Here is a 57671-nt window from a genome sequence, read left to right on the forward strand (position 1 = left end):
ATCAAATCAGGCTTCACTATCCAAACAAACGCCAAACACCCGACTATCGGTAAAACCCGAGTTCTTTGACAATTAAATAGTGAACATCTCGAGCACCCCACACTGCAGCCAACATTGCAAAACCAATGCAGACAGCGAGCTCTTACCCGAGCTGGCGGGAGAGGCAGCACGCTTTCACCCCAGAAAGAAAGCAAAAGCCAATCACCGATGTAAAAACTGTTCCAACAGGTAACGGCCCTCATACTCCCAGTGAGACAGACGACCTGTATGACCCATCACCAACAATCCCATGCAATGCGCAATCGCACCAGCTGTCCACTCAGGAGGTCGGCCTCCAGCACAAGCACGATCTTCAATCAAGTCAATCACTCCACCAACTTGCTGATTAAGAACGCCATCAAGATCACGCCCCAATCCAACCCGCTTCAATCCACCAAAAACATACAATCCCAAAGAGAGATCATCCGGGCGTTCATTATAGAAGTCAAAGAATGCAAGCACACCAGCTCCAGCCTGCTCTTCTATAAGGGAACAGTTCTCAATGGTGTCAGTAACCGCTAATTGCAATTCCTTGAGCGCCTCTTGCAAAACTGCGTAATAAAGCTCTTCTTTGCCGTGAAAGTATGGGTAGATCGCTCCGGTTGTGCACCCGGAAGCACGGGCAATAGAACGCATCGAGGCACCGTCCAGACCTTCTTTTGCGAAAACATCACGTGCGGCATTCACAATGAGTGACCGGCGCGCTTCTCGCAGGTGGTCTGCCCGCCTTTCGCGGGCATTAACCTCGGTGCTTTCTTGGTTACTTAAGTCAGGCATAATCTCTCACATTAAAGGGGCGCATTAATTGGGCGGTTCGTGGTCCAATCAAAAGTGCCCTGATCACGCTCACGAACAGCTTGCTTCCACGACACGTCTTCCGCACGCTGTTTGAAGTTCATCCCTTCAGGGCTATGGCGAGTAATGCCGTCAAAAAGCGTCGCAATCATTTGAGTTTGGTAAAGTCCCATAGACTCAATTGCCTGATTGATCATGAGTTTTTGCATCATAAGCTGGTTCACCGGTATGCCAGCCATCCGCTCAGCAAGCTTTTCAACTTCATCATCAAGTTGATCGGAAGGGACTGCTTTATGGATCAGGCCAATTCGCTCTGCCTCACCCCCATCAATCTTGTCACCAGTCAACAGCATGCGTTTTGCACGCTCCGGGCCAAGCCGGTAAACCCACATTGCAGTTGTAGGGCATCCCCAAACGCGGACTGGCATATAACCAATGTGCGCATCTTCTGCCATGACAATCATATCTGAACACAATGCGATATCCGAACCACCGGCAACAGCATGACCATGCACTTTTGCGATGACAGGCCGATAGCTTCGCCACAACGACATAAATAGATCAGTATTCTGCTTCATGAAGGCATAATCCTTCATAGGATCCCAAGGCATTTCCTGAACGCCGGGGTTACTGCCCTCAGCTTCAGCATAAGCCGTCAAATCATATCCAGCGCAAAATGCAGGTCCATTGCCGCCAAGCATGATGACATGAACACCATCATCAGAGTTAGCCCGCGCCACACAAGTCGACAATTCCTGCGGAATATCCATATCAATAGCGTTCATCACCTCTGGTCTGTTCAGCGTGATGCGTGCAATACGGCCATCTTTTTCATAAAGTACTTTAGTCATAACCCCTCCGATAACGACTCAATAGAAATATAACAGCGTTATATTTGAAAAAATTGGCCAATAGGAGAACTCGACAGCTCAGTTAGCCTCCGGGTTTCAACGCTCCTAATGCATCTCCAGGTTCGGCATAACTATAGGATCCAACACCAGCATCCATGTGATCCATTGATCCGGATAATTATACGCTCCAACAAAACTGAGATCTTGAAAAGTACCTCCCAACAGCACCTCACACCAAATACGGAGCATGCTCGGTTGAAGAATAAGAAGCCGCCAGAGAAGCATTAAGGCGGAAACATCAGTTCCCGCCTCACAACTCATACAAACCATCGCTGAAAGTTCATTTACAACTCAAGCCGAAGCTCTGCACCTTCATTCTTCGCACGCGAACAACACAGAACCAGAGTGTTTTCTTTTTCTTTCCCACTCAGCACAAAATCGCGATGCTCTACTTCAGCACCTTGGTACTTGGCAGTGCAAACCCCACAAATGCCATCAGAGCACTTAGTTGGCACAGAAATTCCCTTTTCATTCAGGACGTCAGCCGCACTCTTGTCCTCTGGAATCTCAATGCGCTCACCCGTTGACGCCAGTTTTACAAAAAAGCTCGTATTAACGTAGTCACCCTGGTCCGGCACCGAGAAATACTCTTTATGCAGGCTCTCTTCAGCCCAGCCCTGAGCAGCAGCAGTATCCAGCACACCATCCATGAAGACATCCGGACCACACGTGTAAACATGATATCCGTCTTCAAAATCGGCTAGAATGGTGCTCAGATCTGCCCGCGTTCCCTCACTGGAACAATGGATAAAGGCCTTGTCCGACCAAGGAGCATTCTCAATTTCATCAATAAAACCAGCTTTGTGGCGATGGCGGAAGCAATAGTGTAATTCAAAAGGTTTCCCAAGCACATGCAAACGATGCGCCATTGCAATCATTGGCGTCACACCAATTCCACCACCAAAGAGCAGAGTTTTCTTTGCATCCTCATGCAATGGGAAATGATTGATCGGTTTGGAAATGAAAACCCGGCGTCCCTCATGGAAAATCCGGTGCATCAGCGCAGACCCACCGCGCCCTTCTTTTTCTTCTAAAACACCAATCACATATTTACTGCTGTCTGCCGGATTGCCTGCCAAAGAGTACTGACGCATAAACTCAGGGGCCACAACAACATCAATATGCGCTCCGGCTTCAAACACAGGCAAGGGAGAGCCATCATCCAGCATAAACTCGTAGCGTGATACCCCTTCCGCTTCCACATCCACCTTAGAAAGACGAACAGCCAAGACCGGCGACGAACTCGCGCTAACCTCATAAACAGGTGCAAGATCATTAGAGCCAGCCGCAAGTCGGGCTTTGTACTCACCAGCAGAGATCATGCCCTGATAGGCTTTGATCCCCGCCTCCCGATCCATCATGAACGGAAACGGCCACGGATGCGGCGCAAGATTGGCTGGGTATACCGCCAGCGTCTGATCTTCATATTTGAGATCAAGATCAAGCTGCAGTTCACGCGCATTGGTCTCTTCAGCAATCACGTAGTTACCATCACCGCTCGCGACGAGATCCCACCACCATTTCTTGACAGGGTTTATGGATCCGTTGCCTAACTTGTCATCCAGCTTAGCAAGAACCTTAGCAGAAGATGGCATCTTCATTGCCGTCCAGCGGAATGGAGCTTCGCTGAACAGGCCTTCAAGGTTCCACGGACACGTTTTCATGCAGCGACCGCACAAAGACCCTGCAGGCTGGGAGACGCGATATCGCGCGCACTTCTCGGAATCTGATTTCCAGATCTCGTAGCCGTTGAACATGCGCTTCGGCCCGGCCGTGATAGCCCCGGATGGACACTCACGCGCACATTTATTGCAGCTCTCACAAAAGCGTTGCAGGCCGAAATCAATTGGTTTGTCGTAGGTAAACGGCATATCCGTCGTCACCACGCCGGACTTTAAGCGCGGGCCGAGATAAGGGTTCAGAATAACCTCCCCAATCCGGCTCACTTCACCAAGACCAGAAAGCAGCAATAACGGAGGCTGAAGAACCTCGCCATCCACCACAGAATGACAGCGTGCCGGATACCCAAGGCGGCGGATTTGCTCGGCGACAATGCCGCCGATAATGGAAGTCCGCAAATACGCCCGCATGGACTGGGCGCCGGAGATCCAGTCATCGCCACTGGCACCCTCCATTGTCTCATGCCCCTGATCCACCAGAATGGAGATCGCATTTTTGTGGTACGGCGTAATGGGTTCACCGCGCGCATCATGAGAATAATAGGCGTGATCCGGACAGCGGGATAGCCCAACCGCATCGGCTCCAAGGAAATAGAGTGCTGATTTTACGTTGGCCGCGTTTTTATCCAGATCCAGGGCACTCGGCGAAACGTCTGAGGCAGTCTCGCCATCTTGCAGCAAGATCAACGCGGCAAGGGCACGGCGGGCGCAGTATCCCATCGGGTTTTTGGCGAGATAACCGCCGTTTTTGGCCGCTTCCTGAAGAGGTTTCCCCATATCCCCAAAGAGAGCACGCGCAAACATATCCGTCCGTTTGGGGACCCGTGGCACGCGCGGCTCATCAATAAAGGTCGTTGTCTCGTCAACCCGCTTGATCTTCTCAAACGGAAACGCCCCCATGTGATAATCGCGGTTTTCATAAGGCTTCCGGTTGAAGGCATTCTTGAACGTTCCCATGCCCAGCTGCCATGCAGGGCCGTGAGAACTCCAGATATCCGCTAAACTCCGCGGCGCAAGCGGCTGGTCGGGTGTCAGCTCAAGAGTAGTCGTCACAGCTGCCAGCGTAAATGCACGCCTGACATATGGATTGGAAACGATTGCTTCGCCGTCTTTCTCAAGCACTTCCACCAGTCCGGCAGAAACCGCCAATCGGTTCAGATCCACATCCGCACTGCTCGTGGTATGCGCACGCGCTTCAACCCCCAGCAAACGCAGATAGTTGGCAAGAACCACAGCCACCTCAGCTGCACGGATGGCAGAACGCTGCTCACAGCTCCCCACAATCCAGTCGCCACCGGGTTCATCAGCTCTCGGCTCACGCGGATGTTCCATCAACACCACCAGCGCAGAACCATGATGCGTAACAGGACCAGGTGTGGATGCAGCACTGTCGCGCACATCTGCCATCGTCACATCAATACCAGCTGCCAATGTCTTGGGCTGAAAACCCTGTAAATCTTTTGCTAGCTTATCCAGATCAGGGTTGCGCAGCGATTGCTCAAGAAAATGCTCCGGAACCAGATCACAGGTACCCATCATCGTTGCATCAAAGAAGTAGCCTGCAGCTTTGAGGTGATTGGCCCGCTCCTGCGGATCATCCGGGATCTCAGAGAGCTTGGCGTTGTGGGCTCCATCGCGGATCGCATCCATGATCGCGCTGAAGGATGCCATCGAGTTACTCAGGATCTCCGGATTATCGGTCTGCGAGAAAACCGTTGGCATCACCCCAGGCACACGCCCCAGATCAACTGCCCCATGCGTCCGCTTCAATCGTTCAGAAGGATATGGCCCAAGATGAACCTTTCTGTTCTTATAGGAAAACAGACGCATATTACTCTCCCCCGGCCGGCTAGTTTGGCGATACTATTATGTCCCGGCTTATTAGCTCTTGCAGCGGCCTAGTCCTCCCCGACCAAACCACTACGAAAATTCATCAATCAACTCATAGGCATTGCTGAGCTCATGTCAACATTAAGCACCCAGATCACCGCGATTTGAAAGAAAACCCGCAGCCAAACGACAATATAATTGCCACCCAAAGGATCACAATTGAGTTTTTCACTCAAGACGCTCATAATTTGAGGAGATACTGCCAGCAACGCAAACCTTCCAGACAGACAAATCCGTCTCAATGAAATGCATCTGAGAGCTGTGTTGGAACGAAGGCTTGAGCCTATAAAAAACAGCCGCCCGGTTAATGATGAACCGAACGGCTGCTCTTCTGACAGTAAAACTGGCTGCTACTTAATTTCAATCTCATATGTATTCCCACCGGATATGATGCGTCCTGCGGAATACATTCGAAATTTGGTCACGACCTTGTCTGTGCCGCGAAAATCTTTATCCGGCGAATAGTACATGATCAGATCGTTCGTCTGTTTACCTGCACATTTGCCTGCCGATTTTGGCAGAGCAGATCGGGATTGCACAAAACGAACCACACCATGCTCCGGCTTTTTGACAAAAGAGACTTTTGGCAAGGCTGCGGAGTTGCACGTCTCAGGAACGTAATAGCTATAAACGTTAAGTTTTGCAGTACGGTTAGCTGCAATCTGCGACCTGATCAACTCAGCATTTGCACTGAACGAGAACACCACAAATAGGAAGATCCAAATGTATTTCATCGCAATTCTCCCAAAATTTAAATCAAAATTATATAAACTAGAGAATCGACAAAGCACAATCAAACATGTGTAATATTCATATTGAACACACAAGTAGATCTACTCTTTAATTTCAGATCTCTCCCTTGCGTAAACCTTCATTCAAGCAAATAATCGCGAAAATATTTTAGAATACAAAATCTATTTTCATTTGCGAAATACCGTAAATTATTGATTATGCAGAGCTCATGCAGAGGTTTGTAATACTTTTGCAACCAGATCATCACGACCTAATCGTCCATCAAGACGCAAAACAGGCGTTTCGCACTCTTTCAACCAGGTTTCATGCCGATGTCGGCTCCTGCCAGAAAAGTCTGGTTGCTTATATTGCGATGCCCACTGAAAGAAAGCTTCGTGCGTCTCAAACATATCACCGCCTTCAAGAATGCGATCTCCAAAGCGTTCTTTTTCTCGCTTCTTCAATCGTTGAAGACGCTCTTCCTGCGGCACACTGATGAAGACAATAAGCGAGCTTTGCGAAACCAGCGCTTTCGCCCAACCCTCACACGCTCCACTCAAAACCCATCCCCCCTCGCCCATAGCTGGTTTCATAAGCGAAACCCGTTCTTCTTCGGGCCGTTTTACTGAAAAGGGTGGCTCTGTTTGCTCCCAAAAGTAATCATCAGAATCCACATGAGGAACCGAAAGAGCCTGAGCAAGTCTATGGCCAAGCATGGTCGAACCGGCGCAAGAAGCTCCGAAGACATAAATACGTTTATGCAAGGCAAGAACCTTTCTTGCTAAGATAAGTAGGATGGAACGCGCGCGGCAAGATCGCTGGCAATACGAACCAGCTCGCTTTGAGACCCAAAGCCAGCCTTTTCCGTTATTCGTGCCATATGATTACGCGCAGTATTGTAGCTGATATGCATTTTGTCAGCTGTCTCCCGCATTGACAAGCCAACAACAAGGTTTTGGATCAGCTCCGCCTCTCGCCTCGTAACATCCATGCACTCCTGCAAATAGTTGACTGGCGCAACAGACACAACGGAAGGATCAATCACAATGGCAAGCACAGCATCATCGGCAGGAACAAAACAATCAAGATAAACAGGCGAACGCTCCAGCCCCCGAATAGGTGTCATTGCAAACAGCGCCCCTCGCATCTGCTCACTTTGAAGCGCTAAGGGTCCTATTGGCATTTTTCCAAGCCGAACTCTACTCGCAGTTTCTTCCAGCAATTTTCGCTGGTTATGAGAACGGACAGAAAGCTCACCACGACAATCAACGTGAATGAGGTTTGATGATTGAAACAAGCGCTCGGCTTCTACATTCGCAGCAGAAACATGCAATCCACGATCCAGGATCATCGCCGCACTGGGAACCCGCTCCAGCCAATGGGAATCTGAGGGAACCCATTGCTCTCGCTGCCGCAACTCAAGCGCCAAAGAAAAAGCTCGCTGAAAATGAGGCCGGATGCGCTCCAACGTGTCACACAGGATCTGGTCTTCTTTGCCTACAAAGTCATCGGGCATTGTGAACGCAACAATCGCGGCATCACCACCCTGACGATGCATCAAGAACCCACGCGAGCGATCAAAGGTGTTCTGTTTGGCAAGCACTCTTTCATAAAACTCAGAGCGCTTAACCAAGTCTGGCGGGATGTAGCGTTCACTATACAGGACAGACTGAAACGGAGCGATAGCGGCGAGAGGAGGAAATGGATTGCAAGCTCCAGCTTCATTCATATCTGCAACCATATCCTCCGCAGCATTTTGAAAAGACATATAGTAATAGTCATTATTCAGATAACACTGAACCTGAACGCCAATCAGAACATCAGGATGGGAGGCAGCAAGACCTTCAAAAACCTGCCCAAGATCCTGCCCCAGTACCACACTGGAATACATTCTCCCGATCAGATCTTCACAATCCGTCATCTCACCCTCTGTCGCGGCACTCTCGCAGCCAGATCACTTGCAAGCCGAACCAACTCACTTTGAGAATTTACTGAAACCTTGTCGGCAATACGCGCCATATGATTGCGTGCAGTGTTGTAGCTGATCTCCAGTGCATGAGAGGTCTCACCTACAGAAGCCCCACGAACCAGATACTGGAGTAACTCAGCCTCACGTTTAGAAACTCCGAAATAGTGTTGAAGGTTCTCCAGTTCCGCCAAGGGTTGATCCCCCGGATCCATTATCATGCAAAGAAGCGGCTGCGGCCCGCGTACAAAAGGAGCCAGATAAACAGGCGTTTCTGAGAGCACATTTATTGGCATCACAACAAAGAACGGATTGGGCGCTGCCTCACCAGTCAGGACCAGCGGCCCAAGGGGTTTGCCTGAGGTCCGACACTGCACAATAGCATCCTCAAACAACTTGCGATGTGCGTTATGGCGTGAAGAAACTTCTCCACGACGATCAATAAAGAAGCTCTGGCTGGAACCGAAAAACACTTCTGCCTGCTTGTTGGCAAAAGCAACATGATGCCCTTGATCCAGAATAAACGCCGCACTTGGAATACGATCCAGCCAGAAGGAGTAAGCATCTGTCAGACCACGTCTTTGTTCCAGATGTAGCGCCACCGAAAACGCATTTTGAAAATGAGGCCTGACAGTTTCAAGAGTGTGATCGAGCTGTACTGCATCAGGTCCGCCAAAATCAGATTGCACCGCTACCGAAACCATAGCCGCGTCCATCCCCTGACGATGGATCATAAAGCCGCGCACGCGGTCAAACACTCCGTAATCGCTGAAGACTTTGTCAAAAAAGTCAGTATCTCGAACTTCATCTTGGCTGATAAAATCCTCGGTATGTATCAAGCCATTCAATGGAGCAAATTTCGCAAATCTGGGTAATGGATTGCTCTGCCCCGCAGCAAGTATTTTCGCTTCCATATCCTCTTTGGTGTTGAGGAAGGCCATGTGATGATACTCGAGTGAATTAAGCGAGACGATCTTGTAACAGAGCATGGTCTCGCGAAAAGACGACGCCATTGGCTCAAACGCCTGCCCAATATCCTCACCAAGAGCGATATTGGCATAAAGTCGCTGGACCATTTCATCGTGTACGCTCTGCATCACCCCACCCGAATCGGACAAATACCTCTTATGTCTCTACGTAAATTAAATAGTAAAATTTCCAAACATCAATAAAACTGAAGAATATTTTCTTTTAACCGCCATAATTCCAAAACTCAAACTAGAACAAGCCTAGAAATATCCTTAAATATTTTTATTTATTCATGACGAATACAAGCAATTTAAACTACTTACTATCTGCATCAGCAGGTCTCAGAACCAGACGCGTGATGATGGCATCCTGCTGCTCCTCAAGAGTAAAATCCCAGCCCATCCGTCGCGCTATACGCTCGCAAAGTGAAAGCCCAAAGCCGAAGCTTTCTTCATAAACAGAAGTGGCATCCGCTTTGCTGCCAGCTGATACAGGGTTCTCAATCTCAAAGACCCCATTGCTATAACTAATTTTGATCTCACCCTTTTGGGCATGTTGAAACGCGTTACGGATCAGATTGCCAAACAGGATCAACAAAGGTGCTTTAGGCAGCTCTGCCTCATCTTCACTCAAGTCCAGCAGTTCTGTGAGTGGCTTATTGCCCTTCAGATAAGACAGTTCCTCAATGCAACCTATAATCAGTTTCGCCGGCACAAGCTTTTCAAGCCGCGGCGGTGCTGAGCTTTCCCTACCCAGCCAAAGCAAAGTCTCGACAATGATACGCATGTTCAGATTAGCCCGCTGGATACGCTCCACAGGCACAGTATCTTCAGCCCCACTTTCCTGGCTCTTCAGCAGCGCAATATTGCCGGCAATCACTGTAATCGGCGTCCGCAACTCATGGCTCGCATAGCGCAGGAACGTCTGCTCACGCTCAACAAATTCAGAAATACGGGAAACGGTGTATGTGAGCTTCACAGCGAGATTGTTCAGTTCGCGGAACCTGAAGTTGGGCGGTGTCTCACCCACATTCTCAGCATTCAATGACTGCGCCCAATTTTCCAAATTCTGTATTGGCCGGATCAAACGTTTAGATAAAATGCGCGCACTCACAAAGGTGGCGAGTAAATTGACGATCCCTATAATTGCAAAGGCAAGAAGGACCACCTGATCCTCTTCGGAGCCCTCTAGATACTCTTCTGTACTCTCAAGCGTGATGTAAAGTTTGCGGCCATCTTCCAGCGGATAGATGTACAGATAGAGATAATAGGTCTCCTTACAATTTCCCTCAGCATCACAGCCTCGATCTTCATCATCATAATATAGCTCCAGCGGCTCCAATGGTTCCTCTTTGAAACGACGAGACATTTCAGCAGGCAGCGCTTCAAGCGAAAAGGCACTCTGAATAAGGTAGGTTTCTGGCAGCGGGGCATCAGGATTTGTTTTTACGGCCTCTTCGTAACTTTGTCCCAGATCCTCAAGCAGGTAGATGATGCTCTCGTCCGAGCCAGCTACAAAGAAGATAGGCAGCAAAAACGTATAGACCAGCAACAGCAGAATAACGCCCAGAAAGAAAGCGATGCCAAGTTCGCGAAATATGCTGCGCCCGCGCACTCTGGTTGCTTTCTTATTCGCCATCCACTTTCTCCCTCAGGCTGTATCCCCCGTTCGCATCACGGCAGATAACCTCAGCCTCTGTAGCCCTTTGGATTTGCTGGCGAAGTTTGTACAAATGCACATTCAGGCTGTTACTCTCCGGCGGTTCATCCCCCCACAACCCACGTTCCAACTGCTCCCGGCTCACTGATGCTGGGCTATGCTTGCTTAGAATTCCCAGGATCTTCCAGGCCGTCGGCGAGAGGCGCAAAACACGATCTCCGCGCTTCGCGATGTTCCGCGCAAAATCCACCTGTAAGTCAGCAACTTCAAATATCTTCGCCTTCGCACTCCGCCGCCCGGAAAGCGCCCGCAACCTCACAACCAACTCCTCAAACGCAAAGGGTTTGACCAGATAGTCGTCCGTTCCGGCTTCAAATCCAGCCAGTTTGTCAGAAAGTTCATCCCGTGCAGTCAGCATCAAAACAGGGCGGTCAATGCCTTCCCGGCGCAACGTTTCACAAACAGTAAGACCATCCATCTTAGGCAACGTCAGATCCAGAATGATAACGTCAAAATATCCCTGCCGCGCAAATTCTAGACCCGCCTCACCATTGTAAGCGTGATCGCAACTAATACCGTGGATTTTCAACACATCAGCAATCGTTCCGGCCAAATCCAGGTCATCTTCTACCAGCAGCGCAAGCAGGTTCTCAGTCTCATTCGTTGCCATCATTCTACCTGCCAAACTCGCCAATCAATTCCGTCATCAAAAGCACACCAATGCTGCAGCAACATGTGCTTCACCCCGCCCACATTGTGTTTACAACATATACCAGTAGAGCAAGCCCAATAACCAACGAGTGAACACCGTTGGATTTTTCATCCCTGCCCGATATTTACGTAAGGCTGGGCTTGCTCGTATACATGTCGCAGCAACAACAATCTCCGAGAATGTTTGAGACATAAATATGCCGATTAAAATGAAGCCCAAGTCCTATGGCCCACTGACGGTCGCCTCTCATGAGTATGGACAGTTCTGGGTGACCAATGAGTTCGGCCATCAATACTCAGCAGGCTTCGGAGACTCCGATGAGTTCTCCGCTCCATCAGATCTGATCATGTCTGCACTTGGGTCTTGCATGGCGATTTCTCTGGAAATGGTGGCCAAGCAGCAGAAGGTCTCACTCGGCAATGTCTACATCACCGTAAACGCTGAAAAAGCATCCACGCTGCCTCACCGCTTTGGCAGCTTCCATCTGGAATTCGCTCTCCCAGAGTTTGAGGACCGCGAAAGAGCAGAGGCTCTGATCAAAGCCGCCAAAGAGATCTGCACCGTGTCCAACACGCTAAACGCAGAGATCAGCTTCGCGCTCATCTAGCTTCTTCCAGTAAGAAGCCCGAGACAAATCTGCCTCGGGCTGAAAATTCCAGCTCAATCAATGAAAGCGTCAAACCATGCGCCGTGCAGCCCCGGAAATGCGCACAGAAGCGCCCGCCTCCGATGGGATTTTTGCCGAAATGAGTGATTTCAAACCCATATCCTCGCCCTGGACAATCTGGATCTCACCACCATGCGACCAATCGATATCACGCAGGTAACCAGAAAACGCCGCCGCAGCAGCACCCGTGGCCGGGTCTTCAAACACACCAGCTGACGCAAATGCATTGCGCACATCAAACCCTTGCGGCCCACGAACATGAACCAGCATGATTGTCACAAGACCCTGCCCAAGCATGAACTGCTTCATTGCCTCCAGATCGTAAGCCATACCTGCGAGCTTAGCCCTGTCAATCAAAGCAAGCACCAAATGATCCGCACCGCCATGAACACGCGCAGGCGGGATACGAAGATCCAGATCATCCTCACTTAAACCAAACAGCTCAAGTACCTGTGCTGTCACTTCATCACTCAGAGCTTCGCTTTTAGTTTGCGGAGATTGCAGAGCGGCTTGCAGCTGCCCGTTCTCCTGCCAGCTTTCCACTGAGATCACAGCTTCATTTAGCTCAAGTCGATGTGTTTTCCGGCCATGCTGCTGAGCCAGAACCGCACCCAGCGCGATCGTCGCATGCCCACAAAACGGCACCTCATTTTCTGGCGAGAAATACCGCACCCGATACCCGTCTTTATCAGCAAGAGGTACCGCAAACACGGTCTCGGAATACCCAAGATCAGCCGCAATAGACTGCATCTGCGCATCAGGAAGCATCGTCTCACCCACCAGCACACCTGCTGGGTTACCACCTTCATCACCATGAGAAAATGCCGAGATATGTTGAAGCGCTAAAAGATCTGTCTGCATGAGAACCTCCAATCGTCATGACTGAAAAAATAGCCAGCAATGGCCTCATGCTATATAGAAAAAGAAAGGCAAATTGCACGAAATGCCCTCACATTTTAAAGCGAGCGAACAGAAGTGCCTAAAGAGATAAAACAACTGGACGAAACTGCCTGCAAAATCCTAGAGATTCTGGAGCGCGACGCCCGCATCTCCATCAGCGAGCTGGCGGGCCGCATCGGCCTCTCCGCCCCCAGCACCACAGAGCGTGTTCGTAAGCTGGAGCAGGACGGCATCATCACAGGCTTTACAATCCAGATAAATCCCAAGGCACTCGGCTATAGCCTGGAAGCAATCGTGCGCGTCAAACCAAGCCCTGGCAATCTGCATATGGTGGAACAGCTCATCCTAAACGAACCCCGCTTCACCTCCTGCGATAAAGTCACTGGTGAAGACTGCTTCGTCACCCGCATCTACCTAAAAGACGTCAGCGAACTCGACGACCTCCTCGACCCCCTCCACGAAAAAGCAATGACCAACACCTCAATTGTGAAGGCTTCTCCGATCAAGAACCGCATGGTTCCGCTACGGTGAGCACAGCTAAGGCTAGAATCTCAGCTTATTCTCAGTACCAGAGAGCAGTCTGCCGATGTTGGCACGGTGTTTGGCAACCACGATAAACGCCATCGCCAGTGCGAAGATCTGGAAGTAGATTGTGTGACCAAACACTGGAATGAAAGACAACACGACAAACAGCAGAGCAGCGCAGATTGAGCCCAGAGAAACAAAGCGCGTGGCAGCAACAATGAGCGCAAAAGACCCAAGGCAGCTTAGCGCGATAATCGGATCCAGCATAAACAGCACAGCAGCAGCCGTTAGCACACCTTTGCCGCCTCTGAAGCCGAAAAACACTGGCCAGTTGTGACCAACAATAGCCCCAGCCCCGGCAAGCAACATGCTCACACTGTCCACCGCAACACCAGAACTTGCATAAACACCAAGATATAGACCAACCAAACAGGCAACCACGCCTTTCAGGATATCTCCGATAAGAACAAGCAGCGCAGCAGGTTTGCCAAGCACGCGCAGTGTATTGGTGAGCCCAGCAGACTTGCTGCCATGCTCGCGGATATCCTTGCCGTACATCTTCCCAACCAGCACTGCCGTGCTGATGCTTCCCAGCAGATAGCCTGCCCCAAGAGACGCAAATACCTTAATCAGATCAATCACAGGAATAGCCCCTAGCCCACAACGCCCTGCAGCACCAACTTCTGGTGCACTTCGATAATCTCATCGATACTAAGGCGTCCGTCAGGGCGATACCAGAAGCAAACACCGGTCAGCATGGCAATGATGGCATAGGCAGTAACTTCCAGATCCACATTAGGGAACACTTCTGCTTTAACCCCATCGGACAAAATGTTCCGCAAATTGGTCTCGTACTGACTGCGTTTGGTCACCACATCAGCACGATACTCTTCACCCAGCGAACGCAGCTCCAGATTGGCGATTACAACATCCGCACGGCGCTCAATGTGGTAGCGAATGTGAAACGCAACAAACGCTTTGAGACGGGAAACCGGGTCGTCCCCCTTGCCCTCCAGCTTCTCCCAGTTCTCAATCAAGCTGATCATGTGCAGGTTCATCAGCGCCTGAAGCAGTTCGTCCTTACTCTCTACATAGCGATAGACTGACCCCGGCTGTACGCCCACCTCAGCTGCAAGCTGGCGAAGCGTCATCGCCTCAAAGCCCTTGGCTTCAATCAGCTTCTTTGCTGCTGCATAAATCGCAGTTTTTGTATCTGCGCCAACGGAGCCTTTGGTTCGTGCCACGATCTGAGCCTTTTTCATTCTACATAAGAGACGCAGTGTTTCAGCGCATGCCCGAGCGATGCCTAGCAGTTTTCGGGAAAGAATACGCAACAGGAAATGCGCCCTAAGGGTTATTGCATAGTAGCTGAGCCCCTGCTATTAATCAAACGAACGTTCGTTTAATTAGTTTACGATCCACTGGGAAGCTCGTTAAAGAGCGTGGATCGCAGAGCTTCGGTAGCAGGAGGAAGCGCCGTGTTTGACGCTGTAATGAATTTTGGTCTTGGTGAAGATATTGACGCTCTGCGCGAAACCATTCGCCGGTGGGCACAAGACAAGCTCGCACCGCGCGCCGCTGAGATCGACGAGACCAACGAGTTCCCCAATGATCTCTGGAAAGAGATGGGCGACCTTGGCGTGCTTGGCATGACAGCTGACCCGGAATACGGCGGAACCGGCATGGGCTACCTCGCCCATGTTGTTGCGGTTGAGGAAATCTCCCGCGCCTCCGCGTCTGTTGGCTTGTCCTACGGCGCGCACTCCAACCTGTGCGTGAACCAGATCAACCGTCACGGCACACCTGAGCAAAAGGCAAAGTATCTGCCAAAGCTCTGCTCCGGTGAGCATGTCGGCTCTCTGGCCATGTCCGAGCCGGGCGCAGGCTCTGACGTTGTTTCCATGAAACTGCGCGCTGAAAAGCGCAATGACCGCTACGTGCTCAACGGCAACAAAATGTGGATCACAAACGGCCCTGACGCCTCCACTCTGGTGGTCTACGCAAAGACTGATCCAGATGCTGGTCCCAAAGGCATGACAGCTTTCATCATCGAAAAAGGCATGAAGGGCTTCTCTACAGCGCAAAAGCTGGACAAACTCGGCATGCGCGGCTCCAACACGTGTGAGCTGGTCTTTGAAGACTGCGAAGTCCCATATGAGAACGTCCTCGGTGAAGAAGGCCGCGGTGTAAACGTTCTGATGTCCGGTCTGGATTATGAGCGCGTTGTTCTCTCCGGTGGTCCACTGGGCATCATGGCAGCAGCTATGGACATTGTGGTTCCTTACATCCACGAGCGCAAACAGTTCGGCAAAGCCATCGGTGAATTCCAGCTGATGCAGGGTAAAATCGCAGACATGTACACCCTGATGAACGCCTCCCGTTCCTACGTGTACGCCGTCGCAAATGCGTGTGACCGCGGTGAAACCACCCGTAAGGATTCCGCTGGCTGTATTCTCTATTCCGCTGAAAACGCAACCAAACTGGCACTGGAAGCAATCCAGTCTCTTGGCGGTAATGGTTACATCAACGAGTACCCAACCGGTCGCCTGCTGCGTGATGCAAAACTCTATGAAATCGGCGCAGGCACCTCAGAAATCCGCCGCATGCTGATTGGTCGTGAGCTCTTCCAGGAAACCAAGTAATGGCTGTCATCAAGTCTCAGGCTGCAACGGGTTCGGAAAGCTTTAAGAACAACCGCACCCTGCACCTCGCCGCAATGGATGAGGTCCGCGCCGCAAGCCAGCAAGCTCTGTTGGGCGGGGGCGAAGGCCCTCGCGAACGGCACGTGTCCCGTGGAAAAATCCTCCCACGCGAACGTATTGCCCGTCTGATCGATCCGGGTTCTCCGTTTTTGGAAGTCGGTCAGTTTGCTGCCCACAACATGTATGAGGGCGCCTCCCCTTCAGCAGGCATTGTCACCGGCATCGGTCGGGTCAACGGCATCGAATGTATGATCGTGGCCAACGATGCCACGGTAAAGGGCGGCACCTATTATCCGCTGACGGTCAAGAAGCACCTCCGCGCCCAAGAAATTGCCATGGAGAACAATCTCACATGCATTTACTTGGTGGATTCTGGCGGCGCTAACCTGCCTCAGCAGGATGAGGTGTTCCCGGACAAAGAACACTTTGGCCGCATCTTCTACAATCAAGCCAACATGTCTGCAAAGGGCATTCCGCAAATCGCGGTGGTCATGGGCTCCTGTACCGCGGGTGGCGCATATGTGCCAGCCATGTGTGATGAGACCATCATCGTGAAAGAGCAAGGCACCATTTTCCTCGCCGGTCCTCCACTGGTGAAAGCCGCCACGGGCGAAGTGGTTTCTGCTGAAGATCTGGGCGGCGGGGATGTTCACACCCGCCTCTCCGGTGTGGCAGACCACTTGGCCCGTGACGATGCTCATGCTTTGGCGCTGGCCCGTCAGGCTGTGTCCAACCTCAACCGCCGCAAGCCAGACCAACTTCAGCTGCAAACGCCGGAAGATCCGCTCTACGATCCAGAAGAAATCCTCGGCGTTGTCCCTGCGGATCTGAAAACACCGTACGACGTGCGCGAAGTCATCGCCCGTGTGGTAGACGGCTCTCGCTTTGATGAGTTCAAAGCCCGCTACGGTACTACGCTAGTCACCGGTTTCGCTCACATCCACGGCATGCCTGTCGGCATCATCGCCAACAACGGTATTCTGTTCTCAGAAGCCGCGCTTAAAGGCGCCCACTTTGTGGAGCTGTGCTGTCAGCGTAAAATCCCGCTGGTCTTCCTGCAAAACATCACCGGCTTCATGGTCGGGCAGAAGTATGAGGCAGGCGGCATCGCAAAAGATGGCGCTAAGCTGGTAACAGCCGTGGCATGCGCAAAGGTTCCAAAAATCACCATGCTCATTGGCGGTTCCTTCGGCGCTGGCAACTACGGTATGTGTGGCCGGGCTTACTCACCACGCATGCTCTGGACATGGCCAAGCTCCCGCGTCTCCGTAATGGGCGGCCCTCAGGCTGCAGGCGTGCTGGCAACCGTGCGCCGTGACGGCATTGAGCGCAAAGGCGGTGAATGGTCAGCGGAAGAAGAAGCAACCTTCAAACAGCCGATCATTGATCAGTTTGAAGAGCAAGGACACCCGCTCTACGCCTCCGCACGCCTCTGGGATGACGGCATTGTCGACCCGCGCAAAACCCGTGACGTATTGGCACTGTCCATCGCAGCAAGCCTCAACGCACCAATCGAAGACACGCCCTTCGGCGTCTTCCGCATGTAAGGGGCTCGGTATGTTCAAGAAAATCCTTATTGCGAATCGTGGTGAGATTGCTTGCCGTATTGCAAAATCCGCCAAAGCCCTCGGCATCAAGGTTGTTGCAGTCTATTCAGACGCTGACCGCGATGCCCGTCACGTGCAAATGGCTGACGAGGCTTACCGCCTTGGCCCAGCGCCCGTGGCAGAGAGCTACCTCAACATCCCTGAGCTACTCAACGCTGCCAAATCCAGCGGCGCAGATGCCATCCATCCGGGTTACGGTTTTCTTTCAGAAAACCCGGAGTTCGTGGAAGCGGTAGAAGCAGCTGGCCTTGTCTTCATCGGCCCACCCGCGGACGCAATCCGCGCTATGGGCCTTAAAGATGCTGCCAAAAAACTCATGGAAGAATCCGGCGTTCCAGTCGTACCGGGTTATCATGGCAGCAACCAGGACGCTGAGTTCCTGAAAAGTGAATCCGACAAGATCGGCTATCCGGTCCTCATCAAAGCCCGCGCAGGCGGCGGCGGCAAAGGCATGCGCCGTGTTGATGATCCGGCAGACTTCTTTGAAGCTCTGGAAGGCGCTCAGCGCGAAGGTCAGTCCAGCTTTGGCGACCCACGCGTCCTCATCGAGAAGTACATCCTGTCACCACGCCACATCGAGGTGCAGGTCTTCTGTGATGGTCATGGCAATGCAGTACACCTGTTCGAGCGCGACTGCTCCTTGCAGCGTCGCCACCAAAAGGTGATCGAAGAAGCCCCTGCCCCCGGCATGACCGAAGAGATGCGCAACGCCATGGGTAATGCTGCCGTTAAAGCAGCTCAGGCCGTGGGGTATGAAGGCGCTGGAACCGTTGAGTTCATTGTTGATGGCTCAGAAGGTCTACGGTCTGACCGTTTCTGGTTCATGGAGATGAACACGCGTCTTCAGGTAGAACATCCAGTCACAGAAGCCATCACCGGGCAAGATTTGGTCAACTGGCAGCTCTCCGTAGCAGCTGGTGGCAAACTACCTCTGATGCAGGACGAGCTCACAATCTTCGGCCACGCATTCGAGGCACGTATCTACGCTGAGGATGCAGAAGCAGGCTTCCTGCCAGCAACCGGAACTTTGAACGAGCTGAAACTGCCGGAACTGTTCGCCCGCATCGACAGCGGTGTACGCAAAGGCGATACGATCACGCCTTACTACGATCCAATGATCGCAAAGGTGATCTGCCACGGCGAAACCCGTGAAGCTGCTCTGGCGAAAATGTCTTTGGCATTGGAAAAGAGCCAGGCAGTTGGCTGCACCACCAACATCACCTTCCTGCACCGCCTATGTAACCACGAAGGCTTCGCAAAAGGTGAGATGGATACGGGCCTTATTGACCGTGAACTGGAAGCTCTCACCAAGCCGACAGCACCAACCAAGCACGCGTTCGCAATGGCAGCCCTCATCGAGCTCGGCTTCGCAACTGAAACTGCATTGGTCCATAACGATCCGTGGGTGAGCCTCACAGGTTGGCGTCATTGGACAGCAGCACAGCAAATTGCGCATCTGTCATGGCGTGACGAAGTCACCGAAGTTGTGGCAAACCGTCATCATGATGGTAGCCTGACCGTTACGATTGATGGTGAAACCTTCAATTTGCAGATCCTCTTCGTAGACAACAACCACATGCGCGTGGATTTTGCCGGCCAGATCACCTCAGCTGATTTTTTCGCAGAAGACACCAGTCTCACATTGTTCTCCGACGGTGTTACATGGCGCTTCGATCTGCCGGACCATCTGGCAGAGCAAGACGACAACACAGCCTCAGGCAATGCGATTGCCTCGCCAATGCCAGGTCTTGTGCGCGCTGTAAACTGTAAGCCGGGTGACGAGGTTTCTGAAGGCGATACGTTGATCGTGACCGAAGCCATGAAGATGGAACACTCTCTCAAAGCACCGCGTGACGGCGTTGTGGCAGAAGTAATGGCATCTGCGGGTGACCAGGTGGAAGAAGGCGTTATACTCCTCACGCTTGAGGAGGAGGAATAACCGTTGTTGCCATCAGCGAATACCTATGAGGAACTCCGAGAAAAGTTTCAGTGGGACATCCCGGAGTTCTTTAACATTGGCGTAGATATCTGTGACAAGTGGGCGGACAAAGACGCCGCCCGCGAAGCACTCATCTTCGCCGAAGAAGACGGGCCGACAACCACCTACACCTTTGGTGACTTGAAAAAGCTGAGCAATCAGTTGGCCAACCTACTCGTATCTCAAGGCATCAGCCGCGGTGATCGCGTCGGCATCCTGCTGCCGCAAGCACCAGAAACAGCCTTCTCCCATATTGCAATTCATAAGCTCGGCGGCATCTCCATTCCGCTCTTCTCCCTGTTTGGCGAAGAAGCACTGGAGTACCGGCTAGAGAACTCCGGTGCGAAAGCCCTCATTACCAACAATGCAGGTGCTGAGAAGCTGGAAAAAATCCGCGACAGTCTGCCTGAGCTTGAGCTGATCCTGAACATCGAGGGCACAGACGTCGGCACCCGCTCGCTTCATGCTGAAATGGCAAATCAGAGCGCAGACTTCACTCCGGTGAACACCAAAGCCGAAGATCCTGCCATCATCATCTACACCTCCGGCACCACCGGACAACCCAAAGGCGCACTGCACGCACACCGCACGCTGCTCGGCCATCTGCCCGGTGTAGAGATGCCGCACAACATGTTCCCGAAGGACGGTGACCGCTTTTGGACGCCTGCCGACTGGGCATGGATCGGTGGTCTGATTGACGTTCTTCTTCCAAGCCTACATCACGGCATTCCTGTCGTGGCTTGCCGTTTCAAGAAGTTCAGCGGCGAAGCAGCCTTTCAGTTGATGCAGGACCAAAAGATCCGCAACGCCTTCATCCCGCCAACCGCGCTGAAGATGATGCGGCAGGTAGAGAACCCGAAGGATCGTTGGACCTATTCCCTCCGCTCCCTCGGCAGTGGCGGTGAAGCCCTCGGCGCAGAGCTGATCCAATGGGGCCAAGACACGTTCGGCCTGACAATCAGCGAGTTCTATGGCCAGACCGAATGCAACCTCGTTGTCTCCACCTGCGCAGAACTGATGGAAACCCGTCCCGGTGTTACCGGCAAAGCCGTACCGGGCTTTGATGTGCAAATCGTGGACGACAAAGGCACCGTTCTCGAAGCTGGTCAGCTTGGCAATCTTGGCGTTCGCGCACCAAACCCTGTCATGTTCCTCCAATACTGGAACAACCCGGAAGCCACGAAAAAGAAGTTCTCTGGCGAGTTTCTCATCACGGGCGACAAAGGTGTGATGGATAAGGACGGCTGGATCCAGTTTGTTGGCCGCGATGATGACGTCATCACCTCATCCGGCTACCGCATCGGCCCCGGCGAGATTGAAGATTGCCTGCTGAAGCACGACACAGTTGCCATGGCAGGCGTTATCGGCAAGCCAGACAAGCTACGCACCGAGATCGTCAAAGCCTACATTGTGCTGAAGGAAGGTGTTGAGCCATCCGACGAACTGGCCAAGGAACTTTCTGATTTTGTGAAACAGCGATTAGCTGCGCATGAATATCCACGTGAACTGGAATTTGTCGAAGCCCTGCCAATGACAACAACCGGAAAGGTTATCCGCAGAGAACTTCGTGCCCGCGCTATCGACGAGGAGGTTTGATAAGCGATGAGCAAGAAACTGAACATTTTTGAGATGGGCCCGCGCGACGGCCTGCAAAATGAAAAAACGCTGATCCCGACAGCGAACAAGATCGAGCTGATCAACCGCCTCTCCGAGTGTGGGTTTGAAAAGATTGAAACATCCAGCTTTGTCTCGCCCAAATGGGTGCCGCAGATGGCAGATGCTGGAGAAGTTTTTGCAGGCATCACACGCAAGTCGGGCATTCGCTACACTGCGCTAACGCCAAATATCAAAGGCTATGAGCGTGCCAAGGCGTCAGGAGCTGACGAGGTTGCGATCTTTGCGTCCGCATCTGAGGGCTTCTCTCAAAAGAATATCAACTGTTCTATTGAAGAGAGCTTCGAACGCTTTGCTCCAATCGTAGACGCAGCAAAAGCTGACGGCATCCCGGTCCGCGGTTACGTCTCTTGCATCGTTGAGTGCCCATACGATGGCCCAACACCAGTCCAGAACGTAGCAATGGTTTCAGAACGTCTGCTGCAGATGGGCTGTTATGAGGTCTCACTCGGCGACACTATTGGCGCGGCAACTCCAGAAACCACAGAAGCGATGCTGGAGGCCGTTCTAAAAGTCATTCCAGCTGAGCAACTCGCAGGCCATTTCCACGACACCAAGGACTTGGCTCTGGCCAACATCATGTCCAGCATCAAAATGGGCCTTCGCACGTTCGATTCAGCCATCGGTGGTCTCGGTGGTTGTCCATATGCACCAGGAGCCAAAGGCAACGTCAGCACATTGGCCGTTGCAAAAATGGCAAAGCTACTGGACTACGACACCGGCCTTGACATTGAGAAGCTGGAGCAAACGCAAGAGTTTATTCTCTCCATTAAAGAGGCGGCGGCAGCATGACTTATCAGAACCTTCGCATCGAGAAAGCGGACAACGGCATCACCACGCTCTTGCTAGCGCGCGCTGAAAAGCACAATGCTATGAACGCGCAGATGATGGACGAACTGGTCGCTGCAGCTGAAGAGCTCGACAACTGCGAGCAGACCCGCGCAATCATTCTGACAGCGGACGGTGAAACTTTCTGTGCTGGCGGCGATCTCAAATGGATGCAAGCGCAGGCAGAGAAAGACCGCATTGGCAAAATGCAGGAAGCCAATCGTCTGGCAGGCATGCTGAAACGCCTCGACAACATGAAGAAGCCCCTAATCGCTCGTGTCCATGGCCCTGCTTACGGTGGCGGAGTTGGCATACTCAGCGTCTGTGATCTGGTGGTTGCTGCAGACAACACCAAGTTCGCGCTGACAGAGACCCGCCTCGGCCTGATCCCGGCAACCATCGGCACTTATGTTGTACGTCGTCTGGGCGAAGGTCACGCTCGACAAGTCTTCATGAATGCCCGCCCGTTTGGTGCGGAACGAGCCCATCACCTCGGTCTCGTCTCATTGGTGACAACACCAGAAGACCTGCACGCAGTAACACAGAAAGAAGCAGAAGCTTATTTGAACTGCGCACCGGGTGCCGTAGCCGACGCAAAAGCTCTTTGCCAGAATTTGGCTCGCATGCCAGTAGAAGATCAGATTGACTACACAGCAAATGCCCTAGCGGATAGATGGGAAACCACTGAAGCTCAGGCTGGAATTTCTGCATTCTTTGCTAAAGAAACACCGCCGTGGCGTAAATAGATCTTCACCTTGATTGTTTGACCTGCGGCATATGCACAAATGCTGAGTTTTTTCTTTACTTGCTGGGGCGCTTTGTTACATAGCATTTAGCGAAAAAACGAGAAAAGAATGCTGCCGGCACTGCAATCTATCAGGTCAAAACAGGACTTTCACACCCTTGTCTTCATTGCAGGGACTGTTTTGCTGAACGCGATTGGTGCCGGATTGATCATTCCGGTGACCCCGGCACTCGTTGCAGAACTCAGCCAAACGACCATTGCAGATGCAGCACTCTGGGGTGGTTACATCGCGGCGAGCTATGCAGCAATGCAGTTCCTTTTCGGTCCTGCTGTTGGCGCCATTTCCGACCGTTTTGGTCGTCGTCCAGTCCTGTTACTTTCTCTCGCTGTCCTGACAGTTGACTACCTGATCATGACCTTCGCAGGCTCCCTATGGGTTCTGTTCATTGGCAGGCTCTTCGCTGGAATAGCCAGCGCAACATACGCCACGGCCTATGCAGCTGTCTCCGACATCTCGCATAACGGCAAGCGCGCCACCCGCTTCGGCATGGTCGGCGCAGCCATCGGTTTTGGCTTTGTCATTGGTCCGGTTATCGGCGGGACACTTGCGCTCTTTGGCGTCCGAGTTCCCTTCTACATTTCCGCAGTTCTGATTGCGATAACCTTTGCTTACGGCCTATTTTATATGCCGGAAACTCTACCAAAGTCGGCGAGAAAGGCCATTCGCTGGCGCAGAGCAAACCCTATTGGCGCAGCCATGGACATCGCCCAGTCTCCTGTTCTGGTGTGGCTCTTCATTGCGCTCTTCCTGTTTGAAATGGCAAACTTCGTATATCCAGCAATCTGGCCGTACTACACAATTGAAGCCTTCAATTGGACCACAGCTCAGGTAGGGCTCTCACTCGCTATCGTCGGCATTGGCTTCTCCAGTGTCAAAGGTGGCCTTATCCGCTGGATTATTCCGCGCAAAGGCGAAGCAAAGACCGTGCTTTATGGCTTCTTCTTCGCCGTGCTCGCACTACTTGGCTTCGCATTCGCACCAAACACACTCACTGTTATCCTGCTTCTGCCACCAGCAGCGCTTGGTGCCATGATCCCACCTGCCTTGATCGCCCTGATGAGCCATCACGTCTCTCAGGACAAACAAGGCCGTCTGCAAGGCGCGCTGACAAGCATCATCGGACTTACGCTTGTGCTTTCCACCTTGATGATGACGCAGCTGTTCACCAGCTTCACAGCAGACAGTGCAGAGCTTTACTATCCGGGCGCACCATTCCTACTGGCCGCATCATTCATGCTGCTTGCCATTGGTCCATTCTGGGTTGGTCTGAAAAAGATCAATATCCTTAGCTGATCTCAAACACCTCAAGTCCAAACCTACGCCAGAGAATGTCTCTGCAGATATTCATTTGTGGAGACAATATTGCTGCAAATGAACGACAGCGAAGCCATAATCGCTGCTTGCACAAACTCTTGCTGCGAAGACGTATCACAGGATCCAGGCTCTCGCGTCGCACAGGCATCATAAATGATCGTAATCGGATACCCAAGTTCTGTCGTCGCATGCGCTGCAGCTGCAATGCAATCCTTGCTCATAGACCCGCAGATAACCAGTTCCTCAACATTTTCATCATCCAGGATTTGCTTCAGGTTGTTATTGAGGAAAATGTTGGAGGTATATTTCGTCACAATCGGTTCATTCGGCAACGGTTTCGCCATATCGTGAATTTCAGCACCAATCGTGCCTTCGACCGTAAACGGAGCGTCCTTCTCTTTAAAATGATGTTGGATGTGAACGATAGTTTGATCCTGAACGCGCGCATTTGTTAGCAACATCTGAATGTTCCCCGCAGCCTCGAACTGCCCTTCCAACTCACATTTCCCACCGGGAAAGAAGTCGTTCTGACAGTCAATTATCAGCAACGCCGTTCTCGTCATCTTACGCTCAACACCTCACGTGACAGACCAACTCTGTAACAGTCTAATAGATATCGATTGACGGAACTCAGCTAGAAAAACCCGCATTTTTCATAAAACCTAGGAGTAAACACCAGACCTGATAAAGCCCGCACCGCAAACCTGCTTAGTGACCCAGATATTCCTCAGTCGAAATAACCTTGCCATAGGCAAACGAAAGCGCTGCCATAATCGCCCCTTGGACATATTTTGCGGGAACAACTTCCCCTTCAAATTCAAGGTCACATGTTGCACAAGCATCGTAGATAACAGTGATTGGATAACCAAGATCAACAGTCGCACGCGCTGCCGCATCAATGCACATATGAGACATGCCCCCGCAGATCACGATTTCCTCAACACCCACATCCTCTAAAATCTGCTGAAGGTTCGTGTTCAGGTAACTGTTGGCGGAATATTTGACCACCACATGCTCCCCCTCAGCGGGACTGCAACTATCATGCAGCTCTGCCCCGATAGTTCCCTCAACAAGGAACGGGGCGTACTTATCTTTAAAGAAATGCTGGATATGGACAATGCATTCATCATTATCACGAGCGTTCTTGAGCAAACGCTTAATGTTTGCAGCAGATTCAACCTGGCCCTCGAGTTCACACTTCCCCCCCGGAAAGAAATCGTTCTGACAATCAATAATGATTAAGGCTTTCTTGGCCATGTCCCCTCAGAAGGTTGCTCATCCAAAACGTTGATTAAGCTCCATTCAACGAATGCAGGAATTCATCGGTAGAAATCACGTTGCTATGCGCAAATCTTAAAGACGCCATCATTGCCGTGTGAACATGATCCGCTGGGACGGTTACGCCATTGAACTCAAGATCCTCTGTAGCGCAGGCATCGTAGATGATAGTCAGCGGGTAACCCAGATCAAGGGTCTGACGCGCAGTCGCGTTCACACAATTCTGGCTCATAGAGCCACACATGACGATCTCATCAATGCCAGCCTCAACGAGGATCTGCTGCAAGTTGGTGTCCTTATAGCCATTCATATAATTTTTAACGACAACAGGCTCCCCGTTCACGGGCCTGGCACACTCGTTAATCTCCACCCCTGGCGATCCCTCTACCAGATAAGGCTCTGTCTTATCTTTGTACATGTGCTGAAGGTGGATGACGTTTTCGTCGTTATCTCGCACCACCTCAAGAAGGCGGGCAATGTTTTTTCCTGCTTCTACCTGCCCTGCTAAAGGACAGCTGCCACCGGGGAAATAATCATTCTGGCAGTCAACAATAATCAGGGCCCTTTTTAGCATAAGCACACCTCAGTTCGATTGGTCTTATTTGAGCAAACAATAAGGCCAACACGTTTAAGCATGCCGGATTTTAAAAAGCAGATTTTATAAAATCCCGAGCTAACCCTGATCAGAAGCCAGCCTCAAGAGCCGGCTTCTGAAAGCAGCAAAAGCCTACGTTAAGCGGCCAGATACTCGTCTGTGCTGACAACTTTGCCGTATGCAAAAGCCAGTGATGCCATGAACGCACCGTGCACGTACTTCGCGGGAATAGTTTCGCCGTTGTGTTCCATATCCAATGTCGTACAAGCATCTTCAATAATGGTCGCTGTATACCCCAGATCGACAGCGCCGCGCACTGTTGCATCAATGCAGTTGTGAGACATAGAGCCGACAACAACCAGATGCTCAATGCCTTGCTCATCTAGCAGCTCTTTCAAGTTGGTTTGCAGAAAGCTATTTGCAAACTGCTTGGTCACAAGCGGCTCACCATCCTGAGGCACCACATCATCATGAATTTTAACACCTTCAGTGCCTGCATTGAAGAACGGCGCATTGCCTGCTTCAACCACATGCTGAATGTGAATGACCGGTGTTTTCTTGCTGCGACTGTCTTCCAACAGGCGCTTTACATTCTGAGCAGCTTCAACCTGCCCATTCAGCTCCCAGGCACCACCAGGGAAATAGTCGTTCTGAACGTCAACAATAACCAGTGCGGATTTAGACATTTGTGCCTCCTTAGATTTGCTCTTGTCAGCAGCAAACCTAATCAACACCTCCAATCAACTCGATTGGCATATACGACATAAAACATGCTATAATTGCCACATGACCAGATCAGAGACACATCATCCTATCGGCATCCTGTCCTACACCGGCGCTCAACTCTCAGCGGTTTATGGGCTGATCGATATGTTCAACGCTGCCAGCAAAAGAAATGCCAGCAGTATTGAGGCAACCGTACTTCACGAAGATCAGATCAGTTCAGTCGGAACCACCAGTTTCTCTGCGATAATCCTGCCTCCCAGTCTGGTTGATGATCACCCAACCGTCTCACCAGCACTCATCCAATGGCTCAGACACCAGCATGAGCATGGCGCCATTCTCTGCTCAATCTGCGTCGGTGCAATGCTACTCGCCGAAACGGGTATTCTCGATAACAGACCTGCTACAACACACTGGGCAATCACCGAGGATTTTGCAAAGAAATACCCCTTGGTACAACTCGATACTGACAAAATGATCGTCGACGAAGGCGATGTCATTACCGCAGGCGGTATCATGGCATGGACTGATTTGGGTCTCAGGTTAATCGATCACTTCATCGATCACACAACCATGCTCGAAGTCTCTCGCAGGTTTCTCATTGACCCAGCGGGGCGAGAACAGAAGAACTATAGTCGTTTCTATCCCAATTTCTCACACGGTGATCAGGCTATTCTCAAAGCCCAACATTGGCTTCAGACCACCTATAAGAAAAAATTGACAGTACCCGAAATGGCAGAAAAAGCCGGATTGACAGGACGAACCTTTCAAAGACGGTTTGAAGTCGCGACAGGGCACACGCCAAACACCTATTTACAGCAACTTCGCATAACCGAAGCACGCCAGCAGCTGGAGCAAACCAAACGGTCCTTCAACGAGATCGCATGGGACATTGGTTACGAAGACCCAACAGCTTGCCGCCGCGTATTCATCAAAACCACAGGCCTCAGCCCTGGTCAGTACCGCCAAAAATTCGGATATCAAAGCGCTGCAGCTTAATGAGGTTGGGTCAAAAACTCATCCGTCGAAACGACAGCCGCATTGGAAAAGATCAGAGAAGCCATAATTGAGGCCTGCACATCATCCACGGACACTTCACGCCCACGGAACTCCATGCAACTCGCTGCGCAGGCATCGTACACAACAGTAACCGGGTAACCGAGATCCAAAGTCGCCCGTGCTGTCTCAACAATGCAGTATTGTGTCATCGAACCGCAGATCACCAGATCATCTATCTTATGATCTGTCAGCAACTCCCGCAGGTTCGTCCCTTCTAGGGCATTGAAGTTATATTTGGTGACAATCGGCTCGCCATCTCTCGGCCAGACCATTTTATTGATCTCGGCACCAAAAGATCCTTCGGCCATGTAAGGTGACTTGGGGTCTTCATAAACATGTTTGATATGAATGACGAACTCATGGTGCTGCCGGGCATCCTTGAGTAACTGCACAATGTTAGTCGCAGCTTCCATCTGTTTCGGCAACTCAAATTTCCCACCGGGAAAATGGTCGTTCTGGCATGCAATAATGAGCAAAGCGGTGTTATGCGTCATACCCAACCCTCTACTGCGGATCCCAAGCTGGACGGTTCAGTTTCCCACGGGATACACGCAACAAGACTGAGAGCCTCAGCTAGATATTCACCACCACAAAAGGCTCTAGTAAAAATTCACCAGCACGCATATTAGGAGCCAAAGTATTTAATCGACGCGCACACAAACAGTCGGATTTTAGAGAACTCTGAGGGTTAACCACCCACTATGGTGCTCTGCGTGTTCCTTGATGATAAATCATGGACCACTGCTCATCCTCAAGCTTCCAAATGGATGTCCGCTGCGTCGCATTCTCGGCAATGCTGTAAAACACCTGAATGAGCCCCTCGCTCAACTCACGCAGCCGAAAATTCTCAATTGTTCTGACTGGATAATCCACTGCTTCACTCGGAAGCTCATTGAGTATCTGCGCCCGATCATACATACGACCACTCGCACCAATCTCTATGAAGTCTGCGTGCAGCAACAACTCAAGTTGCTGCTGATCTCCACGAACTGAGGGCTGAAGAAGTTGGCTTTCGAGAGTTAAGAGTTTTGCTTCACACGGCAACAAGTCAAGTAGTTGGCCACCTTCTAACTTTTCATTGATCCAGCCACCGAACCACAAACCAACTAAGATTAACCCGAACTGTGAGACCAACCAAATCGCGTCAAAATCTACAGTAAGATTTTTCGCGGCCTTCATCTCAAGTAAGTTGGATGACCCAATGTAGCTAATAACACCTTGCACCGTTAACGAGCCAACAAAGCACAGAACGGCCAACTGCAATAGAGACCCAATATTTGACCTGACTTGCCGTTTCTCATTCATTTTGAAGCCAAGCAGAAAACCAGCAATCATGCCCATTGGCCATGCAGCTTTCCAAAACGACACCGGCTCATCGACGAACTGAATGACCATGATATTGAAGGTAAAGATAACTACGAGCATAAAGACATAGGACGCGATAAATTTAGTAACACCCTGAAAATAAACCATTTTTAAATCCAACATTGTAATGCACGCACAAACGATGAGAGTTTGCACTTCTCATGTTCCGTCCAACTCATTCTCATTAAATTCACGATATACAATCAATCTCAGCCTTCTCAGCAGCTCGCATTCCCTGCTTCAAACCACACCAAATGAGCCCGAAGCTCGACGTTTGCGTCACTAGCAGAATGCTTAGAGCCCAGAATGGGCTTTCAAACATACGGTCAAGGTTTGGCAAAGAGAGATAAGCTGAAACCCCATCAATTATGAAGGCAATCAAACAGCAAAATACCGCAAGTTTAACCAAAGCATTCGTATTCGGATGTTGTTTATGCTTGCTGTAGAATGACTTACCGATGTTTGCTCCAATAGATACACGCACAACATAGGCTATCCATTGCAATGGGAGCAACACATCAAGAAAAGCCAAGCATATTACCATAAGGACGGTCAGATTTATGCTAATAAGCAGATAAACCCTCGTGAACTCACGCAGGTAATTCCATAAACTAATCTGCGAATTATTCATTATCACTACTCAACAAAACTCAATCAAAAATTGTATTAATTATCGCATACCTTCCGTTTAGGACAATAAAAAAACCCGGCGCCTCTCGACACCGGGTCTCTCAATTCTTGCAATAGTCTCAGCGCTTAGCCGCCGAAGTCGTCCAGCATGATGTCTTCACGTTCCACGCCCATATCAACCAGCATGTTGATCACGGACTGGTTCATGATTGGAGGGCCACACATGTAGTACTCACAGTCTTCTGGCGCAGCGTGGTCCTTCAGGTACTCGTTGTAGAGCACGTTGTGAATGAACCCGGTGTAACCATCCCAGTCATCATCTGGCTGAGGATCAGAAAGCGCCACATGCCATGTGAAGTTCGGGAACTCTTTCGCCAGCTGGTCGAAGTCCTCAACAAAGAACATCTCTTTCTTGGAACGTGCACCGTACCAGAAAGTGATCTTACGATCGCGGTTCTCAAGACGCTTCAACTGATCGAAGATGTGCGAGCGCATAGGCGCCATACCAGCACCACCACCGATGAACACCATTTCCTTGTCGGTTTCGCGAGCAAAGAACTCACCAAACGGACCGGAAATCGTCACCTTGTCACCCGGCTTCAGGTTGAAGATGAAGGAGGACATCTTACCGGCAGGAATACCCTGAGTGCCCGGAGGAGGCGACGCCACACGAACGTTCAGCATGATCATGCCTTTTTCGTCCGGGTAGTTTGCCATGGAGTAAGCGCGTTCAACTGGCTCATCCACGATGGACTCATACTGCCAGAGATTGAACTTGTCCCAGTCTTCGCGGTACTGCTCTTCAATGTCGAACTCAGTGTATTTCAGCTTGTGCGCAGGCGCTTCAATCTGAATATAACCACCAGCGCGGAAGTTCACGTCTTCGCCTTCAGGCAGGTCCAGAACCAGCGCCTTAATGAAGGTTGCAACGTTCTCGTTGGAGCGAACAGTACACTCCCACTTTTTCACGCCGAACACTTCTTCAGGCACTTCGATCTTCATGTCCTGCTTCACAGCAACCTGACAGGAAAGACGATCACCGCAGCGTGCTTCACGCTTGGTGATATGGCTTTCTTCAGTCGCCAGAATAGAACCACCACCCTCGTGCACTTTCACGCGGCACTGAGCACAGGTTCCACCGCCACCACAGGCGGAAGGAACGAAGATTTTCTGATCTGCCAGAACGTTGAGTAGCTTGCCACCCGCAGGAACGGACAGTGTCTTCTCACCATTGATACTGATCTGAACATCACCGGATGCAACCAGCTTGCTGCGCGCCATCAAAATGACGATCACCAGCGCAAGCACGATCAGAGTGAAGAGCGTAATGCCCCAGGTAAAGTCTTGCATCTACTCGTCCCCTTACAGCTTCACGCCTGAGAAAGCCATGAAACCCATAGCCATCAAACCAGCAGTGATGAAGGTGATGCCAAGACCCTGCAGTCCATCAGGAACATCAGAGTATTTCAGCTTTTCACGCACACCAGCCATTGCAGTAATCGCCAGCGCCCAACCGATACCGGAGGACACACCGTAAACGGATGCTTCACCCAGATTGTAGTCACGCTCCACCATGAACAAAGAACCACCCATAATCGCGCAGTTCACTGTGATCAGTGGCAGGAAGATACCCAGCGCGTTGTAAAGCGCAGGAACATAGCGATCGAGGAACATCTCGAGGATCTGCACCACAGCAGCGATAACGCCGATGTAGGAGATCAAGCCCAGAAAGCGCAGATCAGTGCCTTCAAGCCCAGCCCATGCCAACGCATTGTCATTAAGCAGCGTGGTGTAAAGCACGTTGTTGATTGGCACAGTCAGCGCCTGCACAACAACAACGGAGATACCCAGACCCAGCGCAGTCTCAACCTTCTTGGAAACCGCAAGGAACGTACACATTCCAAGGAAGAAGGAGAGCGCGAGGTTCTCGATAAAGATCGCCTTGACGGCGAGGGAAAGAAGCCCTTCCATAATCAGTGAGCTCCCTCAGTTTCCATGATTTTATAGTCGCGCTTCTCAACCTGCGCAGGCTTCCAGGTACGGAAACCCCAGATCAGCAGGCCGATCACGAAGAACGCGGACGGAGGCAGCAGCAGCAAGCCGTTTGGCACATACCAGCCACCGTTGTTCACGGTCTCAAGGATCTGCACACCAAACAGGGAACCTGAGCCAAGTAGCTCACGCACAACACCAACCAGCAGCAGGATCAGGGAGTAACCCAGACCGTTACCGATACCATCAAGGAAAGATGGGATTGGTGGGTTCTTCATAGCGTACGCTTCCGCGCGCCCCATAACGATACAGTTGGTGATGATCAGACCAACAAACACGGAGAGTGTCTTGGAGATCTCGTAGAGATACGCCTTCAGAACCTGATCAACCAGAATAACGAGAGACGCAATAATCACCATCTGCACAATAATGCGGATAGAAGACGGGATCTGGTTACGCAAAAGAGAGATGAAGAAGTTGGAGAACGCTGTCACAAGCGTCACCGCAATCGCCATCACCAGCGCAACCTTCAAGGAAGAGGTTACCGCAAGCGCGGAACAGATGCCAAGAACCTGAAGCGTGATCGGGTTGTTATCGACCATCGGGTCCTTGAGCATGGACAAGTCTTTGCCAGCCATTACGCCTCTCCTTTTTTCAGATTGTCGAGGAAGGTCTTGAAGCCCTGCTCGCCCATCCAGAATTTGACGAGGTTGTCGACACCACGGGATGTCAACGTTGCACCTGCAATCGCATCGATGTGGTGTTTGGAGCCATCAATACCCGCTGGAGCAGATTTGCCGACACCGATGTCCACGGACCCGCTATCGCCATAAACCAGCTTGCCCGGCCATTGAGCCATCCATTTTGGATTGTCTACTTCCGCACCAAGACCCGGGGTCTCACCGTGGGAGTAAAAGCGCAGACCATACACTTCATTGCCATCAGCATTCAGAGCAATGAAACCATAAAGCGTGGACCACAAACCGTAGCCATGCACTGGCAAAATGATACGCTCAATCTTGCCTGCATCATCGCGCAACAGATAAACTGAAGCCAGTTTAGCCTGACGTTTGATGGATGCCGGATCATTATCCAAAGCAATGGAAAGAACCGGATCTTTTGCAGCGGCGCGCTGGTCATAGGTCGCAGCGTCGGCCGCATCAGAGAACTTGCCAGTTGCAACATCAACAAGCCGCGGTTCAAAGGCACCAAATGCCTTTTCAACGTCGACACCAGCTTCATAGAGACCAGCAACCTTGAGGATGTTGGTTTTCTTATCCAGCGTTTTGTTGATCTCCTGCTGAGGCTTAAGCAGCACTGCAGCACCGGAAACAATCATCGAACAGATCAGACACAGAACCACAGCAACGGTAATCGTACGCGGAGCAGAGTCCAGAGGCATCGCATTGAAGCGCGCCCAAAGACCTGTAGGAGCTGTTGTGTTTTCAGCATTAGGCATGGCGCTTCATCCTCCGTGTGATGTTCGCCTTCACAACGAAGTAGTCGATCAGCGGAGAAAAGATATTGCCGAACAGGATTGCCAACATCATGCCTTCTGGGAAGGCCGGGTTGATGACACGGATCAGGATACACATCACGCCAATCAGGGCAGCGTAGATGTAACGGCCCGGATTTGTCATCGCAGCAGTCACAGGCTCAGTCACCATGAACACGAGGCCAAACATGAAGCCACCAGTGACAAGGTGCCAGTACCAAGGCATTGCAAACATCGGGTTGGTCTCGGAGCCAATCAGGTTCAGCAACAGACTGAAACCAATCATGCCCGCCAGACAACCAAGGATGAGACGGTAGTTTGCGATACCTGTGGTCACGAGGAACACACCGCCAAGAGCAATTGCAATCGTGGAGGTTTCACCGAAGGATCCCTGAATGGTACCAACGAAAGAGCTCATCCATGTGATGCCGTTTGCTGCCAGTCCCTGCATGCCGTCAGACGCAGCAACACCCAGTGCAGTTGCACCAGAGAAGCCATCAACTGGCGTCCACACTGCATCACCAGACATAGCTGCTGGATAAGCAAAGTAGAGGAACGCACGGCCAACAAGCGCCGGGTTCAGGAAGTTTTTGCCCGTACCACCAAACACTTCCTTGCCGATCACCACACCAAACGCGATACCAAGACCAACCTGCCATAGCGGCGTAGAAGCTGGAAGGATCAGCGTGTAGAGCATGGAGGAAACAAAGAAGCCTTCGTTCACTTCGTGCCCACGCACAATGGCAAAGAGCACTTCAAAGATGCCGCCGACACCGAGCGTTACGATGTAAATCGGCAAGAAGTACAGCGCACCATGCGCCATGTTGGCGAAGATGCTGTCCGGGTTAAAACCGATACCCAGCAGAGAGAGAATAAACGCTCTCCAGCCAGCAGGCTCAGTAATGCCCATTGCGGCCAGTGCAGAGTTTGTCTGCAGGCCAGTGTTGTACATACCAAACAGGATCGCAGGGATCGTCGCCAGCACAACATACGTCATGACACGCTTCAGATCAGCGTGGTCACGAGCGTGCGGCGCAACGCTGGTCACTGTTTTTGGAGTGTAGATGAAGGTATCCACCATCTCATAGACGGCGTAAAACTTCTCGTACTTGCCACCCTTTTCAAAGAGCGGCGCAATACGATCAAAACTATCGCGCAAGCTCACGGGTTAGCCCTCTTTCTCGATTTTATCAAGATTTGCACGCAGCGCAGCTCCGTATTCATTCTTGGAATGGCAGATGAAGGTGCATAGCGCCAAATCTTCTTCGTCCAACTCCAAAGCGCCAAGTTTCTGCGCCATGTCAGTGTCCAGCACCATCAGGGAGCGGAGCAGCTGAGTTGGAAGAACGTCGAGCGGCATGACCTTCTCATAAGTACCCAATGGAACGATTGCGCGGATGGAACCGTTCTTGTTGGTACCGAATGGGAACTGCAGCTTGGTGCGGAAGAACCCGGAAGGATGCACATTAAGGTTAGACCACTTCGTCATGAATGGGCGAACCCAGCCAACAACGTCTTGTTTGTGGTCTTCTTCCATCAGCGTCACCTGAGTGTGGTAACGGCCAAGGAAGGCAAACTGTTCGGCAGCAATAGTGCCGGAAAGGACGGACCCGGAAACGACACGAGCAGGAATGCCCGGCAGTGTTTCACCAGCCAGCAGATCATTCAGATCCGCACCAATGCGAGTTGTTACGAGGCGCGGCTTGGAAGCCAGCGGTCCTGCAACAGAAACAACGCGGGAAACATCCAGTTCACCTGCCAGGAACAGGTTACCGATTGCGATGACATCCTGATAACCGATGGTCCAGACTGTCTTGTTTTCATTAACCGGGTCGAGGAAGTGAATGTGAGTACCCGCATTACCTGCTGGGTGCTTACCTTCAAAACTTTCCATCTGCACACCAGCAACGCTTGCACCCGGAAGGTTGTCCTTCGGGCTGTGGCAAACGAATGTGCGACCATCGGTTAGTTTAGAGACAATCTGAAGCCCAGCTTCAAACGCGCCAGCATTCGCATTGATGATAACACCAGCATCCGCAGCAAGCGGGTTGGTGTCCATCGCAGTTACGAAAATGGAACGCGGCTGCGTTTCAAAAACCGGAACCTTGGAGTATGGGCGGGTACGAAAGCTTGTCCAAAGACCAGACTTGGCTAGTTGCTCACGAACGACAGATGCGTCCAGAGTTGCCAAAGCGCTGTTTTCAAACTTTGAGAAAGCGATCTGTTCTTCGTTACCATCATCCAGTTTGATGACGATGGTTTCCAGAACGCGACGTGCACCACGATTGACTGCTTCAACAACACCAGCACCCGGAGCAACATAGTTGATTTCAGGGGAGCGTTTGTCATTGAAAAGAGGCTGACCCTTTACGACGCGATCGCCTTCAGCAACCAACATACGCGGCTTCAACCCGTTGTAATCCCCGCCATTCACTGCAACACGGCGAACCTCTGGACCCTTGTGGATCTCTTGGTTCGGAGCACCGGTGATCGGCAGATCCAATCCTTTTGTAATCTTCATCCCTTACCCTGTCAGGCTTCTTTTAGGGCAAACCACTAGATGTTCACGGGAGTATCTACGGGTAAATGATGCTAAGTCATTCTGCTAGTTACAAAATGCCGCGCATGCGGATTATTGACTTTGACAAGTCGAACCGAGATAAATCCCCCCACGGACCGCAATTTCAGCAACAAAGCCCGAGCATTGCTGAACGTCACTCATCCATGGCTCCGGTTAGGAGTAACCGCCCGCATACCATTAAAGTGCGTTGCGGTCAGCTATTCCTACGGATTTATGCGGGCCAATACCCTGATATACCGCAAATTTCAATAGGGATTCGTGACATTGACGTAACGGCAATAAGGCTGTTTCGCGAAAATTTTATCTCAAATAAGTTTTCCCCTATGTTTTCACATGCACGTAGTACCACCTACCAATTTCTTCACCATCATCTATTGCTGATCTTTGCGACAGCAGTATCAAACCCTATTTAACTTGACAGAAAACCAGAATAAGCCGATTACGCGGGGAAATTAACAAACTCTGAGGCCTAAATGCGCTTCCTCATTACAGCTCTCGTACTCATCTTTGTCACAGCATGTGTACCCAATGACAAAAGTCGCGAAGAAATCATACTTCACGGCAAAACCATGGGCACTACATTCAATGTCAAAGCGATCAAAGGGTCGTCTTCTGTAACCAAACAGGAACTGCAGCAGCAGGTTGACGAGGCTCTGGTTGGCGTCAACAAGGCCATGTCCAACTGGGACAAAAACTCCGAGATCAGCCGTTTTAACCGCTCCACCAGCACTGAATGGACGCCAATCTCTCGCGATTTCAGCATCGTGATGCAGGAGTCGCTGCGCATTCATAACCTGACAGCCGGTTATTTTGACGTGACGCTGGCACCACTCATTGAGCTATGGGGCTTTGGTACCAAGCAGGACACTCCTCCCCAGCCAAGCCCACTCGAAATCCGCAACGCTCTTGAGTCTGTCGGCATGAGCACCATGCTGGAGTTTGAGACCGATCCCCCAGCACTGCGTAAGGTCAACACGGATACCACCGTCAATCTCTCCGCAATCGCGAAAGGCTTTGGCATCGACAAAGTTGCTTCTGTTCTGGAGCAAAACGGCATTGACGAATACCTTGTCGAAATCGGCGGCGATCTGGTCACCAAAGGCAAAAACTCAAAAGACGAGCCATGGGTCGTCGGCATCGAAAAGCCAGACTCCGCAACTCGTGCGGTTCAGCAAATCGTACGAGTGAGCAACAAAGGCATGGCGACATCCGGCGATTATCGCATATACAAGGAAGTGGGCGGCAAACGCTTCTCACACATTATTGATGCTGCATCCGGGCGTCCGGTAACGCATAAACTTGCATCAGTAACTGTAATTGCTGACAATGCGATGCGCGCTGATGGTCTGGCAACAGCCCTCCTTGCAATGGGAGACAAGCGCGGCATGGCTCTGGCAGAGCGTGAAGGGATTGCCGCATTCTTCATCGTTCGCGAAGGCGACCACTTTATCACCCGGTCTTCCAGCGCGTTCAGAAAATTCGAGCAGTCTGCAGAGAAATAACGGAATATCGAAATGGCAACTTTCATCATCGCGTTTATCGTGCTGGTCCTGGTCGTAGCAGGAATGGCTATTGGCGCCGTTTTCAGAAACAAGCCGATCACTGGCAGCTGCGGCGGCTTGAACGCCATAGAAGGCGCGGACCACTGCATCGTCTGCAAGCGCGAAATTGACCCGAACAGCCCGCTTCGTGAAAAGCTGCAGCCGTGTAAGCGCAAGCAAGCGATGGAAGAGCAGAGCGCAGCTTAATCATCATCCATTTCAAAACGTTCGAGGGGCCGAAAGGCCCCTTTTGCATGCCTGCTATTTGCTGTCGGTATAATCTCGCGCAACGTCCGGCCCTTCACCGCCAATCAGCTTGGCAAAGAACCCGGCGACAATCCCGAAGCCGACACCAATGGCTACAAAGCCAATACCAAGAAACAGACTACCCAGCGTCGGAAACAGCCCCTGCCCGATCGACGTCAGACTATCCCCGCCAATGAGCCAGAGCAGCAAGTTCATCCATCCGCAAATGAAACCGCCAGAGAACCAGCTCGGCATGATGGACTTGAGCAAGGGCAGATAGTTGATGACCCCGATCAACGCCACCAGGCCACCAAGCGTAATGCACCACAGGATCAGGCCGAACTGAACCACAAACGAAACATTCAGGTTAAGCAACGCGATGAGGTAGAGGCACAGGAGCCCAAAAGCCAGGCCAAACAACTTGGCTGTAATACCTCGTCTGATCAATGATGGCTTCGAAAACATGCTCTTGGCTCCAATAGGTTTCTCGCGGCAGACCTCTGCCATTTGAGAGCTATCATATACCAAGGCTCTTAAAACTAGTTTTCTGCAACCAGAAAGTTATCTGCTCGCCCAGCCAAAATCAAAAACGCCGAACACCAGCAACAGAAAGCTCGACAAGGCAAGCAACCCGAAAACCCAGCACCGCAGTTTCCATCTGGCGCCCTGAAGCTTCCAGGCGTCTCTGAACAGACGGCCACTCAAAATGAACACAACAAGCAGGACCACTCCAACCCATGAGGGCATTGCACCAAAGAAGTTTGAGAGCTGATCCATTTCGCCTCCGTGTGTTAATCGCCCCTCTTTAGTTCTGCCCCACGAAAAAGGCAAATAGTCTTAGCGTAAAGCTGAAATCACCGTTCAGTTCAAAAATCAAAGCACCCAATTCCTCAACAGCACTTAGGTGGCAAACACCCGATTTATCTATCACAATCACCCGTGATACTGCTCTCTTGGACCCTTAATTCTAGCCATTTTCTCGAAGCTTAGGACCTCCGAACCACGGCAAACTTACATGTACCTTTCATATCTATTTTTTATATCTCATTGACCTTTTCACGAAGTCAGACTACAAGGCCCACGAAGAAAAGAGCTCGCTTGCCATTTGCCGCCTCATGGTCCTCCGTTATGGTTTCATGAGTGAGCGGAAGCGATGGGTAGGGCAACAAAGCTCTTGCTTTATAGATAATGACCCTCCTCGAAAGAAATACTAAATGACGATACCTGAAGGGGTTGCCCCAGCGCTTTCTACCGCACTAGAAAAGCGCGAATACACGTCTCTAACCCCGGTCCAGACAGCCGTTCTTGATGAAAAACTGAAAGGCAAAGACCTTTTGGTTTCTGCTCAGACAGGCTCTGGTAAAACAGTTGCATTCGGCATCGCTATTGCGCCGGAACTGCTGGGTGATGAAGAGCGTATGGGCCGTGCGAACGAACCTCTTGCATTGTGTGTTGCGCCAACCCGTGAGCTGGCTATCCAGGTTTCTAAAGAACTGGAATGGCTCTACGGCGAAGCCGGTGCTCGTATCACCACTTGTGTTGGTGGTATGGATATGCGCCGTGAACGCCGCAATCTTTCTGCAGGCGCACACATCGTAGTCGGCACCCCAGGCCGCCTGCGTGACCATATTGAACGTGGTTCCTTTGATACTTCCTCACTTCGCACAGTTGTACTGGACGAAGCAGATGAAATGCTGGACCTTGGCTTCCGTGAAGACCTCGAATTCATTCTTGGCGCTGCACCACAAGAACGCCGCACTCTGCTGTTCTCCGCAACTGTTCCTCAGCAGATTGAAAGCCTCGCAAAACGCTTCCAGCGTGATGCACAGCGCATTTCAACAGTAAGCAACCGCGAACAGCATGCTGATATTGAATATCGTGCAATGCAGGTCGCACCAAACGACCGTGAAAACGCGATCATCAACGTCCTGCGTTTCTACGAAGCTCAGAACACCATCATCTTCTGCGGCACCCGCGAAATGGTGAAGCACCTGTCTGCACGCCTCGGCAACCGTGGCTTCGCAGTTGTTGCTCTCTCCGGTGAGCTGAGCCAGGCTGAGCGTAACCACGCTCTTGGCGCTATGCGTAATGGCCGGGCCCGCGTTTGTGTGGCAACCGATGTTGCTGCACGCGGCATTGACTTGCCAAACCTGGATCTCGTGATCCACGCAGACCTGCCAAACAACGCAGACACCCTGTTGCACCGCTCTGGCCGTACTGGTCGTGCAGGCCGTAAGGGCGTTTGTACTCTGGTTGTCCCACACACCCGCCGTCGCACAGCAACACGCCTTCTTGGCTTTGCAAAAGTGAAAGCGGAATGGGCGCCAGCGCCAACAGCCGATGAAATTCGCAACAAAGACCGTGAGCGCATCCTTGCGTCCTCCGATCTGCAGGAAGCACCGAGCGAAGAAGATCTGCCAATGGTGAAGGAACTTCTTGAGAAGTTCACCGCTGAGCAAATCGCAGCTGCTTACATGCGCCAGATCCATCAGGGTCTGCCTGCACCAGAAGAACTGCTGGCAACAAGCAACAATTTCGATAGTGAACGCGAGCGCAAGCCACGCAAAGACTTCGACAACGGTGTTTGGTTCCGCCTCAACGTCGGTCGCAAACACAACGCTGAACCGCGTTGGTTGCTGCCAATGATCTGCCGCGCAGGTCACATCACCAAAAATGACATCGGCTCCATCCGCATCTTTGATGCAGACGCCCGTTTCGAACTCGACGCAAAACTTGCTGACAAGTTCCTGGAAACTGTCAAAGAAAACGGCACTGGTGAAAAATCAATCACCATCACCCGTATCGAAGGCAATCCAGAGCGCAGCAGCAGTGGTCGCCCAGGTGGCAATCGCAACAACCGCGGTGGCGGTGGTGGCGGCGGTTACCGTGGTGAAGGCGGACGCGGCGGTGAAGGCCGTGGTCGTGGTCGTCGTGAAGGTGGCGGTGGCTACCGTGGTGGCGAAGGTCGTGGCCGTGGTGGTGAAGGCCGTGGTCGTGGCGAAGGCAAGCCAGGTGGCGGCAAAAGCTTCCGCGATAACCGCGGCGGCGAATAAGCCTCACAGACATCGTATCTCCGAAAAGTGGAAACCGTTTTTCGGATAAAGATACGCCCAAACAAAAGCTAATGCAGTTCATCTGCTTAAACGTGAACTGCTTTAGCAAGAATTGAAAAACGGGCCTTCGGGTCCGTTTTTTTATGCCTGATGTCTACCTCTCCCCACAAACACCAATAGCACCACATGGCCATCCATGCAGTGGTGAAGCTTTGGTCCCCGTTAAACGGGTGGAGCAAGGCGAGCAGGCGTTGCCTGCGCTACTTGTTAAATTAGTTTCTTCGGCATCGCTACTCGCCTCGCCCGGGCCTTTTATCATGAACGCGCGGGCTCCCTCTCGGACAGACGTGACTGACACGTCCCCGTGTCAATGACACGTTCCCATGTCACTGACAGGTTTCCCTGTCATTGGCAGTTTCCTGCCACCACCGGACGCCCTCCGGAACGACCCCAAACTCCCTATACCACTGTGGCCTCAAAAGGGTATGGCGCTTCACCGGACCTCCCGACACGATACGTTACCTCATGCCGGCAGCCCAACCCCACCCACGCCGCGGAATGGACGGTCCACTCCTGCCCGATTGCGTGGGCACAAAACTAAGATAAATCTAGAAACAGCAAGGGGAATAAGTTTTTGCTCAACCACAGCCTCTAGCCATAAAGTGCGCCTTTCTTGACTCGTACGCACATGTGACGTACAAAGCCACAAAGGCGACACAGGCCAAAGGAGGCACGCGATGCTTGGATTCAACGATGAAACCGAAGAGATCAAAGGCCGCAACACGGAGCGGATGAACTTCCGCACCAAGGCCCCCATCAAGGCGGCTATACAGCATGCTGCAGCACTGTCGGGCGTGGACGACTCCACCTTTACGATGAGCGCCGCCCTGCGAGAAGCAGAACGCGTGATTGAAGCGCATGAGCACACCCGCCTCGAAGCCGTCGATCATGCTGCCTTCACTGCTGCTCTGGAAACACCACCAGATCCAAATGAAGCACTCGTCACCGCAGCAAAACGCTACAAGACACGAGTGACCAGCCGTTGACGGACGTAAGCGTTCAGGAAAAGTCGTCGTCTACGGATGGGGCTGAAACGCAGTTTTTTATTGAAGCTTTCAATCCTGAGAAGCATGACAGAGCGAACTTTTCTTGCGGCGTTGAACAGGTCGACAACTATTTTAAAAAGACAGCCAACAAACTCAGGAATGCAGGCAACACGTCAATATACGTGATGGTCAGCTCCAATGGAGACACAGCAGGTTTCTATGCCATTAATGCCCATGCAGTTCATTATCAGGACCTTCCGGGTAAATGCAAACGGGCAGCGCCGCGTCATGGTTCAATTCCTGCCGTGTATATCTCGATGATCGGCAGAGACATCCGCTACCGGGGGCAAAAGATTGGAGAAGACCTTCTGATCGATGCCTTATGCCGTGCTTCTCGCGCATCGCAATCTGGTTATGCTGCTGCTGTAATCATGCTTGATGTACTCGACTGCGGAAACCCGGAGAAGGTCGCCAGCAGAAAAGCAATCTATGAGAGACTTCAGTTTCAAAGCCTCCCATCTAACCCCCTGCGCATGTTCATGCCCATGAAAACTGCAGATATCCTCCGCCAAGAACTTGGTACCTAAAGCGTATCACTGGAAAACAGCCACACGAGGATGCTGGCCTGCGGGCACACTTCGCCCGGCCGCAGACCAGCAGGACACTCATGAAGGGCTGTGCAAGGGTAGTTGAGGCAGCCCTTGGAGTGCCGTTCACAGTGATCTAATCAAGAGACACAATATTGGTTTCGACCGGTGGTGGAGAGGCGACGCTGCGTGTCGCGTGACCGGAAAATCCTTTAGGGAAGGACGTGCCAGACAACGCATCAGTTAAAATTCCGCAGGTCTTATCAAGTGCCTCTAGGCGGTTACATAAAGCGTAGTGCAAAGTGAATAAAACGTCACGTTCACAACTGTTCTTCATCCGCTCGCTCAGCACCATATGCTGCACATAAGCAAGATTCTGAAGATCAGAAACAGCAACGTTCACGTCATCAAATTCATTCTGAAGAGTATTTGTGGCGCCACAGGCGCATGCAGTGTCGTCCATAATCAAAGCCCTCACGTGGTTGGCTGTTGAATGAACCGCACGACACTGGGCTTTCTACGGCCCACTGGCGAGCGGGAGGGTAGAAACCTGACCACGGCAGGCGGGTTTATTCCCCTCCGAAGAGGGTATTGTATTCACCGCCCTCCCGCTCATAGCAAAGGGTTCGCGCCTTCAGAAAAAAGGCACAAAAAATCCGCCAGTTACGGGTGCGGCTACCGCGTGGAAAGGAGGTTTCTACGCCTCACATATGAATGTGGAATGGAACCGCCCACCTGTCAACGAAAAGTTGCAACAACCCCGCACCTGTTGCCCTAAGGATACGCTCAGGAAGGATCATAGAGTGTAACTCGTGATAACAGTCTGTCATCATGAAATAGCATTCGCGGACTCAAGAGGGCCTTCGCCGCGACCTAACTCACGGGAACTATGCACTTGCCTGCAACCAGATGACCAAGCATAATTGGCATCTAAAGTCAGGCTGCTTAGGACTTCACGGATGGCGATATCTTTAGGACGTTTAATTATCTATACCAAAAAACTGCCTCAAATGGCCAAATTTTATTGCCGTTACTTTGGCTTTGATGAAATCCAGAAAGACGGGGATCGGATTGTAGAACTTCGCCCGCAAAGTGATGGTTTCTCTATACTTTTACACGCTGCATCAAAGGGGCAAAAGGAAGGTCAGTCCTTGGTCAAACTTGTTTTTGATGTTGAAGATGTTCCAAGTTTCTGCAAGGCAGCGGGAGACCTTGGATTGCAATTCGGGCCAGTCCATCAGGCAGATGGCTATTGCTTTGCCAATACAACTGACCCATCCAACAACAAGGTGTCAGTATCTAGCCGCGCCTTCACGGTGTAACCATGTTGATCGCGACCTTACAATTGCCTGCGTAGTGATTGGGTGACGATTCATAGAACCGAACACCAGATCACTGCTCCGTTCATCCGGCATAACGGCGATGGCGCAACAGGCAAAGCATCAATCGCCTCCCCTCCTTCGTCTTCCCGCACTTGATGCGGGATCTAGAGCCCCACGCCAACGCCTATCCTCAAAGCACTGGGTACCGGATCTCCGCTCCGCTCGTCCGGCATGACGGCAGTGGCATATGCGATTTGACATACGAACTCTACGTCGAGCCGCTACTCAAAACAGCTCAGAACATCGTTCTCAAAATACGGTTCTTGATTGACCCAGAACATGTAGTCCACCTTCATAAAATCCTGCGCAAAAGCATGAAGCAGCGGCACGATATTCTGATCATTTTCAATCACTTCAGTTGTGCCCGTCCGCCCCGTATAATTGCCATCCTGAATAGCAATCCCGAGAGGCGCGGAGTACGCCCGCTCATGCATCATCGCGATGGTATGGTTCAGCTGACCACGACGCTTGAACATAAGGTCCGGCGCACCCAAACCAACACCAATGCTTTCACCATACTCATAGATTGAGCTCAGATAGCCCTCATCTTCGAAGGGAAGCCACTCACCCGGCATAAAGTTCGCATATTGCATTGTAACCGATGTCGGAAACGCAGCCTTCATCGCGGACATGTTGCCCTTCAGCGCTTCAGAATATCTGGCCGGACTGAACTGCTCATCATCCTCAGCAGACACCCCAATGGCAGACTCTTGCAGATTGATACCCTCAATCCGCCCGTCAAAGGCTTGCCCCAACGCCTGAAGAAGCTTAGCAAACCGCTCCTGCACCTTGCTGTTCCACCGCTTAGCAACCCAGCCTTCCGGCTCGTTGTTATCGTTAAACTGATAAACAGCACCGCCTGAATATTCATCAGAAAGAATGTAGTCAGGAACAGGAACATAGTCTGGATTAAACGAAGCATCCTGAAGTTGGACGAACAGCCTCTTGCCTTTGGACTCCAGATACGCCAGATCCGCTTCAATCAGAGAGAAATCATAGGTTCCCTCGGAAGTTTCAAGCGCGCGCCACGGATACATGATCTGCGCACCTGCAAACCGGGAGCTCTCCAAGAACGGATGCTCCTCAATCGCTTCGCGGTCTCTGGCGAAATAAGCAAAGTGTTTGATGCTATCCGGAGCAATGGGGCAAGCAGCCCCCAAATACTCTTTGTAAGCCTCTGCATACCGATCTGCTGGGTTCTTCCACTTGGCGAATGCAGATGGAGACGAAAAAGAAAAAAGCGCAACAAAGCCTAAGGCAACACAATTGCGCACGCTGATAACTGGCATAGGGAAACGACCTGACGTCTATCGAGAGTAGAGCCCCAGAAAAGCGCTCAACTTTGTCGACAAAGAGGCCTACAGCCCATCATCGCCAGTTTTCACAGAGCTTAATGGCAAACAGCACCCCGCTATACCGAAAATCCCTGACGCTTCAGCTGCTGAATGATCTGATCGATCTTCTGCAAAAACTGAGAACGGTCTTTCGGTGAGAACGGCCGCGGTCCACCTGTCTGTTCCCCAAAGCTGCGCAAATCTTCCATCAGGTTACGTGTTGCCAGCGCCATGCCAATGGAAGCTTCATCAAACACTTTTCCTTTAGGGGAAAGCGCAAGCGCACCAGCCTTCACCACACGGTCAGCCAGCGGAATATCCTGCGTCACAACAATATCACCCGGAACGGCCCGCTCAGCAATCCAGTCATCCGCAACATCAGGCCCATCAGGCACGATCACCCGTTCCACATCCATGTCGCGCGGCGTGTTGATGAAACTGTTGGCAACAACAAACACCTTCAGACGATACCGGTCAGCAACCTTGTAAATCTCGTCTTTGACGGGGCATGCATCCGCATCAATATAAATAAGTATTTTTTTAGCGCTGGTCACAGCAGCTCTTCTCCTGCATCGCAGCGTGTTCCCGAAAAGTAGTTCCGGTTTTCGGAGAGGAACACGCTCAAATCAGCCCTTTAGTCGCGCAGGAGCGATCACTTTGTCAATCAAACTTGCCATTTCAAGCACATGCCAGTCACGTCCAGCCCGTTCAATCAACATCAAACCCGTCCCCGGCATGCCATGCGCGTTCATGGGAATAGTCGCAGCACACCCATCAACCCAGTTCACAGCACGCGTATTTTGCGAAAGCTGAGAGCCAAATTTCTCCGGATTGCTGTCAACATCCTCAAGCAGCGGTGCAACAATCGGCACCGTCGGCGCAATCAGAATATCAAACTTGCCTGCCATCTCTTTAAAGGCACGAATAGCTTCCACCCGCTTCGAGCGCGCCTCTTCCATCTCTTTGCTCGTCACCTCAGTCGACTTGAGGATCCGCTGCACCACATAAGGATCACCAGTCTCTTTGAGACCTTCCAGATACCCGCCAACCAAAGCAGTGGTCTCGTAACTGCAGATCGTCCCAAGAAAAGTCGCGCTATGACACAAGACAGGCTCTGAAACCGGCGCGATGATAGCACCCGCATCCCGGATCGCCTGCATCGAGCGGTCAAAATCCGCGCTTACCTGCGTATCCAGTCCCTCAGCCAACGGCGAAGCCACAAGCCCCACATGCAATCCATCAAGGCTCTTTATCCTGCGCGGAGCAAGACACTGCCCCGAAAGCACAGCATGCAAACGGGTACACATATGTATTGATCGCGCAATAAAGCCGACCGTATCAAAGGAAGGACAAACAGAGAAAAGACCCTTGGTCGAAATCGCCGCTCGCGTCGGCTTAAACCCGTAAAGCCCATTAAGCGCTGCCGGAATTCGCACAGACCCGCCAGTATCGGTTCCCAGAGCCGCATCACACAGCCCCAGCCCCACACTTGCAACAGCCCCCGAGGATGAACCTCCGGGAATGCGTGCAGGATCAATCACATTTGCAGGGGATCCAAAACAGGGATTGAGTCCAAGCCCCGTAAAACCCAACTCACTCATATTGGTACGGCCACAGGTAAACGCCCCTGCAGCTTTCAGGGCAGACACCACCTTGGCATCTTCACAAGCCGGAGCCCGCTTGCGCAGGAACGGCGAGCCAGCACTGGTGACAATGCCAGTTTCATCAAACAGGTCTTTGAGAGAAACAGCCACGCCATGCAAAGGCAACGAGTCATGCGCTTCTTTCTGCCGCTGATCGGCAGCTTCAGCCGCGCGCATAATCCTCTCGGCATCAAACTCCAGAAACACACGCTCTACACATCCATCAGGCAGATCCATTGCCCGATCAATATATCGGCGCGCTACATCTACCGCTCTGAAATGTATACGAGGATCTGTCGACAAGTTATCTCCACTCATCACGCATGCATATTTATCGCACTTTGATGGTTGTCGCCTGTTTTCCTCGTCAGTTCAATCATCTCCAAACAAAAGAGATACCAGTCTATTAATCTGCCACGGCGAAGCGCGGCAAAACTACAGTGTATCGCCGAAAAATGGGAACTGGTTTAGTTCTGGGCTGTAATGGATGAAGCAGCAGAACCAAGCGCCTCAACGCTCTCCAGCAAATCCGGCAGAGACAATCCACTCAGCGCAATACGTGACCACAGCACAACAGAGTCATCATCCCCCTGCCCGACAATAATCGGATGGCCCGACTGATCAGGCAGGTTCAGCTTCAGCATACTGCTATCACTCAAGCTCTCATGAATGGCCTCACGATCAACTCGTACCAGCAGCTTTATATAGTCCCTCTCATTGCCCACGAAATACATGCTGAGCGAGCCATCGACATCCACTTGGTAGACCTCATTCTCCTCATACTCATTGATCAGGTACTGCCTCATGAGGTCTTTCATCAGGTGGTGGAAGTTCAAATTATTAGAATCCATGCTTTTTCCCAGCCTTCAGTCCCTCGAACTTCTCATGGAAGTACTTCTCGGGAATCTCATCCGCCTGCACAGTCTCTGAAGTCCAATCAGTCACGTAGGTAGTCGCAGGATTTTCCATGGTGCTCAGACTTGAAAACATAAATTTAGATCTGGAATTCTGTTCAACAATAAAATTCTCAAGCTTCTTTCCCGGAACACTGGGAACATCCAGCGACTTAAAGAAGCCCTGAATTTCCTCAAAAGGAACCGGCTTTAACCCCTCAATATCCAAAGATAAAGCAGGCTTTGGCCCGGCACGTGTCCACGACACCACGGTTGGCGCTTCACCCATGATACTCTGTTTCCCATCCTCAAGACGGAAAGCCCCTGGAAACGTCGGCCACGCATCAACAATAACGGCCTCTTGTTTAGGGTCTCTGGGATCACCAATCATACAAAACGCATGATCAACCATCGAAGAGGAAACGCGAGCCACTGGACGGTCTGTTTCTGATGCCGCCAGAAGCTTGTAGCTAACCTCCGCATGTCCGGAGCAGTTGCCGGCCTGCACACGAACAGAGCTTTCAGCCAACCCACCATGCTGCGGAGCTTTCGCTAGCCCATAGTTGGCTCGCAGATAACTCTCACCGCGCGAAGCAAACACCTCCGGCGTCAAATTACCCGCACCGTATGGAAGCAACTGCTTGGTCTGCCAGATGACTTTCTGCGCAACCTTCAGGTCTTCAAAGGCCTGCGCGGAAACGCGAACCTCCTTCCCCTGAAACTCACCTATGTACTTCTGCGCTTTTTTTACGGTCGTGAAGTTAACAGTATCAGGCGTCTCTGTAGTATTTGAACGAAGACAATGAACAAGTGAAGCAAAGAACGGCACTGAATTCTCCCATTACACAACCTAAGATAGAAAATCCACCTCAAAACCAACAGTATCAATGAGAGAAATTCTGACTGTTAGATTCAGCACAGGAGTACGATTACATTAATTTGAGAATGCCTTGATAGGAAAAATATAATTACTGCAACACTTTAATTCTAAAAAGCTTTACCAACTCTACAGATCTGATCGAACAGATATAAAAATAAATATTATTTAAAATACGAGATTTACTACAAAAAGAGCCCGCCAGCAGAACTGGCGGACTCCCTGAAATACTGAATGGGAGCAGACTTAACGCTTCGGCTTGTTAAACGCAGCTGCCAGAGCCGCCGCCATGGCGTTGTTGCTGCCCCCGCTGTTATCAACAGCCTTATTGCCACCACGATCACCGCCGCGAGGCCCGCCACCACGGTTGCCGCCATTCGGGCGATTACCACCACCTGGACGACCTCCACCTTGATTACGGTTGCCACCCCGGTCAGCCTGTCGTTCCCGTGCATTCTCACGAGCATCCGCGCTGTCCTTGCGCATGGTCAGGCCGATGCGTTTGCGGGCAATATCCACCTCAACCACACGCACCTTTACGATATCACCTGCCTTCACAACCGTATGCGGATCATCCACGAATCGGTCTGCGAGCTGAGACACATGCACCAACCCGTCCTGATGCACGCCAATATCAACAAAGGCACCAAAGTTGGTCACGTTGGTCACCGTCCCTTCCAGCATCATACCCGGCTTGAGATCCTGCATGGTCTCAACACCGTCCTGGAAGGAGGCAGTTTTAAACTCAGGACGTGGATCACGCCCCGGCTTTTCCAGCTCTGCAAAAATGTCCTTTACAGTCGGCAGACCAAACTTCTCGTCCGTAAACTCTTTCGGGTCCAGATTGCTCAAAATGTTGGAGCCCATGATCTCACGAATATCTCGACCACATGCTTTGATGATCTTCTGCGCAAGTGGGTACGCTTCCGGGTGAACAGAGGACGCATCCAGCGGATTTTCACCGTCCGCAATCCGCAGGAAGCCAGCACACTGCTCAAACGCTTTCGGCCCAAGCCGCGCAACCTTCAACAGCTGCCTGCGGTTTTTAAAGGTGCCAACCGTATCACGATACTCAACCACCGCCTTCGCCAAACTGTCAGAAAGGCCGGAGATATGCGCCAGCAACGGAGCAGACGCCGTGTTGAGGTCAACCCCAACCGCGTTCACCGCATCTTCCACCACACCATCCAGCGAGCGCGCCAGCTTGGTCTGGTTCACGTCGTGCTGATACTGCCCAACACCGATGGATTTAGGCTCAATCTTCACCAATTCAGCAAGCGGATCTTGCAGACGGCGACCAATGGAAGCCGCTCCGCGAAGAGACACGTCCACATCCGGCATCTCTTTAGCAGCCAGCGCAGAGGCGGAATAAACCGAAGCCCCAGCCTCATTCACCATCACCTTGGTTGGGCGGTGCTCTGCCGGAATGTCCTTCAGCAAATCCGCCGCCAGACGATCCGTCTCACGGCTTGCAGTCCCGTTACCAATCGCAATCAGGCTCACACCATGCTTGGCAACCAACGCCCGCAAGGTGGCAAGAGACCCCTGAATGTCATTGCGTGGCTGGAACGGGTAAATCGTTGCCGTATCAATCAGTTTTCCTGTTGCATCAACAACAGCCACCTTCACACCTGTCCGAATACCCGGATCAAGCCCCAGCGTAGCACGCGGCCCAGCGGGTGCGGCAAGCAGCAAGTCCTTCAGATTACGCGCAAAAACCTTGATCGCTTCTTCTTCCGCCTTGTCACGCAGCTCGCTCATCAAGTCCAGCTCAACGTGCAGGCCAATCTTCACCTTCCACGTCCAGCGACACACATCAGAAAGCCACTTATCAGCAGGGCGACCGTTATTCACAATCCCCGCCGCATCAGCAATCATCTGCTCCACTGGCTTCACAGCGGAAACATCATCCTCATCCACTTTCAGGTCCAGCGCCAGGATACCCTCATTGCGACCGCGCAGCAGCGCCAGTGCACGGTGGCTCGGAATGTTCTTCCAATTCTCAGAATAACCAAAGTAGTCAGAGAACTTCGCGCCTTCCTGCTCTTTGCCAGCAACAACCTCTGCCTTCACAGCGCCCTGACGCGCCACATAGTTACGCAGCTTGCCGACCAACTGAGCGTTCTCAGAAAACCGCTCCATCAGGATCTGGCGCGCGCCATCCAGCACGGCCTTTGTGTCCGCAAACCCCTTCTCCGCATCAACAAAGCTGCCTGCTTCGCTCTCGGGCGTCTTGTTCGGATCGCTCAGCAGCAGATCTGCCAGCGGCTCAATACCAGCCTCACGGGCGATCTGCGCTTTCGTACGGCGCTTCTTTTTGTAAGGGAGGTAGAGGTCTTCCAGAGTGGCTTTGTTATCAGCACCAGCAATCTGTTTTGCCAGCTCATCGGTGAGCTTGCCCTGCTCTTCAATGGATTTCACAATCGCTTTGCGACGATCTTCCATCTCACGCATATAAATCAGGCGCTCTTCCAACGTACGCAGCTGCGTATCGTCCAACCCGCCCGTTGCTTCTTTACGGTAACGCGCAATAAACGGAACCGTAGACCCTTCATCCAACAACTGCACGGCAGAATTCACCTGCCCTGGTGCACAGCCAATTTCACCCGAAATACGCTGAGAAATCCGCAAAGCAATATCAGCAGAAAGCTTACCCGCTTTGACAGGAGAAGAAGAAGCAACAGAACTCAGATCAGACATTCAATTCTCTATAGCTTATTAATATTGAAAGCCCACCCTAGGTCCCCAATGCGGGCAAAACTAGATGCGAGAACTGAATACGCACAGGGAAAGGAGATGTAGTTTTATTTAAATTAACGTCCCTCTCTTCGGTCACTCAATCAACGCTAAGCTTCCAGCGCCTCAATCATCTCCACGCGTGTTGCGTGTCGCCCGCCTTCGAATTGAGCGGATAAAAATGCATCCACGATATCCAGCGCTACTCCTTCGCCAATCACACGGACACCCATAGAAAGCATGTTTGCATTGTTGTGCTCGCGGATCATACGAGCAGAGAATGTGTCACTACAAACCCCACAGCGGATACCTCGAACCTTGTTCGCAGCCATCATGATTCCTTGGCCAGTACCGCACAAGACAATCCCGAACCTGCAATCACCAGAAGCAACAAGTTGCGCAGCCGCTTCGCCATGCTTAGGATAGGGTGTGCTTTCCGACGATGTCGGCCCGATGTCGACAACTTCCCAACCCTTCGCAGCAATATGAGCAGCAACAACTTGCCGAAGCTGGATGCCTGCATGGTCACTTGAAAGGACGATGTAATTGTTGGTCGTCATGAAGTAGCTTTCCCGTTTAACAAGGCACTTTGGCAGCAAATGAGTAATGAGTTACCGCACCACCGTAATCTTCTGCGCTGCACGGGTTACAGCTGTATAAAGCCAACGCGTTTTGTGCTCGCGGAAGGCCCAGCTTTCGTCGAACAGCACTACATCATCCCATTGAGAACCCTGAGATTTGTGCACGGTCAGGGCGTAACCATAGTCGAATTCGTCGGCACGGCGGCGGATGGCGTAAGGGAGTTGTTCGCTGCCTTCCTCAAACATCGCGGGCAGTACCTTCACCCTAATCGCCTTCTTGGAGAGGTCATCCTCTGACGTAACATCAAACCGCAGCGTGTTGCCACGTGGCGGGCGTAGGCGGGAGACTTCCCAGAGGCCACCATTCAGCAGGCCTTTAGTCTTATCATTTCGAAGGCACACCAGCTTATCACCAACGGACGGCATCTGTGTCGTGATACCCTTAAGGTCCCGAATCCGGCCGTTGTAAAGCCTGCGCGTCTTGTTGGTCCCCACCAGCACCTGATCAGAGGCAAGAATACGCTCTTTGTCGATGTCGCGGCGGGAGATCACAGAGCTGTCGCCATACTGGCCAAAGTCCAGCTCTTGCCCATCGCGAATATCCATGGACATGCGTACAATCGGGTTGTCTTTCGCCTGACGGTGTACCTCGGTGAGCATGATATCCGGCTCGGACTCGGTGAAGTAACCACCACCACGCACAGGCGGCAGCTGTGCAGGATCACCCAGCACCAGCACCTTTTTGCCAAAGGAGAGCAGATCGCGCCCGAGCTCCTCATCCACCATGGAACACTCATCAATGATGATCAGGTCCACTTTAGCGGCAGGGCTGTCACGGTTGATAGCGAACTGAGGGCTCTCATCCTCGTCCTCATCATCCTTCTTGGTGCCCTTTGGACGGTAGATCAACGAATGGATGGTCGAAGCATCTGCACAGCCCTTTTGGCGCAGAACGTGGGCAGCTTTACCGGTAAAGGCACCAAAGGCCACCTCTCCATCAAGCCCCTCAGCCAGATGGCGGGCCAGTGTGGTCTTTCCGGTACCGGCATACCCAAACAAGCGAAACACCTGGGGCCCATGAGAACGGGACCAGCGCGCCACTTCAGTAAGTGCATCATCTTGTTGCGGAGACCAATCCATTCCAGACCACCTGTAATAACTTTCTCAAACCAGAATGAGTAATAAACGAAGCTGGCCTAAAACGCCCTCGTTTTCTTAAAAAGGTCAACAGGACACTCCAAATTGAATTTGTAAAACTTACGCGGAATTCAGGCACTGACGCTAGGGTTGCATCAGCCAATCAGTTTCGGAGCAACCCCATGCCATTGTGGAAGACAAGTGCCAGCGAAAGTCCCGACATTTACGCTACGGCCCGCGCAGTTGAAGGACTTGCCAAAGAGCGCATTCCAGAAACAGGAATGAGCCCGGAAGAAGCCTACAATCTTGTCAGAGACGAGCTGTACCTGGATGGCAACGCACGACAGAACCTCGCTACGTTTTGCACGACATGGGTGGAAGATGAAGTCCACAAACTCATGGCTGATTGCATCGACAAGAACATGATCGATAAGGACGAGTACCCGCAAACGGCAGAAATTGAAGCCCGCTGTGTCCATATGATCGCCAGCCTCTGGAACTCACCAGAAGCGGAAGAGACAATCGGCTGTTCCACAACAGGCTCTTCAGAAGCTGCCATGCTGGGTGGCCTTGCTCTCAAATGGGCATGGAGAGACCGCCGCAAGAAAGAAGGCAAGTCCTGCGACAAACCCAATATGGTTTGTGGCCCGGTTCAGGTGTGCTGGCACAAGTTTGCAAAATACTTTGATGTGGAGCTCCGCCAGATTCCGCTCAGCGAAGGCTCGCTCCACATGCGGCCCGAGCAACTTAAAGACTACGTAGACGAAAACACAATCTGCGTCGTCCCAACACTGGGCGTTACTTTCACCGGGATTTACGAACCAGTCAAAGAAATATGCCAGGAGCTGGATCGGCTTCAAAACGAAACCGGTTTGGATATCCCTATCCACGTAGACGCCGCATCCGGCGGCTTCGTCGCCCCCTTCCTACATCCGGAACTGCTGTGGGATTTCCGCCTCGATCGCGTGAAGTCCATCAACGCATCCGGCCACAAGTTCGGTCTCGCTCCCTTAGGCGTTGGTTGGGTGATCTGGCGCGATCAGAAAGAGCTGCCGTCTGATCTGGTGTTCAACGTTGATTATCTGGGTGGCAACATGCCCACCTTCGCGCTGAACTTCTCCCGCCCCGGTGGTCAGATCGTCATCCAGTATTACAACTTCATGAGACTAGGCTGGGTAGGCTACAGAGGCATCCAGTCAGCTTGCGCTGAGAACGCTCAGTATCTCGCCGAAAAGCTGGCGGGGCTACCGGAACTCGACATCCTGTATGACGGCAACGGCGCCCTACCCTGCGTGTGTTATCGCCTCAAACACCCAGAAAAAGCCCACTACTCACTCTATGACCTTTCAGAACGCGTGCGCATGAGTGGATGGCAAATCGCCTCCTACCCTCTGCCAGCAAACATGCACGACACGGTCGTCCAACGCATCATGGTTCGACACGGCGTCTCTCACGACGCAGTCGATCAACTCTTTCTGGATATCCGTAAGGCTCTGAACTACCTGGATAAAAACAACATCAAATGGTCAGAAGCAGGACCAAGCTTCTCTCACGGGTAAAGCATATCCCGTGAGAGAGCGTGAATGATGGTCAGGCCAGCTGCTCAAGCAGCTGCGCCAGATACTCAGGCTCATCAAGATGGTTTTCAACCATCAGCTCAAACTCTTTATATGTAGCTACATATTGTACAGCTGCCATGAGTGCGCGTATTTCGCTTTCTCGCGTTGCAAGCGGATGAGAGGAGCCTTTCAATCCTGCAAAGTAGGCATCCACAAACGCCTCACCGAGAGATTTGTCGATCTCGCACAGGAATGGATAAACACCAGCAACATCATAGACCGGCAGGTCCCAACGGCATTCATCCCAGTCAAGCACGCCAACCAACTCACCAGAATTCTCACTGATGAGTGTGTTTGGTGGTCCGAAGTCACCATGGATCAGGTGCTTTGTTTCATTCAGGTTGCCAAGCTTACCCAGCGCTTCATCGAGCGCCTTCTCCACCTCAGCCCAATAAGCAGTGCTCAGATACTTGGAATCGATATTCTTAGAAGCCTCCATCTCAGAAAGCGCTGCCAGCAAGTCAGATCCTGACTTCAGGGTCTCTTTGCTAACACCCGGACGTTCCTCCTCCGCAAATCGAAACGCATCTCGCTCCTCCCAAAGCTTGATGTGTAGATTTGCCAAGGCCTGACCACTCTGGCAGCAGGTCTCAATCTTATCCAGTGGCGGCGTCTCACCTTCGATCAACTCAAAGACAGAATAGTAAGCACCCTCAACCTCGGTCAAACGCTCCTGATTAACGCCATATAGCGCCTTCGGAACCTCATATCCGATCATATCGTGCAGCAAATCCAGACACTTGAATTCTGAAAGGATCTGCTCTTCAGTTCTATTTGGATTGTGACGACGAAGAACAACAGGCTCCTCCCCGTCTATTTCTCCCAACCAGGTTTCATTGGCATGGCCCTCTCCAAATGAGGACCACCTGGTATTTTCTGGCAAGGCAAAAGCTTCATCAAGGAGCTTGATTTCCTGCTTATTCATTTGCATCCCCCATTAACTCGCCAAAATCTCCCAATGCATAACGCGTGTTGCCATCACGGCCTGTCACACGCTCTGCATTCAACATTGAATTGACGATAGCTTCCTCTGTAGCTTCTGCAGTCGCTCTAAACACCCTGTCAATTCGCCGCTCATCGACTTGTTCCACCGAATGCGTGCGTTTTCTGCTCTTTGTGTCCACTGGATCCGCAGTTGTGAATGCTAAAGCTATATCGCCACTTCCATGACCAAGAAATGAACCAGTTCGTGCAAGTCCTACAGAAGTTCTCTTGGCAACCCGCTTCAATTGACGCTCGCTAAGCGGAAGATCCGTTCCGATGATCATGATGATAGACCCTTTTTCAGGTCCGCTCTCATCACGTGCCAGCTTTTCTTCAATCTGCGGGCCAAGATGTTGTCCAGCCAATGTAAAGTCTGGCATCCGTCCCATATTGGAAAGCACCAGAGCACCCAGATGGTACTCTTTGCTGCCAAGCTTCACCTGACGAGAAGCACTCCCAATGCCCCCCTTCAGACCATAGCAGGACATGCCGCGCCCGGCACCAACCGCACCTTGCTCAAACTCTTCCGAAACTGCGCCAATCGCATCAAGAGCATGCTGCGGGCGCACATACAACGCACTGATCTTATTCAGGAAAGCATCATTGCACTCAAACACGACAGGATTGATGGTGCCCATCACGAAGTCGATGTCCGGCGTTTCCGCCAGTGTGTGCTGAATCAAACCTTCACTCACCGCACCAACACTCAACGTGTTCGTCAAAAGGATCGGCGTTTCCAGCTCTCCCAGCTCTTCAACCTGCACCAAGCCAACACTCTTGCCAAACCCATTGAACACATGAGAAGCCGCACGCGTTCTCAGATTAAAGGCATTCTCATTATGAGTGGTAATCGCGGTCACGCCAGTCTGACAATCACCATCAGTCAGTGTTACATGCCCGACTTTGACACCCGGAACATCACAAATTGTATTCCACGGCCCCTTTGGCAAAGACCCAATATTGATTTTCTGAAACATTCCAACCTCTGGCACAAATCGTATTCCACTCAGATGATACCAGTCCTATTTCATAGTTAAAAAGCAAACAACGTCACTAAGAGATTTACTGGCCCATTCCAGAGAATGGTTTGCGGCAATATTGGCCGACCAATTTTACCCTCAAAGTAGCGCCTCTTTGTAAATCGAATAAATTCCCATATTTAGTTCATCAAGAATTTCAATAAAATCAACGAAAATAAGTGTAAGCAGCTAATTGCAAAATACCCTGAAATATCGGAAAATGGTCTACCAATTAGCTGCCACAAAACTCCCAGCATCAGAATCTTTCCTGCATCATAGCAACCGCTCCTCTTGCAGGGAACTGAAAGGACTGGCCAAAAGTGACGCATGCTGCCTGATACACTTTGAACAATGAGGACAAAATGACCGCAGAAATCATCAGCTTTGGGGAGCCATTGTTCGAGTTCAATCAGGTCAAGGAATACAGCGGAGAAGGCCCAGACTACCTGTCAGGCTTTGGGGGAGATGCCTCCAATTTCGCATGTTGCGCAGCTCGTCAGGGAGCAAACGTCGCTATCCTGACCCATCTGGGCGATGATGTATTCGGCAACAAATTCATCGATCTTTGGGAAAAAGAAGGCGTCAAGACGCATCTTGTCGAGCGTAATCCGATTGCGCCAACTGGCATCTACTTTATTTCTCATGATGAGCAAGGCCATCATTTCAGCTTCGCACGCAAAGGCTCTGCAGCCTCACAGATCACACCAGATCAACTGCCAGCAGATGCTATTCGTGCTGCCAAACTCTTCCATGTCACCGCCATTACGCAGGCCATTTCCACCAGCTCATGCGACAGTGTTTTCAAAGGCATTGAGATCGCTAAAGAAGGTGGAACCCTCACCTCCTTTGACACCAACCTGCGCCTGAAGCTCTGGGATTTGAACCGCGCCCGCGGCATCATCCACGAAACCGCCCGCCTCGT

Annotated in this window: 56 protein-coding genes (1 of these 56 running past the window's edge); 18 read left to right on the plus strand and 38 right to left on the minus strand. The window is 51.6% G+C overall.

Annotated features, from left to right (window positions below):
• Positions 1–201: 201 nt before the first annotated feature.
• The 9 genes from PsAD26_RS28170 to PsAD26_RS28215 form a co-directional block, all read right to left on the minus strand.
• Positions 202–816: a TetR/AcrR family transcriptional regulator gene (locus tag PsAD26_RS28170; protein WP_063313051.1), complete on the minus strand. Its 615-nt coding sequence runs from the start codon at positions 814–816 to the stop codon at positions 202–204.
• Between the two features lie 11 nt (positions 817–827).
• Positions 828–1685 (minus strand): crotonase/enoyl-CoA hydratase family protein, encoded by an 858-nt coding sequence (locus PsAD26_RS28175; protein ID WP_063313052.1) that lies wholly within the window; start codon positions 1683–1685, stop codon positions 828–830.
• Between the two features lie 344 nt (positions 1686–2029).
• The gene (locus PsAD26_RS28185) at positions 2030–5254 is read right to left on the minus strand and encodes a 2Fe-2S iron-sulfur cluster-binding protein (protein WP_063313054.1); all 3225 of its coding nucleotides are present in this window, start codon (positions 5252–5254) and stop codon (positions 2030–2032) included.
• Between the two features lie 410 nt (positions 5255–5664).
• The gene (locus PsAD26_RS28190; RefSeq protein ID WP_063313055.1) at positions 5665–6048 is read right to left on the minus strand and encodes a hypothetical protein; all 384 of its coding nucleotides are present in this window, start codon (positions 6046–6048) and stop codon (positions 5665–5667) included.
• A 225-nt stretch (positions 6049–6273) separates the two neighbouring features.
• Positions 6274–6810: an adenylate kinase gene (locus PsAD26_RS28195; protein ID WP_084403863.1), complete on the minus strand. Its 537-nt coding sequence runs from the start codon at positions 6808–6810 to the stop codon at positions 6274–6276.
• 17 nt (positions 6811–6827) lie between these two features.
• Positions 6828–7967, minus strand: coding sequence for a helix-turn-helix transcriptional regulator (locus PsAD26_RS28200; RefSeq protein ID WP_063313057.1), 1140 nt, complete (start codon positions 7965–7967; stop codon positions 6828–6830).
• Positions 7964–9109 (minus strand): helix-turn-helix transcriptional regulator, encoded by a 1146-nt coding sequence (locus PsAD26_RS28205; protein ID WP_063313058.1) that lies wholly within the window; start codon positions 9107–9109, stop codon positions 7964–7966. Before PsAD26_RS28205 ends, PsAD26_RS28200 begins: the two co-directional genes overlap by 4 nt.
• A 187-nt stretch (positions 9110–9296) precedes the next feature.
• The gene (locus tag PsAD26_RS28210) at positions 9297–10619 is read right to left on the minus strand and encodes a HAMP domain-containing sensor histidine kinase (protein WP_208985918.1); all 1323 of its coding nucleotides are present in this window, start codon (positions 10617–10619) and stop codon (positions 9297–9299) included.
• Positions 10609–11313, minus strand: coding sequence for a response regulator transcription factor (locus tag PsAD26_RS28215; RefSeq protein WP_084403864.1), 705 nt, complete (start codon positions 11311–11313; stop codon positions 10609–10611). Before PsAD26_RS28215 ends, PsAD26_RS28210 begins: the two co-directional genes overlap by 11 nt.
• 235 nt (positions 11314–11548) lie before the next feature.
• Between PsAD26_RS28215 and PsAD26_RS28220 the strand changes: the two genes are divergently transcribed.
• Complete coding sequence (locus tag PsAD26_RS28220) at positions 11549–11959, plus strand: OsmC family protein (RefSeq protein WP_063313060.1); 411 nt, start codon at positions 11549–11551, stop codon at positions 11957–11959.
• 69 nt (positions 11960–12028) lie between these two features.
• Here PsAD26_RS28220 and PsAD26_RS28225 read toward each other — a convergent pair whose 3' ends face one another.
• A complete protein-coding gene (locus PsAD26_RS28225; RefSeq protein ID WP_063313061.1) occupies positions 12029–12880 on the minus strand; it encodes a PhzF family phenazine biosynthesis protein in 852 nt (283 codons plus the stop codon).
• Positions 12881–12994: 114 nt separating this feature from the next.
• Here PsAD26_RS28225 and PsAD26_RS28230 point away from each other — a divergent pair, with 114 nt between their 5' ends.
• Entirely contained in the window at positions 12995–13450 is a 456-nt protein-coding gene (locus PsAD26_RS28230) for an Lrp/AsnC family transcriptional regulator (RefSeq protein WP_063313062.1), read from the plus strand.
• Between the two features lie 12 nt (positions 13451–13462).
• Here PsAD26_RS28230 and plsY read toward each other — a convergent pair whose 3' ends face one another.
• Both plsY and PsAD26_RS28240 read right to left on the minus strand, forming a co-directional pair.
• Complete coding sequence (gene plsY, locus PsAD26_RS28235; protein ID WP_063313063.1) at positions 13463–14086, minus strand: glycerol-3-phosphate 1-O-acyltransferase PlsY; 624 nt, start codon at positions 14084–14086, stop codon at positions 13463–13465.
• Between the two features lie 11 nt (positions 14087–14097).
• Positions 14098–14688, minus strand: coding sequence for a TetR/AcrR family transcriptional regulator (locus PsAD26_RS28240; RefSeq protein WP_063313123.1), 591 nt, complete (start codon positions 14686–14688; stop codon positions 14098–14100).
• Between the two features lie 249 nt (positions 14689–14937).
• On the opposite strand from PsAD26_RS28240, the gene PsAD26_RS28245 reads away from it, so the two are divergent.
• From PsAD26_RS28245 to PsAD26_RS28275, 7 genes are all read left to right on the plus strand, one after another.
• Positions 14938–16086: an isovaleryl-CoA dehydrogenase gene (locus tag PsAD26_RS28245; protein WP_181951988.1), complete on the plus strand. Its 1149-nt coding sequence runs from the start codon at positions 14938–14940 to the stop codon at positions 16084–16086.
• Positions 16086–17693, plus strand: a complete 1608-nt coding sequence (locus PsAD26_RS28250; RefSeq protein WP_063313065.1) for a carboxyl transferase domain-containing protein — start codon at positions 16086–16088, stop codon at positions 17691–17693. Before PsAD26_RS28245 ends, PsAD26_RS28250 begins: the two co-directional genes overlap by 1 nt.
• Before the next feature lie 10 nt (positions 17694–17703).
• Entirely contained in the window at positions 17704–19692 is a 1989-nt protein-coding gene (locus PsAD26_RS28255) for an acetyl/propionyl/methylcrotonyl-CoA carboxylase subunit alpha (RefSeq protein ID WP_063313066.1), read from the plus strand.
• A 3-nt stretch (positions 19693–19695) separates the two neighbouring features.
• A complete protein-coding gene (locus tag PsAD26_RS28260) occupies positions 19696–21327 on the plus strand; it encodes an acyl-CoA synthetase (RefSeq protein ID WP_063313067.1) in 1632 nt (543 codons plus the stop codon).
• A 6-nt stretch (positions 21328–21333) separates the two neighbouring features.
• A complete protein-coding gene (locus tag PsAD26_RS28265; protein ID WP_063313068.1) occupies positions 21334–22197 on the plus strand; it encodes a hydroxymethylglutaryl-CoA lyase in 864 nt (287 codons plus the stop codon).
• The gene (locus PsAD26_RS28270) at positions 22194–22979 is read left to right on the plus strand and encodes an enoyl-CoA hydratase-related protein (RefSeq protein WP_063313069.1); all 786 of its coding nucleotides are present in this window, start codon (positions 22194–22196) and stop codon (positions 22977–22979) included. The genes PsAD26_RS28265 and PsAD26_RS28270 overlap by 4 nt, the downstream gene beginning before the upstream one ends.
• Before the next feature lie 108 nt (positions 22980–23087).
• Positions 23088–24332, plus strand: a complete 1245-nt coding sequence (locus PsAD26_RS28275; RefSeq protein ID WP_063313070.1) for an MFS transporter — start codon at positions 23088–23090, stop codon at positions 24330–24332.
• A 23-nt stretch (positions 24333–24355) separates the two neighbouring features.
• On the opposite strand, the gene PsAD26_RS28280 is transcribed toward PsAD26_RS28275, so the two are convergent.
• The 4 genes from PsAD26_RS28280 to PsAD26_RS28295 all read right to left on the minus strand — a co-directional run bounded on the left by PsAD26_RS28280 (position 24356) and on the right by PsAD26_RS28295 (position 26912).
• Positions 24356–24916, minus strand: a complete 561-nt coding sequence (locus tag PsAD26_RS28280) for an isochorismatase family protein (RefSeq protein ID WP_063313071.1) — start codon at positions 24914–24916, stop codon at positions 24356–24358.
• Between the two features lie 145 nt (positions 24917–25061).
• On the minus strand, positions 25062–25610 hold the full coding sequence (locus PsAD26_RS28285) for a cysteine hydrolase family protein (RefSeq protein ID WP_063313072.1): 549 nt from the start codon (positions 25608–25610) through the stop codon (positions 25062–25064).
• Between the two features lie 34 nt (positions 25611–25644).
• Positions 25645–26205, minus strand: a complete 561-nt coding sequence (locus PsAD26_RS28290) for a cysteine hydrolase family protein (protein ID WP_063313073.1) — start codon at positions 26203–26205, stop codon at positions 25645–25647.
• Positions 26206–26363: 158 nt separating this feature from the next.
• Positions 26364–26912, minus strand: coding sequence for a cysteine hydrolase family protein (locus tag PsAD26_RS28295; protein ID WP_063313074.1), 549 nt, complete (start codon positions 26910–26912; stop codon positions 26364–26366).
• Between the two features lie 100 nt (positions 26913–27012).
• Here PsAD26_RS28295 and PsAD26_RS28300 point away from each other — a divergent pair, with 100 nt between their 5' ends.
• Positions 27013–27948: a GlxA family transcriptional regulator gene (locus PsAD26_RS28300; protein WP_063313075.1), complete on the plus strand. Its 936-nt coding sequence runs from the start codon at positions 27013–27015 to the stop codon at positions 27946–27948.
• Here the strand turns inward: PsAD26_RS28300 and PsAD26_RS28305 are convergent.
• From PsAD26_RS28305 to PsAD26_RS28345, 9 genes are all read right to left on the minus strand, one after another.
• A complete protein-coding gene (locus PsAD26_RS28305; protein ID WP_063313076.1) occupies positions 27945–28502 on the minus strand; it encodes an isochorismatase family protein in 558 nt (185 codons plus the stop codon). The two genes, PsAD26_RS28300 and PsAD26_RS28305, sit on opposite strands and share 4 nt — an antisense overlap.
• Positions 28503–28707: 205 nt before the next feature.
• Positions 28708–29529 (minus strand): nuclear transport factor 2 family protein, encoded by an 822-nt coding sequence (locus PsAD26_RS28310; protein WP_153041602.1) that lies wholly within the window; start codon positions 29527–29529, stop codon positions 28708–28710.
• A 34-nt stretch (positions 29530–29563) separates the two neighbouring features.
• Positions 29564–30004, minus strand: coding sequence for an ABZJ_00895 family protein (locus PsAD26_RS28315; protein WP_063313078.1), 441 nt, complete (start codon positions 30002–30004; stop codon positions 29564–29566).
• A 125-nt stretch (positions 30005–30129) separates the two neighbouring features.
• On the minus strand, positions 30130–31353 hold the full coding sequence (nqrF, locus tag PsAD26_RS28320) for an NADH:ubiquinone reductase (Na(+)-transporting) subunit F (RefSeq protein ID WP_063313079.1): 1224 nt from the start codon (positions 31351–31353) through the stop codon (positions 30130–30132).
• A 12-nt stretch (positions 31354–31365) separates the two neighbouring features.
• Complete coding sequence (gene nqrE / locus PsAD26_RS28325; RefSeq protein WP_057465438.1) at positions 31366–31974, minus strand: NADH:ubiquinone reductase (Na(+)-transporting) subunit E; 609 nt, start codon at positions 31972–31974, stop codon at positions 31366–31368.
• 2 nt (positions 31975–31976) lie between these two features.
• Positions 31977–32633: an NADH:ubiquinone reductase (Na(+)-transporting) subunit D gene (locus tag PsAD26_RS28330; RefSeq protein ID WP_057465439.1), complete on the minus strand. Its 657-nt coding sequence runs from the start codon at positions 32631–32633 to the stop codon at positions 31977–31979.
• The gene (locus PsAD26_RS28335; protein ID WP_063313080.1) at positions 32633–33454 is read right to left on the minus strand and encodes a Na(+)-translocating NADH-quinone reductase subunit C; all 822 of its coding nucleotides are present in this window, start codon (positions 33452–33454) and stop codon (positions 32633–32635) included. Before PsAD26_RS28335 ends, PsAD26_RS28330 begins: the two co-directional genes overlap by 1 nt.
• The gene (locus PsAD26_RS28340; RefSeq protein WP_063313081.1) at positions 33447–34655 is read right to left on the minus strand and encodes an NADH:ubiquinone reductase (Na(+)-transporting) subunit B; all 1209 of its coding nucleotides are present in this window, start codon (positions 34653–34655) and stop codon (positions 33447–33449) included. The genes PsAD26_RS28335 and PsAD26_RS28340 overlap by 8 nt, the downstream gene beginning before the upstream one ends.
• 3 nt (positions 34656–34658) lie before the next feature.
• Positions 34659–36011: a Na(+)-translocating NADH-quinone reductase subunit A gene (locus tag PsAD26_RS28345; RefSeq protein WP_063313082.1), complete on the minus strand. Its 1353-nt coding sequence runs from the start codon at positions 36009–36011 to the stop codon at positions 34659–34661.
• A 533-nt stretch (positions 36012–36544) separates the two neighbouring features.
• Between PsAD26_RS28345 and PsAD26_RS28350 the strand changes: the two genes are divergently transcribed.
• Positions 36545–37573, plus strand: a complete 1029-nt coding sequence (locus tag PsAD26_RS28350; protein ID WP_063313083.1) for an FAD:protein FMN transferase — start codon at positions 36545–36547, stop codon at positions 37571–37573.
• A gap of 12 nt (positions 37574–37585) precedes the next feature.
• Positions 37586–37819, plus strand: coding sequence for a (Na+)-NQR maturation NqrM (gene nqrM, locus PsAD26_RS28355; protein ID WP_063313084.1), 234 nt, complete (start codon positions 37586–37588; stop codon positions 37817–37819).
• Positions 37820–37873: 54 nt separating this feature from the next.
• Here the strand turns inward: nqrM and PsAD26_RS28360 are convergent, their stop codons facing one another.
• A complete protein-coding gene (locus tag PsAD26_RS28360; RefSeq protein ID WP_108820489.1) occupies positions 37874–38323 on the minus strand; it encodes a hypothetical protein in 450 nt (149 codons plus the stop codon).
• A gap of 96 nt (positions 38324–38419) precedes the next feature.
• On the minus strand, positions 38420–38635 hold the full coding sequence (locus tag PsAD26_RS28365; protein ID WP_063291484.1) for a hypothetical protein: 216 nt from the start codon (positions 38633–38635) through the stop codon (positions 38420–38422).
• A gap of 437 nt (positions 38636–39072) precedes the next feature.
• Here PsAD26_RS28365 and PsAD26_RS28370 point away from each other — a divergent pair, with 437 nt between their 5' ends.
• The 3 genes from PsAD26_RS28370 (at position 39073) to PsAD26_RS28380 (ending at position 42544) form a co-directional block, all read left to right on the plus strand.
• Positions 39073–40911 carry a DEAD/DEAH box helicase gene (locus tag PsAD26_RS28370; protein WP_063313085.1) on the plus strand — a complete coding sequence of 613 codons (1839 nt, stop codon included), beginning with the start codon at positions 39073–39075 and terminating at the stop codon, positions 40909–40911.
• A 737-nt stretch (positions 40912–41648) separates the two neighbouring features.
• Positions 41649–41957 carry a DUF1778 domain-containing protein gene (locus PsAD26_RS28375; RefSeq protein WP_063291482.1) on the plus strand — a complete coding sequence of 103 codons (309 nt, stop codon included), beginning with the start codon at positions 41649–41651 and terminating at the stop codon, positions 41955–41957.
• Positions 41954–42544: a GNAT family N-acetyltransferase gene (locus PsAD26_RS28380; RefSeq protein ID WP_244278357.1), complete on the plus strand. Its 591-nt coding sequence runs from the start codon at positions 41954–41956 to the stop codon at positions 42542–42544. The genes PsAD26_RS28375 and PsAD26_RS28380 overlap by 4 nt, the downstream gene beginning before the upstream one ends.
• A gap of 136 nt (positions 42545–42680) precedes the next feature.
• Here the strand turns inward: PsAD26_RS28380 and PsAD26_RS28385 are convergent, their stop codons facing one another.
• Positions 42681–43007, minus strand: a complete 327-nt coding sequence (locus tag PsAD26_RS28385) for a hypothetical protein (protein WP_063286137.1) — start codon at positions 43005–43007, stop codon at positions 42681–42683.
• 502 nt (positions 43008–43509) lie between these two features.
• On the opposite strand from PsAD26_RS28385, the gene PsAD26_RS28390 reads away from it, so the two are divergent.
• Positions 43510–43866, plus strand: coding sequence for a VOC family protein (locus PsAD26_RS28390; protein WP_057465498.1), 357 nt, complete (start codon positions 43510–43512; stop codon positions 43864–43866).
• A 281-nt stretch (positions 43867–44147) separates the two neighbouring features.
• On the opposite strand, the gene PsAD26_RS28395 is transcribed toward PsAD26_RS28390, so the two are convergent.
• The 8 genes from PsAD26_RS28395 to PsAD26_RS28430 all read right to left on the minus strand — a co-directional run bounded on the left by PsAD26_RS28395 (position 44148) and on the right by PsAD26_RS28430 (position 53130).
• Complete coding sequence (locus PsAD26_RS28395) at positions 44148–45215, minus strand: hypothetical protein (protein ID WP_063313086.1); 1068 nt, start codon at positions 45213–45215, stop codon at positions 44148–44150.
• A 122-nt stretch (positions 45216–45337) separates the two neighbouring features.
• Positions 45338–45814, minus strand: a complete 477-nt coding sequence (locus tag PsAD26_RS28400; protein WP_057465450.1) for a YaiI/YqxD family protein — start codon at positions 45812–45814, stop codon at positions 45338–45340.
• 72 nt (positions 45815–45886) lie between these two features.
• The gene (locus PsAD26_RS28405; RefSeq protein ID WP_208985919.1) at positions 45887–47206 is read right to left on the minus strand and encodes an amidase; all 1320 of its coding nucleotides are present in this window, start codon (positions 47204–47206) and stop codon (positions 45887–45889) included.
• 164 nt (positions 47207–47370) lie between these two features.
• Complete coding sequence (locus PsAD26_RS28410) at positions 47371–47754, minus strand: CesT family type III secretion system chaperone (protein ID WP_063313088.1); 384 nt, start codon at positions 47752–47754, stop codon at positions 47371–47373.
• Entirely contained in the window at positions 47744–48625 is an 882-nt protein-coding gene (locus PsAD26_RS28415) for a hypothetical protein (RefSeq protein WP_063313089.1), read from the minus strand. Before PsAD26_RS28415 ends, PsAD26_RS28410 begins: the two co-directional genes overlap by 11 nt.
• A 294-nt stretch (positions 48626–48919) precedes the next feature.
• Positions 48920–51373: a Tex family protein gene (locus PsAD26_RS28420; protein ID WP_063313090.1), complete on the minus strand. Its 2454-nt coding sequence runs from the start codon at positions 51371–51373 to the stop codon at positions 48920–48922.
• Positions 51374–51519: 146 nt separating this feature from the next.
• Positions 51520–51969: a ribose 5-phosphate isomerase B gene (gene rpiB / locus PsAD26_RS28425; RefSeq protein ID WP_063313091.1), complete on the minus strand. Its 450-nt coding sequence runs from the start codon at positions 51967–51969 to the stop codon at positions 51520–51522.
• 51 nt (positions 51970–52020) lie between these two features.
• Complete coding sequence (locus PsAD26_RS28430; RefSeq protein ID WP_063313092.1) at positions 52021–53130, minus strand: ATP-dependent RecD-like DNA helicase; 1110 nt, start codon at positions 53128–53130, stop codon at positions 52021–52023.
• 179 nt (positions 53131–53309) lie between these two features.
• Between PsAD26_RS28430 and PsAD26_RS28435 the strand changes: the two genes are divergently transcribed.
• Positions 53310–54686 (plus strand): glutamate decarboxylase, encoded by a 1377-nt coding sequence (locus PsAD26_RS28435; RefSeq protein WP_063313093.1) that lies wholly within the window; start codon positions 53310–53312, stop codon positions 54684–54686.
• A gap of 31 nt (positions 54687–54717) precedes the next feature.
• On the opposite strand, the gene PsAD26_RS28440 is transcribed toward PsAD26_RS28435, so the two are convergent.
• A complete protein-coding gene (locus tag PsAD26_RS28440) occupies positions 54718–55671 on the minus strand; it encodes an aminoglycoside phosphotransferase family protein (RefSeq protein ID WP_063313094.1) in 954 nt (317 codons plus the stop codon).
• On the minus strand, positions 55664–56707 hold the full coding sequence (locus tag PsAD26_RS28445; RefSeq protein WP_063313095.1) for a P1 family peptidase: 1044 nt from the start codon (positions 56705–56707) through the stop codon (positions 55664–55666). Before PsAD26_RS28445 ends, PsAD26_RS28440 begins: the two co-directional genes overlap by 8 nt.
• 404 nt (positions 56708–57111) lie before the next feature.
• Here PsAD26_RS28445 and PsAD26_RS28450 point away from each other — a divergent pair, with 404 nt between their 5' ends.
• Positions 57112–57671, plus strand: partial view of a sugar kinase gene (locus PsAD26_RS28450; protein WP_063313096.1) — the 5' portion only. 376 nt of this gene lie beyond the right edge of the window; only the first 560 of its 936 coding nucleotides appear in the window; its start codon is at positions 57112–57114; the stop codon falls past the right edge of the window.

This window comes from Pseudovibrio sp. Ad26 (genome assembly GCF_001623285.1).
Lineage (GTDB): Bacteria > Pseudomonadota > Alphaproteobacteria > Rhizobiales > Stappiaceae > Pseudovibrio > Pseudovibrio ascidiaceicola.

Coding starts and splice junctions, on each gene's coding strand:
- PsAD26_RS28190 (WP_063313055.1), bottom strand. CDS start 6,048: ATGAAATACATTTGGATCTTCCTATTTGTGGTGTTCTCGTTCAGTGCA.
- PsAD26_RS28330 (WP_057465439.1), bottom strand. CDS start 32,633: ATGGCTGGCAAAGACTTGTCCATGCTCAAGGACCCGATGGTCGATAAC.
- PsAD26_RS28375 (WP_063291482.1), top strand. CDS start 41,649: ATGCTTGGATTCAACGATGAAACCGAAGAGATCAAAGGCCGCAACACG.
- PsAD26_RS28170 (WP_063313051.1), bottom strand. CDS start 816: ATGCCTGACTTAAGTAACCAAGAAAGCACCGAGGTTAATGCCCGCGAA.
- PsAD26_RS28430 (WP_063313092.1), bottom strand. CDS start 53,130: ATGGATTGGTCTCCGCAACAAGATGATGCACTTACTGAAGTGGCGCGC.
- PsAD26_RS28290 (WP_063313073.1), bottom strand. CDS start 26,205: ATGCTAAAAAGGGCCCTGATTATTGTTGACTGCCAGAATGATTATTTC.
- PsAD26_RS28315 (WP_063313078.1), bottom strand. CDS start 30,004: ATGAATAATTCGCAGATTAGTTTATGGAATTACCTGCGTGAGTTCACG.
- PsAD26_RS28370 (WP_063313085.1), top strand. CDS start 39,073: ATGACGATACCTGAAGGGGTTGCCCCAGCGCTTTCTACCGCACTAGAA.
- PsAD26_RS28435 (WP_063313093.1), top strand. CDS start 53,310: ATGCCATTGTGGAAGACAAGTGCCAGCGAAAGTCCCGACATTTACGCT.
- PsAD26_RS28365 (WP_063291484.1), bottom strand. CDS start 38,635: ATGGATCAGCTCTCAAACTTCTTTGGTGCAATGCCCTCATGGGTTGGA.
- PsAD26_RS28335 (WP_063313080.1), bottom strand. CDS start 33,454: ATGCCTAATGCTGAAAACACAACAGCTCCTACAGGTCTTTGGGCGCGC.
- nqrM (WP_063313084.1), top strand. CDS start 37,586: ATGGCAACTTTCATCATCGCGTTTATCGTGCTGGTCCTGGTCGTAGCA.
- PsAD26_RS28275 (WP_063313070.1), top strand. CDS start 23,088: ATGCTGCCGGCACTGCAATCTATCAGGTCAAAACAGGACTTTCACACC.
- PsAD26_RS28445 (WP_063313095.1), bottom strand. CDS start 56,707: ATGTTTCAGAAAATCAATATTGGGTCTTTGCCAAAGGGGCCGTGGAAT.
- PsAD26_RS28395 (WP_063313086.1), bottom strand. CDS start 45,215: ATGCCAGTTATCAGCGTGCGCAATTGTGTTGCCTTAGGCTTTGTTGCG.
- PsAD26_RS28250 (WP_063313065.1), top strand. CDS start 16,086: ATGGCTGTCATCAAGTCTCAGGCTGCAACGGGTTCGGAAAGCTTTAAG.
- PsAD26_RS28285 (WP_063313072.1), bottom strand. CDS start 25,610: ATGGCCAAGAAAGCCTTAATCATTATTGATTGTCAGAACGATTTCTTT.
- nqrE (WP_057465438.1), bottom strand. CDS start 31,974: ATGGAAGGGCTTCTTTCCCTCGCCGTCAAGGCGATCTTTATCGAGAAC.
- PsAD26_RS28200 (WP_063313057.1), bottom strand. CDS start 7,967: ATGACGGATTGTGAAGATCTGATCGGGAGAATGTATTCCAGTGTGGTA.
- PsAD26_RS28185 (WP_063313054.1), bottom strand. CDS start 5,254: ATGCGTCTGTTTTCCTATAAGAACAGAAAGGTTCATCTTGGGCCATAT.
- PsAD26_RS28420 (WP_063313090.1), bottom strand. CDS start 51,373: ATGTCTGATCTGAGTTCTGTTGCTTCTTCTTCTCCTGTCAAAGCGGGT.
- PsAD26_RS28225 (WP_063313061.1), bottom strand. CDS start 12,880: ATGCAGACAGATCTTTTAGCGCTTCAACATATCTCGGCATTTTCTCAT.
- PsAD26_RS28175 (WP_063313052.1), bottom strand. CDS start 1,685: ATGACTAAAGTACTTTATGAAAAAGATGGCCGTATTGCACGCATCACG.
- PsAD26_RS28295 (WP_063313074.1), bottom strand. CDS start 26,912: ATGTCTAAATCCGCACTGGTTATTGTTGACGTTCAGAACGACTATTTC.
- PsAD26_RS28300 (WP_063313075.1), top strand. CDS start 27,013: ATGACCAGATCAGAGACACATCATCCTATCGGCATCCTGTCCTACACC.
- PsAD26_RS28305 (WP_063313076.1), bottom strand. CDS start 28,502: ATGACGCATAACACCGCTTTGCTCATTATTGCATGCCAGAACGACCAT.
- PsAD26_RS28410 (WP_063313088.1), bottom strand. CDS start 47,754: ATGGATTCTAATAATTTGAACTTCCACCACCTGATGAAAGACCTCATG.
- PsAD26_RS28440 (WP_063313094.1), bottom strand. CDS start 55,671: ATGAATAAGCAGGAAATCAAGCTCCTTGATGAAGCTTTTGCCTTGCCA.
- PsAD26_RS28345 (WP_063313082.1), bottom strand. CDS start 36,011: ATGAAGATTACAAAAGGATTGGATCTGCCGATCACCGGTGCTCCGAAC.
- PsAD26_RS28215 (WP_084403864.1), bottom strand. CDS start 11,313: ATGATGGCAACGAATGAGACTGAGAACCTGCTTGCGCTGCTGGTAGAA.
- PsAD26_RS28210 (WP_208985918.1), bottom strand. CDS start 10,619: ATGGCGAATAAGAAAGCAACCAGAGTGCGCGGGCGCAGCATATTTCGC.
- nqrF (WP_063313079.1), bottom strand. CDS start 31,353: ATGCAAGACTTTACCTGGGGCATTACGCTCTTCACTCTGATCGTGCTT.
- PsAD26_RS28220 (WP_063313060.1), top strand. CDS start 11,549: ATGCCGATTAAAATGAAGCCCAAGTCCTATGGCCCACTGACGGTCGCC.
- PsAD26_RS28270 (WP_063313069.1), top strand. CDS start 22,194: ATGACTTATCAGAACCTTCGCATCGAGAAAGCGGACAACGGCATCACC.
- PsAD26_RS28205 (WP_063313058.1), bottom strand. CDS start 9,109: ATGCAGAGCGTACACGATGAAATGGTCCAGCGACTTTATGCCAATATC.
- PsAD26_RS28255 (WP_063313066.1), top strand. CDS start 17,704: ATGTTCAAGAAAATCCTTATTGCGAATCGTGGTGAGATTGCTTGCCGT.
- PsAD26_RS28265 (WP_063313068.1), top strand. CDS start 21,334: ATGAGCAAGAAACTGAACATTTTTGAGATGGGCCCGCGCGACGGCCTG.
- PsAD26_RS28385 (WP_063286137.1), bottom strand. CDS start 43,007: ATGGACGACACTGCATGCGCCTGTGGCGCCACAAATACTCTTCAGAAT.
- PsAD26_RS28280 (WP_063313071.1), bottom strand. CDS start 24,916: ATGACGAGAACGGCGTTGCTGATAATTGACTGTCAGAACGACTTCTTT.
- rpiB (WP_063313091.1), bottom strand. CDS start 51,969: ATGACGACCAACAATTACATCGTCCTTTCAAGTGACCATGCAGGCATC.
- PsAD26_RS28245 (WP_181951988.1), top strand. CDS start 14,938: ATGAATTTTGGTCTTGGTGAAGATATTGACGCTCTGCGCGAAACCATT.
- PsAD26_RS28360 (WP_108820489.1), bottom strand. CDS start 38,323: ATGTTTTCGAAGCCATCATTGATCAGACGAGGTATTACAGCCAAGTTG.
- PsAD26_RS28350 (WP_063313083.1), top strand. CDS start 36,545: ATGCGCTTCCTCATTACAGCTCTCGTACTCATCTTTGTCACAGCATGT.